We start from the raw sequence: 56,694 nt of genomic DNA, 5'->3' as shown, positions 1-56,694 counted from the left end.
AAAAAAGATCAGCCCACCGATAAAATAAATGGAAACCATGACACTTGTCCAGCCTGGGACTGTTTCCGATAGAAAAAAATATCGCATAAATAAGTATATTCCATAAATTAAAGATGCAATTGAGATTAAAAATCCAAATTGAATGGATAACCGTAATGGTTTATTTGATTGTGAGATAATAGCGTCAGTAGCAAGTGTAACAAGTTTTTTAATATTATAAGATGATTCGCCGTCTTTTCGTTTATCATGTTCTATCGGAATGGAAGCTGTTTTAAAGCCCATCCATTGTAAAAAAAGCGGAAAAGAACGGTTTTGCTCTCGCATTGTTTGAAAAGCCTCAATTACTTTTTTGGAACAGATGCTAAAATTGGCAACGGTATGGTCAGATGAACGCTCTGCTAAGTAATCGTACACCTTATAAAACATTTTTGAGGAAAATCTTTTGGACCATTTATCTTGACGCTGGACTCGGTTACCAAGTACAACTTGATATCCTTCCGTTGTCTTTTCATATAATCTGTTAATTTCTTCTGGCCGATCTTGGAGATCACAATCCATAACAACAATCCAATCGCCTTTTGTATGATCGAGCCCGGCTGTTATGGCGTGGTGCTGGCCAAAATTCCGGGAAAGATTGATGCCTTTAATACGATAATCAGATTCATTCAGCCTTTTAATCGTTTCCCAGGCATTATCCGGGCTCGCGTCGTTAACTAAAATAATCTCAAATTGAGCTGGAATTGTTTCAATTGTCTTTCTGATTCGTCTGCAAAGTTCCTTTAGGCAAGTTTCACAGCCATAAACGGGGACAACCACCGAAATCAAAGGGTGATGCGATCCCATTTTTCCACGTACCATTCTATGGTTTCCTTCAATCCCGTATCTAAATGTATTTTAGGTTTCCAGCCCATTTCTTGTCGCAATTTTGTGTCATCAATGGCGTATCTTCGATCATGTCCGAGGCGATCTTCCGTAAATGTAATTAATTCTTTAAAACTAGATAAATTAGCATTTTTTCTTACAGTTGGTCTGAGCTGATCTAAAATTTCACATATTGCAACGGCTACATCAATATTTGCTTTCTCGTTGCCCCCACCAACATTGTAGGTGTTCAGTGTCTTGCCATGATGATAGATGTTATCTAAAGCCCTGCAGTGATCTTTTACATGCAGCCAATCTCTAACATTTTGTCCGTCCCCGTATAGAGGGATTGGTCTACAAGCTAAGGCATTCGATATAATCGTAGGAATTAATTTCTCATGATGCTGCATTGGCCCATAATTATTCGAACTGCTCGATATAATGATATTCATTCCATGTGTATATCCAAAGCTTTTAACAAGCATATTTGCACCAGCTTTTGATGCACTGTATGGGTTGCGGGGATCATATGGTGTTTCTTCCGTGAATTGTCCTTTTTCACCTAATGCTCCATATACTTCATCTGTTGAAATCTGATGGAAACGATTTTCGAAGAGTGTCCCTTGGTTTTGCCATGCATCTTTAGCGGCATTTAGTAATGTAAATGTTCCTAGAACATTCGTTGTTACAAAGGATTTTGCACTCTGAATGGATCTGTCTACATGTGATTCGGCAGCAAAGTGAATAACTCCAGTAATAGGATAATCAGAAAAAATATCATGGACTAACTGCTCATCTGCAATGTCACCGTGGAAAAATTGATAGTTTGGCAGATGTTCTACCTCAGCTAAATTATCCTGTGAACCGGCATAAGTTAATAAATCTAAGTTGAGCAGGTGATAATTAGGGTATTTTTTAACGAAGTATGTGATGAAATTGGCGCCAATAAATCCAGCCCCTCCTGTAATTAAGATTGTTTGTTTGTGTTTATTCATTTTCCACCAATCCTAACACAGGGTCACGATCAATGGACTCCCAGTATTGCTGGTTATGTTTTCGATTAGCAATCTCCATAAGATACTTGCCATAGTCATTTTTTTCCATTGACTTCCCCTTTTTGTACAATGCTTCTTTGCTGATATATCTTAAATAAAAAGCAATTTCTTCCAGACAAGCTAGTTTAAAACCTTGTCGGTCTTGAATGTTTTTGATAAATTCAGAGGCCTCAAACAACGATTCATGTGTACCGGCGTCCATCCAAGCAAAGCCTCGACCAAGTAGTTGTACGTCCAACTGTCCTTTTTTTAAGTATTCCCTGTTCACATCAGTAATTTCCAGTTCCCCTCGTGCAGAAAATGTGAGTTTTCTGGCTATTTTTGCTGCATGATGATCATAAATATATAAACCGGTAACTGCAAAGTCTGATTTCGGTTCTTCCGGTTTTTCCTCTAAAGAGAGTACTTTCTGATTTTGGTCAAACTCCACAACACCAAATCTCTTTGGATCTTTAACACGATACCCGAAAATTGTTGCATGTTCATGATTTTTAATTGCCCTGCGAAATAGGTTTGTAAAACCTTGGCCATAAAAGATGTTGTCACCCAGAATAAGAGTTACATCATCTTTTCCAATAAATTTTTCACCTATTATTAAAGCTTCTGGAATACCATTTGGCTCGATCTGATGTTCATAGGTTAAGGAAATACCTAGTGCAGATCCGTCTCCCAGTAAAGCTTTAAATCGTTCTTGATCATCCTTTGTACTAATGATCATAATATCTTTAATTCCGCCTAACATTAAAATGGATATTGGATAATAAATCATTGGTTTATCATATACTGCGAGCAGGTGTTTATTAATACCATCCGTGCTCGGTGATAGTCGGGTTCCGCTACCTCCAGCAAGTATAATCCCTTTCATGAACCTCAAGCCTCCATTTGTTCATATTTAAAACATATGGTTATTCTATTTTATTGCCTGAATTGGAAAAAATAAACTTACAATTGTATTGCAAATATATTTCAGTATTCACATTGTTTATCAGAATTGAGATAAAATTGTAATAACAAACTAGAACAATCGGATAATGGAAAAGTCAAAATATTCATGTTAGGATTAGAAAATCAGATAGAACATGCAAGATGTTTTAAAAAGGAACGTGATTTTCATGAAACAAAAGGACATATTTATTGCCTTTTTCAGAGCAGGAATGCTTGGATATGGGGGAGGCCTGTCAGCTATTCCTTTGATGCATAGAGAAGTTGTAACGATCTATAAATGGATGGATGACGAAGAATTTTCGGATATTTTGGCGTTGGCAAATACTCTCCCAGGACCGATTAATACGAAACTGTCAGGATATATTGGATGGCGACTGTCAGGTTTTAAGGGTTTATTATGTGCGATAGCTGCTACAGTGCTTCCGACGGTTGTTTTAATGATTTTATTACTTACCGTTTTAAACGCTTATAAAGATAAGCCATGGGTGCAAGGGATGTCCAAAGGAGTTATACCGATTGCAGGGGTGATGATCGGTGTTTTAGCTTGGGACTTCATTAAAAAATCGAAACAATCGATGGGGTGGTTGGCAACTATTGTTATCGCGGGAATCAGTTTGATCGTGATGCAATTTTTTGGAATTCATCCAGCTCTAATGATCATAGCGTTAGTAGCAGCTGCATTGTTATCCAAAGAGGAAAAAAGATGAGCAGGTGAGGGGAAAATGATTTACTGGAAGATATTTTTGGCGAATTTTATCGCAAACTTACTCGGGTATGGTGGAGGACCAGCAACTATACCTCTCTTGGAACATGAAGTAGTTGACCGCTATAGTTGGTACACAACGGGCGAGTACAGTGAAATGGTGGCGCTTGGAAATGGATTGCCAGGACCGATTGCGACGAAATTAGCTGGTTATATCGGTTATGACCAAGGTGGACTTTTAGGTGCTGCAATTGGGCTGTTTGCATCTGTAGCACCATCGCTCATCATGATGATTGCCCTGTTAGGTTTACTGTTAAAATTTAAAGAATCAAAAAAAGTGAAAAGGCTAACTCAATTTGTACGTCCAACCATTGCAGTATTGTTAGGGGTGATGACTTATCATTTCTTTTTTGATTCTTATGTAAGTACAGGGATAATGCATACAGCTATTATTGGTGTTTTAGGTTTGATTTTTCTTGAGAAATTACATATTAGTCCTGTTTATGTTGTGCTTGGTGCATTAGTATATGGAGCAGTTTTTCTATAAAATGTTTTGCCCACTTCGTACGAGGATTTCCTCGTATTTTTTTTATATGAAAAATCATTTTGTACAATGCAAATCGAAGGTATATTTATGCATTATCTATACATTCGGTGTGGTAAGCGATAAGAGGTTTGATTTGTTATTACACCTATTAACAGGTGAAAAATAATTTCAAAAATTTATAATTATGCCCTTGAATTTATTTTTATACAGTTTATAATAAATACTAACAAAAATTTTAGGAGTGGATTTCATGAAAGTAGCAATCATAGGTTCGACTGGTTACGGTGGGGTTGAATTAATTCGAATCTTACAACAACACCCAGCTGTATCTCTTTATACAAACCACTCTTCAAGCCAGGACGGAAGTTTGCTAACAGAAGGCTATCCGCATCTTCAATCGATTATTGATCAGCCGCTCCAAGCTATTGACACAAAAAAAATAGCAAGTGAAGCTGATCTGGTTTTTACAGCTACACCCTCCGGAATTTCTGCAAAGCTCGTACCAGAATTACTGAAAGAGGGTTTAAAAGTAATTGATTTATCTGGAGATTACCGCCTAAAAAATTCAAAAGACTATGAACAGTGGTATAACAAAGAGGCTGGAGATGAACATTGGCTTCACGAAGCGGTATATGGATTAACAGAATGGCTTGAAACAGACTTAAAAGATGCTAAATTAGTTGCAAATCCTGGTTGTTATCCAACTGCGGCATTATTAGGACTTGCGCCATTAATAAAAGATAGATTAATAGATGAAAAGACGATTATTATTGATGCGAAAACAGGAGTAACCGGTGCTGGGAAAAATCCTTCTCCAATGACGCATTTCTCAGAGATGAACGATAACTTGAAAATATATAAAGTCAATAAACATCAGCACATTCCTGAAATAGAACAAGTGCTGACCAGTTGGGACGCAGCTGTTGGGGCGATAACATTCAGTACGCATTTACTTCCGATGACAAGAGGCATTATGACGACAATGTATGCAAATGCAACCGAAGAAGTGAATATAGATCAGCTGCATAATTTGTATAAAGAAAGTTATAAAGACGATTATTTTGTCAGAATTAGAGAAAAGGGAATATTCCCAAGTACAAAAGAAGTATACGGGTCAAATTTTTGTGATATTTCAATTGCCTATGACGAGCGAACAAATCGGATTATGATCGTCTCCGTTATTGATAATCTGATGAAAGGTGCTTCAGGGCAAGCGGTACAAAATATGAATAAGATGCTTGGAATGGAAGAAACAATGGGACTTGAGTTTGTTCCTGTCTTTCCTTGACCACAGATAACCATAGATGTAAAGAAATACTGGCTTAAAAAAGAAGGGAGAATGAATGATGGTGATTGTTGAGGAAAAAATGAAAAAAATTGAAAATGGATCGATTATAACACCGAAGGGCTTTCAGGCAGCAGGTCTGCATTCTGGTGTAAAACGTAAACGAAATGATTTAGGGCTGATTTATTGTGAGAATCCAGCGAATGCTGCTGCTGTTTATACACTAAATGTCATACAAGCTGCTCCCTTAAAAATAACGAAAGAAAGCCTGTCGGAAGCTGGTAAGATTCAAGCGCTAATTGCAAATAGCGGGAATGCAAACGCATGTACAGGAAAACAAGGTGAGCAAGATGCACGTATGATGAGACAGGTTACGGCAGAAAAATTAAATTTGCCAGAACATTACGTGGCAGTTGCTTCAACAGGCATTATCGGGCTAGATATGCCAATGAACAAGATAATCCCTGGTATTAAACAACTTCACCTTGAAGATACAGACAGAAGTGCAGAGGATTTTAATGAATCTATTTTAACTACTGATCTATGTACTAAATCAACATGCTATCAAGCAAAGATAAATGGTAAAACAGTTACAATGGCAGGTTCTGCAAAAGGATCTGGTATGATTGAGCCAAATATGGGAACGATGCTTGCCTTTATTACAACAGATGCGGTAATTGAGCCGCCTATGCTCGATTTGGCTTTAAAGAAGGTTACGAACCAAACGTTTAATTGCATTACGATTGATGGGGATACATCGACAAATGATATGGTGCTCGTTATGACAAGTGAATTGGCAAAAAACGAAACACTCACTCCAGAGCATGAAGACTGGGACGTATTTCTGGAACTATTAAACAAGACATGTGAAGACCTATCAAAAATGATTGCTCGTGATGGGGAAGGTGCTACAAAGTTAATAGAAGTAGAAGTTAACGGAGCATCTGATAATGAGCAAGCAGGGAAGGTTGCAAAGTCTGTTGTTGGCTCATCATTGGTGAAAACAGCAGTATGTGGTGCAGACGCGAACTGGGGACGAATTATAGCTGCCATTGGTTATAGTGATGCGGTTATCAATCCAGATACAATTGATACATTTATCGGATCGATCCAGTTGTTAAAAGATAGTCAACCAGTGCCTTTTTCGGAAAATGAAGCAACAAACTATTTAAAAGAAGATACTGTGACAATAGTAATCGATTTAAAAGTAGGTAATGGAACGGGGAAAGCTTGGGGTTGTGACTTAACTTATGATTATGTACGTATTAACGCTAGTTATCGATCGTGAGGGGGTGTAAGCGGTGCAGGATATAATTGTGCTTAAATGTGGCGGAAGTATTATCAATGTTTTGTCTACTGAATTTTTTGCCAATATTTTAACTTTACAGCAAGCAGGTTACAAGCCGGTTATCGTTCATGGCGGGGGTCCAGCAATAAAAGAAATGCTGGATACGTTAAAAATTGAAACGGAATTTATCGACGGTCTCCGAAAAACGACAGAACCAGTTATGGATGTTGCCGAGATGGTACTTAATGGATCAGTGAATAATGAATTGCTACGTAAATTTAATCAAGCTGGGATACAAGCAATTGGGTTATCTGGTTCGGATGCAAAGACCCTGACAGCAGTTTCCAAAAATATAGAGCGCTACGGATTGGTAGGAGAAATAACAGATGTCAATGTACCGTTACTTCATCATTTAATAGCTGCTAGTATTGTGCCTGTCATTGCTCCGATAGCCCTCGGTGAGAATGGAACAAGATACAATGTGAATGCTGATACCGTAGCAGGTGCAGTTGCTGAAGCTTTATCGGCAGAACAGTTAATTTTTGTTACCGATGTACCTGGAATACTTAAGGAAGGTAAATTACTTGAAGAAATATCAGAGCAGGAAATTAAACACTTAATAGAAACAGGTACAATTTATGGCGGTATGATACCTAAAGTTAAAGCAGCACTCAAAAGTATAAATGAACAATTGCGTGAAGTAATGATTGTTGATGGGAAGCATTCCGTTATCAAAGCAGACATGAAATTGAAAGGAACGGTTATTACAAAATCGATGGAGGTGGTAAAATGACTGCGTTATTTCCAACATATAAACGATTTGAACTATCGGTATCAGAAGCAAAAGGAACGATTGTAAAAGATACGAGCGGAAAGGAATATCTAGATTTTGGATCGGGGATCGGGGTTTGCAACCTAGGACATCGCCATCCCGATGTACAAAAAGCAGTAGAAACTCAGCTAACTAAATATTGGCATGTTTCGAATCTTTATCACGTGCCGATTCAAGAAAGTGTAGCTGAATTACTCACTACAAGCAGTTCTGGATCATCTGTCTTTTTCTGTAACAGTGGAGCAGAGGCGAATGAAGCAGCCATTAAATTAGCGAGAAAAGCAACAGGTAAGACGAAAGTGATTACATTTCATCAATCATTTCATGGAAGAACATTTGCTACGATGGCCGCTACCGGACAGGAAAAAGTTCATACGGGATTTGGGCCGATGCTTGAGTCGTTTGTTTATGTACCGTTTAATGATATCGAAGCAGTACAAAACACCATAGACGGCCAGACAGCAGCAATCATGCTTGAAGTAATTCAGGGAGAGGGCGGCGTCCTTGATGGAAAATTAGAATTTATAAAAGAAATAGAACAGCTTTGTTTAGCAAATAATATTTTACTTATTATTGACGAAGTGCAAACAGGTATTGGAAGAACTGGTAAGCCATTTGCGTATCAGCATTACGGTATTTCGCCAGACATTATTACTTCAGCAAAAGGACTGGCGAATGGACTCCCGGCAGGAGCGATGATCGCTAAAGAGCATCTTTCGAGTTTCTTTGGACCAGGCAGTCATGCGTCCACATTTGGCGGTAATCCGGTTGCGATGGCAGCCGCGGATGCAGTTTTACAGATCGTGTTTCAGATGGACTTTTTAAATGAAGTAAAAGAAAAAGGTATTTATTTAAAAGAGCAATTAAACAAACGGATTGGTACATCCAGCTTTGTATCCGATATACGTGGGAAAGGGCTCATGGTTGGTATTGAATGTAAGGAAGATATTACTGCTCTTATCCCCAGCCTTATTGAAAAAGGATTACTTGTTTTAAATGCTGGGCCATATGTAATCCGTCTACTCCCCCCATTAACAGTAAGCCAGCAGGAAATAGATAAGGCTGTAAATCTTATCGCTGAAAATCTTAAAAAACCAATCACATCCATTTAAGTAAATAACAAATCCCCTGAGGAAGGGGAAATCTAAAAAGAGGAAGTGATGACGACATGTTCGTCCCCACTAAAAGCAAAAATATAAAAACTACTTTAGAAGGACAGCATTTTCTAACATTACAAGATTTTACAAAAGAGGAGATTTTATTTCTTTTGGATTATGCACTGGAATTAAAAGAGAAGCAGCGTTCAAAAGGAGCAAATCATTTACTTGAAGGAAAAACATTGGGTATGATTTTCGAAAAATCTTCAACTAGAACACGAGTGTCATTTGAAACAGGAATGTTCCAGCTTGGCGGTCATGCTTTATTTTTAAGCAAAAATGATATACACCTTGGCAAAGGGGAAACCATCGCAGATACAGCAAAGGTATTGTCCCGTTATGTTGATGGCATTATGATTCGTACTTTTGAACATGCACTAATTGAAGAGCTTGCAGAAAATGCATCAATTCCGATTATTAATGGACTGACAGATGATTTTCATCCGTGCCAGGTACTTGCAGATCTTCTTACAATTTATGAGAAAAAAGGGAATTTGGAAGGAAATAAGCTTGCTTTTGTTGGAGATGGACATAATATGGCAAACTCACTCATTATTGGCTGTGCCATGATGGGAATTGATTGTTCACTTGCTGTTCCTAAAGGATACGAAGTAAAAGATGCTATTATGGATAAAGCAAAAATATTGGCCGCGCAAAGTGGGGCGGTAATCGAGCAATCAAATGATCCTAAAAAAGCTGTAGAAAATGCAGATATCATCTATACAGATGTTTGGACGAGTATGGGATGTGAAGATGAGATGGATGATCGAATGCAAGCTTTTGCTAAATACCAGGTTAATCAAGAGCTTGTTCAATATGCAAAAGATGATTATTTATTTCTACATTGTCTTCCGGCTGTACGTGGACAGGAGATGACAACAGATATCATTGATGGTCCAAATTCCGTTGTGTTTGACCAGGCGGAGAATAGATTACATGCACAAAAAGCGGTAATGGCTTCCGTAATGGGTGGGAATTGATCCGAGATCGCGGGATCGGTCTACTAATATGCTTCCCTGATTGACATTTAAATCGATCATTCTTATAATAAATCGAGTATATCCTGCAAAAAGCGGAGAGGTTCTTAGCATTAACCCTCTTAAAAAAACTAAGGACAGCTGTTTGTAAAGCCATGTGCCTTAGGGCCTGGCTTTTTTTAATGGCGGAAAACAGGAGGTATGAAGGATGGTAGATAAAAAAGATGATGGATTAGAAAGGTTAACCCATTTAGGGAGCAAAGGGACAACCTACGTATTTGATTATAATCCGGAGCTATTAGAAACATTTGATAACGATTACCCGGACAGAGAGTATTTTGTCAAAATGAATTTTCCGGAATTTACAACACTTTGTCCGATGACAGGGCAACCGGATTTTGCAACATTATATATAAGTTATATCCCGGACATTAAAATGGTAGAAAGCAAGTCTTTAAAATTATATTTATTCAGCTTCCGAAATCACGGTGGTTTTCATGAAGCGAGTGTCAATATGATTATGAATGATTTAATTAACTTAATGGATCCGCGATATATCGAAGTATGGGGGAAATTCACTCCACGCGGAGGTATTTCAATTGATCCGTACTGTAATTATGGCAAGCCAGGTACAAAGTATGAACAAATGGCAGAGCATCGGATGATGAACCATGATATGTATCCTGAAAAAATAGATAACCGATAACATGGTCAAAGGGGTAGTTTTTTAGCTACTCCTTTATCTATATGTAGCTTTGATTAAAAGGGATAGTTTGCCATATTCCAGCAATTATAAACAAAATTATTGCACTTTTTAAAAGAATCGTTATAATAGAAAAAAGTAAACTTTTATAAAAAGAAAAATATAGGGTGGGAATACAGATGGAAAAAGACTTACGCATCAAAAGTAAAGTGTTTAGTGACGACCCAAAAAGAGCACCCAATCGTGCCATGTTGCGTGCAGTAGGCGTGAACGATGAAGACTTTAAAAAGCCGATGGTTGGTATAGCGAGTACATGGAGTGAAGTGACACCATGTAATATACATATAAATGGTTTAGCTGAAAGTGCTAAAAAAGGAGCACGAGAAGCCGGTGGTGTACCACTCATCTTTAATACGATTACAGTTTCAGACGGGATATCAATGGGAACGGAAGGAATGCGCTACTCCTTGCCAAGCAGAGATGTTATCGCAGACTCCATCGAAACCGTTGTAGGAGCGGAAAATTTAGATGGATTTGTAGCAATTGGCGGATGTGATAAAAATATTCCAGGGTGTTTGATTGCGATTGCCCGAGCAGAAGTTCCTGCTGTTTTTGTATATGGCGGAACAATATCTCCAGGGTTTTCAAATGGCGAGAAACTGGACATTGTATCTGTTTTTGAAGGAGTAGGAAAGCATAATAATGGTGATATTGGTGATGAACAACTCCGTAATATCGAATGTCATGCTTGTCCTGGAGCAGGTTCTTGCGGAGGAATGTACACCGCAAATACGATGGCTTCTGCCGTTGAAGCAATGGGGATGAGTATGCCTGGTAGTTCATCACACCCTGCTGAATCTAAAGATAAAGCAAAAGACTGTGAAGAGGCTGGTAAAGCAGTATACACATTGCTTGAAAAAGGAATTTACCCGAAAGATATTATGACAAAAGAAGCATTTGAAAATGCAATTACTGTAGTAATGGCACTTGGCGGATCGACTAATGCTACATTACATTTACTTGCGATGGCACAATCCATCGGTGTAGATCTGTCTCTTAATGATTTTAATAGAATAAGAGAAAATGTACCACATATAGCTGACTTAAAACCAAGCGGTAAATATGTAATGGAAGATTTACATCGCATCGGCGGTATCCCTGCAGTGATGAAATTACTTTATGAAGCAGGTTACCTGCATGGTGATTGTTTGACTGTTACAGGAAAAACAGTTGCTGAAAATGCGAAGGAAGCACCTTCTTTAGAAGAAGGTCAAGAGATTATATTACCATTTGACAAAGCATTTCGAAAAAATGGCCCGTTAGTTGTTTTAAAGGGAAATTTGGCTCCAAGCGGTGCAGTTGCAAAAGTTTCCGGGTTGAAAGTTACAAAGCACACAGGACCAGCGCGTGTATTTAACACCGAAGAAGAAGCAACGGAGGCGGTAATTAATAATGAAATCAAAGAGGGCGATGTGCTCGTTATACGTTATGAAGGGCCTAAAGGCGGACCGGGAATGCCGGAAATGTTATCTATTTCTGCTATTTTAGTAGGGAAAGGACTCGGAGAAAAGGTAGCACTATTAACGGATGGCCGATTCTCCGGCGGTACGCATGGACTTGTTGTAGGTCATATCGCGCCAGAAGCGCAGACAGGTGGACCAATCGCATTCCTTAAGGAGGGCGATATGGTAACCATTGATGCGGACGAGCTTCTCATTTCTATGGATATCTCCGAAGAAGAAATAGAACGTCGCAGAAAAAATTGGACTGCACCACCGCTAATGAAAAAAGGTGTGCTGGGTAAATATGCGCATAATGTGTCTTGTTCCTCAAAAGGAGCAATAACAGACTACTTTGACAAAGAATAAGGATATAAAGCCCCGAATAATGGATGTTTTCCATTATTCGGGGCTATTCAATCATTCAAGAAATAAGCTAAAAAATTATCATTGACGTTAAGAAAGAGTGAGAGCAATGTCACTAGATCAAAATAGTTCCATTCCACTACATATACAGTTAAAAGATGTTATTGAGGAAGGTGTAACGAAAGGAGTCTTTTCAGGCCAAATTCCAAGTGAACGCAAATTTATGGAAAAATATGATGTAAGTCGTAGTACAGTTCGGGCAGCGATCAGTCTGTTAGTGCAAGAGGGAATTCTTGAAAAAAGACATGGAAAAGGGACGTTTGTCTCATTAAAACCAATCCATGATTGGCTTGGTAATTTAAGCAGTACAACGGAGACCATCCGGCAAATGGGAATGAGACCTGGGGCTAAGCTTGTAACGCATTATCGAACAGTACCGAGCACCTATATTAGGGAACGCACCGGATTTGAAGAAGCGTACTTTATAAAAAGAGTTCGTTACGCGGATGATATACCAATTGGAGTTGAGCGTCATTATTATCCGGTTGAAATAGGGAAAGAACTTATACAATATGATTTGGACAATGCTACGTTATATGATTTAGTGGAAAATGAACTTGGCATCCAATTTGCTGAGGCAAACCAAACAATAAAAAGTGGCCCGTTATTAAATGAAGATAAAGGTTATTTGGAAATTAGCCCACAAAATCATGTGCTTATTGCTGAAAGGATTATTAAGGATCAAAAAAATGATATTATCGAGATGGAAGAAGCATTTTATCGTAGCGATATGTATGCGTTTGAACTTAATCTATCCCGCAAATTTGGCTAATTATTGACTTATTAATATATCTTATCATCATTATTTAATAAATAAATAACTGAATTTAATAAAAATATTGAAAATTCACCCAGTTATCTATTATACTAAATGTAATCTATTACAACGTAACTGGTACGGACATCATGATGTATTTAAGGATCTTCATTTCAATCGAATTGTAATAGTTATTATTCAAAGATGGATCGGAGTGATTTTCATTTATTTTAAAATTTCTTGAGAAATAAAAAAGTAGATAACATGAGTTTCAGCTGTACTGCAGTTTTAATGTTAGTAAGCCTCATGAATTATCGCAAAAGTAAATGAAAGCGATTTCCTCTATGGGAATTTGTTGTCTTCGATTCGAATGAAACCAGTTTCTATTACTTAAGCTTTACCTGAGAAAATTTATGGGGGTACTTAATAAATGAAATGGGGGATTGAATGATGAAGACTGAAAGAGAAGTAGGGAGTGCAGTATCTCAAGATAAGTTATGGAACGCAATGCATCGATACGATCCAAAAGGAAAGAATACAATAGCCGCATCAGGAGAAGGATCATGGTTTGTGGATGAAAAAGGAAATAAATATTTAGATGGTGTTTCTGGATTATGGTGCTTGAATTTAGGGCATGGCCGGCAAGAAATTATAGATGCTGCAGCTGAACAGATGAAAAGTCTTTCTTATTTTCCGTTAACAATGAGTCACCAGCCAGCTGTGAAATTAGCGGGGAAAATTAGTGAATTATTAGGCGCAGATTATCAAACGTTTTTTTCAAATAGTGGTTCAGAAGCGAATGAAACTGCATTTAAGATTGCTAAGCAATACCATATTCAAACTGGAAATCCAGGAAAATATAAAATAATTTCACGGTATCGCGCCTACCATGGTTCAACACTAGGTGCCTTAAGTGCAACAGCGCAAGCAAATCGCCGCGTGAAATATCCTAGTGCACCAGGATTTTTACATGTCTATCCACCGTACAGTTACCGTTCTATTTTTAATGGATCTCCGGAAGAAACAGACCTAAAAGCAGCGCAATTAGTTGAAGAAATGATTAATTGGGAAGGAGAAGAAACAGTTTCAGCATTCATCATGGAACCATTTATCTCTGGCGGTGGTGTTCTTATCCCATCGATGAAGTATATTCAACGTGTCGCTGAAATTTGTAAAAAATATAATGTACTACTCATTATGGACGAAGTGGTATCTGGATATGGCAGAACGGGCAAAATGTTTGGATTCATGCATGCTGAAGGAGTGCAGCCTGATATCGTTACAATGGCGAAAGGACTAACGAGTGGGTATTTGCCATTAGGTGCAACGGCGGTAAAATCTGAAATCTATGATGTGTTTAAAGAACAGGGAAAGGATAACCATTTCCGTCATGTATCCACTTACGGCGGACATCCGGCAGCATGTGCAGTCGCTTTAAAAAATATTGAAATCATTGAAAAGGAAAAAATTATTGACCGTGTCGATCGGTTAGGTAAATCGAAACTTAGTAAGTTTAAACAATTGGAGGAACACGAAAATGTAGGTGAGGTACGTCAAGTAGGGTTTTTAATTGGATTGGAAATGGTGACAGATAAAAAATTTAAAACGCCGCTTGATGATGCAACGATAGGAAAAGTTCTGGGAGGATGCAAAAAAAGAGGACTAATCATTGGTAAAAATGGGGATACCGTTCCGGGAAAAAATAATGTGATTATCATTGCTCCACCACTTTCAAGCACAGAAGAAGATTTAGATTTTGTAGTAAATACGGTTACATCTGTCATTCACAGTCTATAAATGGAAACTTTATCATCACATAAAATTGGTAGATCAAAGAGGATGGTCATGTAGATGAATTATGAACGGTTAAAAACATTTATAGCAGTTGCAGAGAGGAAAAGCTTTTCTGAAGCGGCCAAAATTTTATTTGTTACACAACCCACCATTACAGCACAAGTGAAGGCGTTGGAGGAAGAGTTGGATACGAAACTATTTGAACGCACAACAAAAAAAGTAGAAATGACACAATCTGCATCCATTTTATTAAAATACGCAAAAGAGATTGTTCATTTAAATGATGTAGCAAAAAAAGAAGTATTAAAAATAGAAGAGTTCATGTACGGGGATTTAAGTATTGGGTGCAGCCTTACTATTGGTGAGTATATTTTGCCTGAATTCTTAAAAAGACTAAAGGAAATGTATCCTTTAATAAATATGAGTGTAGATATTACAAATTCCAATAATATTGTGGAACATATGAAAGATCAATTGATTGATGTTGGTTTGGTGGAGACACCAATTGAAGATCCGAAGATGATATTTGAGCCATTTTGGGAAGATGAACTGCTTTTAATTGCTGCTCCGGATTATTTTTCTCAAGATGAGATAAGAATTTCCCATGATTTATTAAAAAGCACCCCGCTCATTATGAGAGAAAAAGGGTCTGGTACACGGTCTGTTCTTATGAATCACTTAAAAGATGCCGGAATTTCGATCAATGATTTGAATATCGTAATGGAATTAGGAAGTACGGAAGCGATTAAATCAGCGGTAGAAGCTGGGTTAGGGGTCTCTATTATTTCTAAGCATGCCATCAAAAAAGAGCAAAAGCTTCAATTACTTAAAGCATACACCATAAAAAATGTAACGTTTAATAGATATTTTTATATCGCTGTTCGAAAAGACCAAGTTTTAAAATCAACGGCAGATGTATTTGTTGAAGAGTTGAAAAAACTTAAACGCGAAAAAATGAAAAATACACTTATTCATCTTCCAGCAAGCAATTGTTGATGATGATAGATTGTTAACATTAGATTTTTAGGAGGTATGATGGATGGTAAAACAACAGGCAGAAATAAGAAAAGCAACAAATCAAAAGGTGAAAATGACGCCGAGTGAAGCTATTGTAGAAACATTGGTAGCAGAAAATGTGAAAGAAGTTTATGGGATTGTTGGTTCCGCATTTATGGATATGTTGGATCTATTCCCGACTGCTGGAATCAGGTTCTTACCGGTTCGGCATGAACAAAGCGCCGCACATATGGCAGATGCGTATACAAGAGTTTCAGGAGTTGCAGGGGTTGTTATTGGACAGAATGGACCGGGAATTACAAATATGGTCACTTCGGTTGCTGCTGCAAATCAAGCACATACACCGATGGTTGTGATTTCCCCATCTGCAGGAACACCTACAATTGGGTGGGATGGTTTCCAGGAAGCTGATCAAGTCTCAATTTTTGATGCGATTACGAAAGAAACGGTCCGTGTTACACATAAAAGCAGGGTTGCAGACTGTTTAAGAACGGCCTTCCGAATTGCTTATGCGGAACGTGGCCCTGTGCTGTTTGATATCCCGCGTGATTTATTTTACGGCGAACTGGAAGATCAAATACTAGAGCCGCATCAATATCGTGTTGATTCTAGAGGAAGTGGTGATCCTGCATCAATTAAGCAAGCTGTTGAATTATTAAAAGGAGCAAAGAATCCTGTTATTATTTCCGGACGAGGAGCAGTAGATTCGGACGGGGTTGACGCTGTTAAAAATATAGCAGAACATTTATCTGCACCAGTGGCTGTATCTTATATGCATAATGATGCTTTTCCAGCGGATCATCCTCTGGCAGTTGGGCCAATTGGTTACATGGGGTCTAAAGCAGCCATGTATACATTGAAGGAAGCAGATGTTGTCTTAGCAATTGGAACCCGCCTGTCTGTTTTTGGAACCCTGCCATGTTATGATATTGATTATTTCCCTAAAAATGCAAAGATCATTCAAGTTGATATTAATCCGCGTCATATCGCAAGAACACATCCAGTTGAAGTTGGAATTATTGGTGACGCTAAATCTACAAGTGATGAAATGTATCATCAATTGCAAGCTCTGCTGCCATCACCACAGGAGAATCGTGCTTGCCTGGAAAAGATCAGTAAAAGGAAAGAAGACTGGGAAAAAGAGTTAGTTGATTTAGCAATGAAGGATGGAAATCCAATTAATCCACGCCGAGCATTACTGGAGCTAACAAAGGCGTTACCAGAAAATGCGATTATTTCCACTGATATTGGAAATGTTTCATCAACAGCAAATGCTTATTTAAAATTCAACCAGACGAAACGCCATATTGCAGCATTAACATTTGGAAATACTGGGTTTGCATACCCTGCTGCTTTAGGGGCACAGCTGGCAGAGCCAAATTCTCCAGTCGCAGCTATTATAGGTGACGGCGCATGGGGCATGAGTCTGCATGAAGTAAGTACAGCAATCGAACAAGACATTCCGGTTATAGCCTGTGTATTTAATAATAAATCATGGGCAGCCGAGAAGAAAAACCAAGTTGATTATTATGACAATCGATTCATCGGTTCAGATATTGAAGCACCAGATTTTGCAGAAGTCGCTAAGTCGATGGGAGCACTTGGATATACAATCGACAAACCGGAGGACATAGCTTCTGTTATCGAAGAAGTTCTTAAAAAGCGCAAGCCAGCAGTCCTTAACATCTTTGTAGATGGTACGCAGCTTGCACCGCCATTTAGAAAAGATGCACTAAAAATGCCAACGCGGTTTTTAGATAAATACAAACATTTAGACCACGATGTCTGGGGAAAATAAGAAATGAGGCAAGTCCCTTTATTAGTTAACGCTGATAAAGGGACTTTTTTAAATGGAAGCTATGATTACTTAAAGTCACTTTTTAGATTTTATATGCATATATTAGGGTATTCGTTTTATAAAAGGTATTTAAAAGACAATTTCAAGACATTGATGAAGCTTTTTTGCGTATATATGATAAGTTAAGTAGATTTACATTTAGTAGCTTTGTTCGATAGGAAAAAATATCCCTTTCTGTTATTATTTATTTTGAGGTGGAAGCATGAAACAATGTCTATCCAGTAAATTAGGCTTCTTTTGGGCAGCTGTTATCCTCCTATGGATCAAAACGTTTATCGTTTATATGCTCGAGTTTAAACTAACTGTTTCGAATATTCTTCAATCGTTTTTACTGTTTTTTAATCCACTAAGTTCAGCGATCCTTTTTATAGGAATTATGCTATTTATAAAAGGAAAAAAGGCTGGATTATTTATGATAATTATAGATGCGATATTAAGCTTCGTCTTATATGCGAATGTTGTTTATCATCGTTTTAACAGTGATTTTATTACACTACCAACACTTACCCAAACAAGTAATTTTGGAAGTTTAGGCGGAAGCATTATGGATCTAGTTGCTTTTTATGATGTTGTATTTGCAGCTGATGTTATTTTCTTAATTATTTTATTCAACAAAACAAAGGCATATTGGCCTTCGGAAAGCCTGCCTGTACGTAAAACCCTGTTCATTTTATTTGCTGGTGTGGTTGCATTTGTCATTAACTTAGGTTTAGCAGAATTAGATCGACCTCAGTTGCTGAAACGTACATTTGACCGCAGTTATATCGTGAAATATTTAGGTACTTACAACTTTATGATCTATGATGCCATGCAAAGCTTAAAATCGACGACACAACGGGTTCTAGCAGATAGCAATGATATCACTACAGTTGCGAATTATACAAAGAATAAGTATGCCAAACCGAATGAAGTTTACTTTGGGAGAGGCAAAGGCAAAAATATCATCAAAATACATTTGGAGTCCTTCCAGTCATTTTTGATTGATTATAAATTACATGGTGAAGAAGTAACACCTTTCTTAAACTCGTTAGCAGATGAAAATAATAAGAACTTTACGTATTTTGATAACTTTTTCCATCAGACAGAGCAAGGAAAAACTGCTGATGCGGAATTGATTATGGATAATTCATTATTCGGATTACCCCAAGGCGCTGCTTTCGTTACAAAAGGAAATAATACGTTTCAATCCTTACCAGCCATTCTCGATCAACGACGAGGTTATACAAGTGCTGTCTTCCATGGTGATGATCGAACATTTTGGAACCGGGAGGAAATATATAAAGAAATGGGGATCGAGCATTTCTTTGATTCCAGTTATTATCATATGAGTGATGATCAAGTCATTAATTATGGTCTAAAAGATAAACCTTTTTTCGAAGAATCGATGCCAATGCTTAAGTCTCTAAAGGAGCCATTTTATGCTCACATGATTACATTGACACATCACCATCCGTTTTTAATCGATGATGAGGATGCAACGATTGATCCTGCAGAAACAGGTGACGGCTCCGTGGATCGATATTTTCAAACTGCTAGGTACATGGATGAAGCATTGGAGCAATTTTTTAATGAGTTAAAAGAAGCGGGACTATATGAAGATAGTATTATTATGATTTATGGAGATCATTATGGGATATCTGATAATCATAATCAGGCGATGAAAGAAATTATTGGAGAAGAAATTACCCCATTAAAAAATGCTGAATTGCAACGCGTTCCTTTTATGATACGTGTTCCAGGGGTTGAGGGCGAGGCAATCAATCATGAATACAGCGGGCAAATGGACGTAATGCCAACTTTGTTGCATATAATGGGGATTGATGCACAGGACTATATCCAATTCGGTACTGACTTGTTGTCAGAAGAGCATAAAGATTTTGTTTCCTTTCGTAATGGTGACTTTATGACTGAAAAATACAGTCATATAAATGGTGTGTTTTATGATCATGAAACGAAAAAAGAAATAACCGATATAACAAAAGAAATGGAAGAAACAAAGAAAAAGGTCTATCACGAGCTAGAGTTATCTGATAATGTTTTATATGGTGACTTATTACGATTCTATTCCCCAAATGATGACTGGGAACCAGTTGATGCAACCGAATATGACTATGGAAAAAGAAACAATAGATGAATGCTTATGATAGTTCTAGTTAGAGATGATTTTTTACAAAAGACTGGCTTATCGCTTGATGAGCCAGCATCTTTTGTATATCGCATATATCGCATCAAAGTTCATTATATATTTTCGTATTAGCTCCGCCTGGAATTTGTGGGAATGCCACCGATTCAGGTTTGGTAGTTGGTGACTCTTTTGGAACATTATAATCCCCTAAAATATAGTGGTCCATGTCTGCTTTAGAAATTTTGCTGTATTTTTTAAATCGAATAATGAAGAAAAGTGCTCCAAGACTTATCCAGATAAGTAATGCTATCCATGATGGAGCCCCAAGGAATCCGGGAGATCCGGGAACAACTAGTAGAAGAAAGAAAGCAATACTGGTGATAGTCCCGAGGAGAGAGAAAATTTTGCGACCAGGAGCAACGATCAAGACTTTTTCTGCATTTTTAGTCGCGTCTTCTGACCATGTAAATAATCGATAAGCAACAAAGCAAGCGTAAAAGTAGGCGATTGTCACACCAAGTGCAGACATATCAACAACCCATAATAATGCTTCACGTCCAAAAAATGGTGCAAACAACGTAAAGGCTAATGTGAATAAAATTCCAATATGCGGTGTTTTGTATTTGGGGTGTAATTTTCCAAATGCTTTTGGAAGTATTTTAGCTCTTCCCATTGCAAATAATAAGCGGCTTGTTGAGACATAAAAGCCGTTTAACCCTGTAAAGATCCCCATGATTAAAGCAAAGGAAAGCAACGTAACCCCCCAAACGCCATACGTGTTTTGAACAATGGCACCTGTCCCCCATACAGACCCAGCTTCAACTGCTGCTGTCCATGGCTGTCCAACTCCAGTAGCTATGATTGCAATGGAGTAGGCAAATCCCGCACAAAGCAATGCAAGAACAATTAATTTAAATGATTTTTTGGGAGAAAAATTAAATTCTTCAGCGGCTTGTGGAATATTGTCGAAGCCGATATATGCCCATGGCGAAATAGCAACAATGGCTACAATAGACGAAATCGCACCTACCCCAGGGTGGAAAGCGGGTTGTAAATGTGTAAATGAACTTGATGGATGTAAAATCATTCCTATCGTTAATAAAATTAAGCCAGCTAGGAGTGCGATACAAAATATAAATTGAGAGAAACCAGACAAGTCTGATCCGCGTATGTTTATGAAGGCAAATAAGATTAATGCAATACAAGCAGTAACAATTTCGCCAGCATAAACTTCCCAGCCGGCAATATTGTACATAAAGCCTCGTTCAATAACAGAAGGTAAAACAAATTTTCCAAGCAGTGCCAGTGCCGATGCATTAAGAGCAACAATCGATATATATCCAAGTGTTAGAAACCAGCCGCATAAAAATGCATGATATCTGCCTAATCCATAGTAAGCATAAGCAAATTCACCGCCGGAAACCGGAAGTTTCTCAACAAGAAATCCATAGCTGACACCGATAATAATCATCAAGATAGCACCAATTAAGAATCCAATAATCACACCTAATGGTCCAGCCATTGCCATCCAATCAACCGGTAAAACAAATACACCCCAGCCGATTGCTGAGCCAAAAGCGATTGCCCAAACCCAATGAGGCTTTAACGTTTTCTTTAATTCTTCACGTTTTGCCATATGATCGATTCTCCTTTATTTGTTTTTGTAAACGCTATCATTTCTGATCTGAAATTTAACTTGGTTGATTACTTTACATTTAACCATGGGAGTGTCCTTAAATCAATTCCACAGTGTGAATTTGAATTATCATAAAATTTTATTATGTATATGGATATTGTTTATAAACGTTTTAGATTGCGAATATACTAGATTTTTTCCATTAGACATTATAGGTATGATATATTTGTAGATATATTGATTTTATTGGAAGTGACTTATATGCAACAACAAAGATATACCATTCGAGATTTTTATTTTTGGAAAATAACAGTGTGTTTAGCATTGGCATCTTTCTTTATTTTCGCTTGCATGTATGCTGTTCAGCCATTACTTCCCGTGTTTGTGAAGGAGTTTGGGGTCTCGGTTTCTGAGTCAAGTTTAGCATTATCTTTGACAATTTTAGGTCTGATTATCGGACTTGTCGTTCTTGGATTTCTTTCAGATCGTTACGGGAGAACATTATTTATTAAACTTTCCTTAGCAGGGTCTGTTTTTCCTTTTCTTCTCCTTCCTGTAACGGAATCCTTCTTAATATTTCTTCTCCTTCGCCTGATGCAGGGCTTTGCACTGGCAGGGCTTCCTGCTGCAGCATTAGCGTATCTTAACGAAGAGATGGATAGAAAGAGTATAGGAGTAGCGACTGCACTTTACATTTCAAGCAATGCTCTTGGCGGGATGCTTGGGCGTGTGTTAACAGGATATATTACCGATCATTATTCATGGGAAAGTGCTTTTTACTTTTTAGGTATTCTTGGACTGATTATTTTAATAATGGTTTTCGTTATCTTGCCAAAATCCCGATTTTTTGAATCCTCGGCTGTTCCATTTACAAAAGATATAGAAGGATTTTTAATCCATTTGAAAAACCCGGCATTATTACTTATATTTGGATTGGGTATCGTTTTGCAGTTTTCTTTTACAGGAATCTGGACGTATCTTCCTTTTTATTTGGAAAAACCGCCATTTGGTCTGTCACTACAAGCCATTTCGTATACATTTTTTGCTTATGGATTAGGAGTTATTGGTTCTCCATTTGCAGGATGGATTGTCAATTTTTTCGGCTTAAGGAAGGTAAGAATAGCTGGTATTATTGTACTTTCTCTGGGCGTATTTATGACACTTGCTTCAACCGTTTGGATGATCGTGTTAGGTTTATGTGTTGCTTGCCTGGGGTTTTTTACAACGCATTCGTTAACCGCTGCATCTGTCAGTGATCAGGTTACACATCATAAAGGAAGTGCATCGAGTCTGTACCTTGTTGCTTATTATGTTGGGGTGGCATCAGGAAGCTCCGTTCTGAGTCCAATTTGGAGCTTCGCTGGTTGGAGAGGGATTGTTTGGTTTACAGGGATATTACCGATTATTTATCTTAGCTTTGTGACAATCATGTCAAGGAAACTGGAACGTAAGCAAGCTAGATAATTGTATTGAAAATTTTTTAAAAAAGAAAGTCTGCTAGGATTGAACGGTTTCTATCATAACGAACCGTCAAATCTAGCAGACTTTTTTTAGGTAAAGTTATTCTTTAAACATCTCTGGAACATGAGTCAGGTCAATGCCCCAAACAAGCGGAAGCAAGAAGTAAACAGCTAGTGTAACAAGGAAAATGCCAACAATATTTAATATAAACCCTGCTTTTACCATGTCTGGAATTCGTAAGTATCCAGAACCAAAAACGACAGCATTTGGCGGTGTTGCAACCGGAAGCATGAATGCACTGGATGCAGCGACCGCTGCAGCAATCATGACCGTATATGGATGCACACCTATTGCCATCGCTAGTGAGGCCATAATCGGATACATCATGGAACCAGTAGCTGTGTTGGATGTTATTTCCGTTAAGAAAATAACAAGACCGGATACAACAAGTAATACGACAAACAAATTAATCCCTTCAAGTGCACTTAATTGACTTCCTATCCATTCGGACAATCCTGAATCAACAAATCCGTCTGCAATCGCCAAGCCTCCGCCAAACAGGAGCAGAATTCCCCATGGAAGTTTTACGGCTGATTCCCAATCTAGTAAATGATCACCTTTTCTATTTTTAGCAGGAATAATAAATAAAATGATAGCAGCTATCATGGCAATCATCGCATCGTTAATATTTTCATTAATCACTTCTTCCAAAAAGAACGTACGTGAGATCCATGCGAAGGCTGCAAAAATAAATACAACAAAAACAGCTTTTTCTTCAAAAGAAGCTTTACCCAAACCTTTTTTCTCTTCCATAATAACGGTTCTGCCCCCAGGAAGCTGCTTTAATTTCAATGGGAAAGCAATCTTTATGAGATAGATCCAAACAAGTAAGATAAATAGCCAGGCAATTGGCACACCAAAAAGCATCCACGTTCCAAAGGAAATTTCAATTCCATATAGTTTTTCAACTGCTCCGGCAAGTAATGCGTTTGGCGGAGTTCCAATGAGAGTGGAGATTCCACCAATGGAAGCCGAATAGGCAATACCTAGCATTAATGCTTTTCCAAACCCAAAATTTTCCTTTGATGTATCAATGGAAGAATCATCTTTGAGTGCATCGGACACTTGATAAATAATTGCTAAACCAATTGGTACCATCATCATCGCTGTTGCGGTGTTGGAAATCCACATAGATAAAAATCCAGTTGCTACCATAAATCCAAGAATAATTCGATTGGTGTTTGTACCAATGATCGAAATAATTGATAGAGCAATCCGTTTATGCAGATTCCATTTTTCCATAGCTAATGCAATCATGAAACCACCCATAAATAAAAAGATGGTGTCATCACCATAAGCGGATGTAGTCGTTTCCATATCTAGTCCATTTGTTAATGGAAATAGAATAATAGGCAACAGGGAAGTAGCTGGGATCGGGATTGCTTCGGTCATCCACCAGATAGCAATCCATATCGTGCTTGCCAAAACTGCTAAACCTTCTTCTGATAAACCTTCAGGAGAGAAGTACGTCAAAGTTAAGAAGAAAAATAATGGCCCCGCTATCAATCCAATCCATTGAGCAGTGTTATAGCTGCGCTTATTGTTGTTCCCACCGTTCCTGGCAGTGTGCTCGGAAGTGCTAGCCTTCCCTCTATCTGTTCCCATTTTAGATGTATTTGGTTTCACAAAAAAACGCAGCAAATCTTTTACTTGGTCATGCTTATCCCATAACCAGTTCCAGGTCGTAATCAATTTTTTAACCCCCTACTACAACAAAATATAAAAGTTATTTATAATAATAGCCATAGAGTAATTTTACAGGAGATTTCATGATATGTCGAATACGCTTTCATTCAAATTATTCTTATATGTAAATGAAATTGTGCTATGATTTAATGAAGAGGTATTTATCAGGGGGGATATTCATTGCAGCAGTTTTCCATACAAGCACTTGGAGATACAGCGATTAAAATGAAGTTTTTTGAAAACGTTTCTCCTGAATTGAACAAAGCGATTCAGTTAGTTTGCCATAAGTTGGAACTTGCGCAGATTGATGGTGTGATCGAATGGGTTCCTGCATATGATTCGGTTACGATCTATTACTCACCGCTTGTTATTTTCTATGATCAGTTACGTCAAAAAATAACCGAATTAATGGAATGCAAAATGAATACGAGTAGAGTGAATTCCAGATTACTTTTCGTACCTGTATGTTACGGGGGAAATTTTGGGCCTGATTTGAACCGAGTGGCGGCATATAATCATTGCTCTATCGATGATGTTATCGATTTACATCAAAAGCCAAACTATCTTGTTTATATGCTTGGTTTTTTACCAGGATTTCCTTATTTAGGCGGATTAGATCCAGCTATTGCAACGCCTCGTCTGGAAACACCGCGCCCGGCTACTTTTGCTGGTGCAGTTGGAATTGCAAAAGAGCAAACAGGTATTTATCCATCTTCCTCACCAGGGGGCTGGAATATTATCGGTAAGACACCTCTGCAATTATTTCAAAAGCGCCAAGATAAGCATTCGTTTTTATTCCAAGCAGGGGATTATGTTCGTTTTTATTCGGTGTCTGAAAGTGAATTTTACAGTATACAGCAGCAAATAAAAGATGAAACATTTCATTTAAATGTTACATCGGTAAGGGATGATGCATGATAAAAAATTTAGATATGTGATTGTCATACTTCTAAAATGAATCAGAATAAATAGGCAGAAAATCAATGCCTAAATATACGATGCGAGGGGAGTGCGTATGTTCAAACAAATTGATTTAAATTGTGACATGGGTGAAAGCTTTGGGGCTTATACGATAGGTTCGGATGAAAAAATAATGGAATATATCACATCTGCCAATATTGCCTGTGGCGGACATGCGGGCGATCCAAATGTAATGAATAAGACAGTGAAATTGGCAAAAAAGAAAAACGTAGCAGTTGGTGCACACCCGGGATTTCCGGATATCGGAGGTTTTGGCAGGCGCATGATTGAATTTACACCTGAGGAAATTTATCATGTGATTGCTCACCAAATTGGTGGATTACAGGCATTTTGCAAAGTTCATCGGGTAACCATGCAGCATGTGAAACCGCATGGTGCATTATACAATAAAGCCAGTAAAGACCGGGGAGTGGCTAAAGCGATTGCTCAAGCAGTGTTCGATTTAAATCCAAAATTAGTATTATTTGGGTTGGCAGGAGGAGAGCTTCTTGATGCTGGTCGTAAAATAGGGTTACGTGTTGCTTCAGAAGTTTTTGCAGATCGTACGTATCAACCTGATGGAACGTTGACACCAAGGAGAGAAGAAAATGCATTGATAAAAAATGTCAATGATGCTGTGGCGCAAGTAAAACGAATGGTGTCAGATGGTGTTGTAGAAGCAATGAACGGTGATTTTGTAAAAATAAAAGCAGATACAGTTTGCATCCACGGAGATGGTATGCATGCAGTAACCTTTGCAAAACAAATGCGTGAAGAATTGGAAAAAGCACAAATAAGTATAGCATCGCTGAATAAATAGAGAATTGCAGTGATCGAAGTTGTAGTTCACCATGCAAAAAAGGAGTGTCTATATGCGGGGGGAAATTATTTTACATGTTCTCAAGCCTGGGGTTTACACCACCTTTCAAGATATGGGGCGTATTGGCTATCAGCGTTACGGTGTTCCAGTTTCCGGAGCGATGGATCCTTTCGCTCTTCAAGTTGCAAATATCCTGGTTGGAAATAAACGTAATACAGCTTGTTTAGAAGTAACGTTAGTTGGACCAAAGCTTGAAGTTCGTTCTCCCATTACAGTTGCGATTACGGGGGCTGATTTAGAGCCTAAAGTAAATGGACAAAACAAGGAAATGTGGACTTCCTTTCACTTGAAAAAGGGGGATATCCTCACCTTTGACAGTCATAAATCAGGTGTGAGAGCCTATATTGCTGTAGCTGGCGGCTTTGAAGCTCCAGCTTTCTTTGGAAGCAAGTCAACAGACATGAAAAGCGGATTTGGTACAGCACTAACTAAAAATGATACGTTAAAAGGTTTCCCGCAAAAAGTAAAATCTAGTGTAGGTGTAAAGAAGGACTTTATCCCGGTCTATAAAAAGAGCATTGATGTAGCGGTAGTTAAAGGACCCCACACGGATGCATTTACAAAAAAAGGAATAGAAAATTTTTTTCATACAAAGCATATTGTCGAAGCAAATTCCAACCGAATGGGATATCGGTTAAAGTCTGAAAAGATCGGATTAAAAAAAGACATTGACATATGGTCTGACGCAGTTCCTCCTGGGGGTATTCAGGTTCCCCCTAACGGACAGCCGATTATTTTAATGGCAGAACGGCAAACTACTGGGGGATATCCAAGAATTGGAACTGTTGTTTCAACAGATCTGGAAAAATTGGCACAACTTATACCTCAAGGAGAAATAACATTTCATTCTGTCTCAGTGGATGAAGCGCAGAAAAGGGCAGTCAAAAGGGAGAGATTTTTGTATGAACTAGCCATGTTCTATTCTTACATATAAAAGAATAAAATACGACAATAGCTTTATTGCTAGTGGAATGGAAATGTACAATCATTAGCAAATGGATGATAGACAAGAGAAAAAGAGACGAAACATACCGAAATAAGTCTGGTTATTTGTGATCGCAATTACAGTTAACGGTGCATCTCTGTTTTGCAAATAGCGAATGAATTAATATTTTACTGAAATGAGGAGATTACTGCATGACGGATAAGAAACAAGCGATTAAGCTGATTGCACTTGATATGGATGGGACATTATTAACGAGTGATGGTGAAATCACAACAGTTACTCGGGAAGCCATTGCAAATGCATTAGAACAAAACATTCACGTTGTATTAAGTACAGGCAGATGGTTTGGTAACTGTTATCCATTTGCTGAGTCACTCAACCTTACTTCCTATTTAGTTACTGCTAATGGGGGAGAAATTTGGACTGTAAATAAAAAATTAATTGAACGTCATTTACTAGATCCGGCTATGATGGAAAAAATGTGGGGACTTGCCAGCTTTTATGGTTTGAATACTTGGATCGTATCCACCGAAAAAGTATATTACAACGGGGAACGTCCAGAGGATTTCTATGCACATGAATGGTTGAAATTTGGTTGTGATGCTATGGATAAAAGAAAGCTCGATAAAGTAATTGAAGCTTTCTCTTACTATGATGCATTAGAATTAACCAATTCCTTACCGACAAATATTGAAGTAAACCCACTTGGAGTGAACAAAGCGACCGCACTAGAGAGGATAACCCAGGAGATCGGGATTACGATGGATAATGTATTAGCAGCTGGCGATAGTTTGAATGATATAAAAATGATTCAGCAAGCAGGTATTGGGGTTGCAATGGGAAATGCACAAGAAGCTATTAAAAAAGCAGCTGCTTATGTGACAGATACCAATGATCAAGATGGAGTTGCTAAAGCAATTAAGCGATTTGCGCTTTAAGAGGAAGTTGTCAGCCCCTTTCATTGTTGCACGTAAAGGAGTATAATAGAGGGAGTTACCATGAAAGGGGATGTTACCATGTCTTTTTCACGCGGTCCAAAAGAGCCTGTTGCAGAAGTAGATACCAAAGTATGGGCTTGTACGAATGATGAATGTCAAGGTTGGATGAGAGAATCATACTGTTTCGATTCAGAGCCTGAATGCCCGCTTTGCCACTCTTCTATGAAGCAGGAAATAAGGGTTTTACCAGAATTAAAATAAAGGGAAGTCCCTTCCAAAGTATGTTAAATGTCAGTTTAAAGGCATTTTTTTATTTAGATGAATTGTATGTTTACATCATTCGTCAATAAATATAGAATTTGCACTCACATTATCCGAAAATGGATGGTATAGCCATCCATTTTCGGATGTTTTTTGAGAGCAAATATGTTTAAGTGTCGGGAAGATGGTGGTATAATATAATTAGAATTTTCAGCTAGTTTTACATCGGAAAATGATAGCGTTTACAAAACATGGGAGGGATATATTTTTATGAGGTATTCAAGTCCAAATACAGACGGAGCTGTTGTGAACTTTAGGGATCGGTATGACAATTTTATTAACGGGGAATATCAACCTCCGTCCAGTGGAAAGTATTTTGAAAATATAAGTCCTGTAACTGGGAAAGTATTTTGTGAGATTGCTAGATCAACGAAAGAAGATGTGCAAGCTGCCGTAGATGCTGGTCATGCTGCACACGATAATTGGGCAAAAACTTCCGTTGCAGAACGTGCAAATATTTTAAATAAAATTGCTGACCGCATGGAAGACAATTTGGAAATGCTTGCAGTTGCAGAGACTTGGGATAATGGAAAAGCGGTACGAGAAACATTGGCAGCAGATTTACCATTAGCGGTGGACCATTTTCGTTATTTTGCCAGTGTAATCCGAGCCCAGGAAGGCGGAATCAGCCAAATTGATAATGATACGGTTGCATATCACTTTCATGAACCTTTAGGAGTAGTGGGGCAAATAATCCCTTGGAATTTCCCTATATTAATGGCGACGTGGAAATTAGCGCCTGCACTGGCTACAGGAAATTGTGTTGTTTTAAAACCGGCTGAGCAGACACCGGCATCCATTCATGTACTGCTGGAATTAATTCATGACTTATTGCCACCAGGTGTTTTAAATATCATTAATGGTTTTGGAGTAGAGGCAGGAAAACCTTTAGCATCCAATAGTGGTATTTCTAAAGTGGCATTCACTGGGGAGACAACAACAGGCCGATTGATTATGCAATATGCTTCTGAAAATATTATCCCTGTAACATTGGAACTTGGTGGAAAATCTCCAAACATTTTCTTTGAAGATGTGATGGATAAAGATGACGCGTTTTTAGATAAAGCAATTGAGGGAATGGTTATGTTTGCTTTAAATCAAGGAGAAGTTTGTACATGTCCTTCCCGAGCGCTTGTACATGAATCGATTTATGAGCGATTTATGGAGCGGGCAGTAGAAAGAGTGAAACAAATTCAAGTGGGTCATCCGTTGGATACGGAGACAATGATGGGTGCACAAGCCTCAGCAGAGCAGATGGAAAAAGTAAAGTCATATCTTGATATTGGTAAACAAGAAGGTGCTGAAGTGCTTGTAGGCGGTGGAATAAACAAACTAAACGGTGAACTAGAGACAGGTTATTATATTGAGCCGACAATTTTTGCAGGTAATAATAAAATGCGTGTTTTCCAGGAAGAAATTTTTGGACCGGTTTTATCTGTAACATCATTTAAAGATGATGCCGAAGCAATGGAAGTTGCTAATGATACGTTATATGGTTTAGGAGCAGGGATATGGACGCGCAACATAAATACTGCTTACCGTTTCGGACGTGGTATTCAGGCAGGGCGCGTATGGACGAATTGTTATCATCAATATCCTGCACATGCAGCGTTTGGTGGTTATAAAAAATCAGGTATTGGAAGAGAAAATCATTTAATGATGCTTGATCATTATCAGCAAACGAAAAATCTATTAATAAATTATAGTGAAGAGCCGACAGGTTTGTTCTAATGAAACAAGCTAGTTAGATAGAAAGGGTGTGAAAAATGGTTGAACGTGTTACAGCGACAGAAGAAGCTCTGACACTTATAAACACACTAAAAGAAATTCACGGCGATCTGATGTTTCATCAATCCGGGGGATGCTGTGATGGAAGTTCACCGATGTGTTATCCCCGCGGGGAATTTCGAATTGGAGATGCAGATATGCTACTTGGTGAAATAGGAAATACCCCTTTTTATATATCAAAAGATCAGTATGAATATTGGAAACACACGCAATTAGTCATTGATGCGGTTGATGGGCGCGGCGGAATGTTTTCATTAGAAGGGCCTGAAGGAAAACGCTTTTTGACCAGATCAAGAATATTTACAACACAAGAGCGAGAAGAACTGACAAAAGAGACTGAATAAATAAAATGGTCGTCAAATCATAGTAGAAGATTTGACGACTGCTTTCTTTTAGGATGCTTTTTTTGTGTGAAAGTAATCCTAAAGAGGATATAAAAAAAGAATGAATTAGGCATAATTCACCACCTTCACTCATTATACATAAAATAATATAAGAATAAATTGATAAAGGGTGTGTCCCATTGTCGAACGAAAAGTACTATGTTACTGGGAATACTGCAGAAGGGTTTGTAAACTTCCTGCCGACAAACGTTAGAAATTTTAATCACGTATTCATCTTAAAACATCCATCAAATAAATTAAAAACAGCTATTATAAAGGAGGTCATTCGTCGCTTAGACTCCAATTACAAGCTTGAAATTCTTTGTAGTGCACTGAGTGATAACTATTTAGATGGGGTCATTATTCGCAAGAAGTCAATTGCTTTTATTATTGATAACATTGCTTCTTCAGAATTAAGCGGAGCAATTGAAATTGATTTAGAATTATTTTTAAACCATTCCGTAAAGCCAGATGTCTCAGATTACTTATCATCCTATCAGGAATATACACATAAAGCCTACAATAACTTTAAAACAGGTTTAACCATCCATGATGACCTAGAAAATATATATATTCGTGAAATGGATTTTAAAAAAGCGGATAAGGCTGCAGACCAATTCATTCAACATTTATTACAACATGTTTCAAAACAAACCCGCACATCCAACACATGCCACCGTCTTTTTGGAACAAATACAGCTGATGGTATAGTGAACATTGTTTCAGAGCTGATTCAGCCATTAAAGAGACGATATTATTTGAAAGGTCGAGCCGGAACTGGCAAATCTCACTTTATGAAAAAAGTTATGCGTGCATGTCGAAGCTATGGTTTTGATATTGAATTATACCATTGTAGTTTTGATCCAAACAGCATCGATATGGTTCTTATTCGGGAACTTGACTTTTGCATATTTGATAGTACAGATCCGCATGAATTCATGCCAGAAAGAAAAGAAGATGAGATTATTGATCTCTATGAAGAAACGGTTACACCTGGAACGGATGAAAAGTATGAAGAGGAAATTCAACATATTACTCTAAATTATAAATCATATCTGAAAAAAGGAATGAGCAATCTAAAAAAAGCGGGAGAGTATGTGGAAAAAATGGAAGTTCAATTTGAGTTTACAAATCATGATGTTCATTCTATTACAACCTTTATTTTAAATCAGGTGAAGTAAGCAGAACGTTATGGACTGGTTCACTTTTATAATGATTCAGTCCATAACAGAATAATTGCACTTCATTTACTTGTTTTTTTGAGAAAATTATTGTAAAATAAATTCACAGAATATTATGAGTACGACATTATTAGGAGGTGGGTGGAATGGTAAGTGTTAAAAGGTTACAGCCATATTATATAAAAGCGGATAGTGATTATGTCCGTGTGGTGCTAGCTTATCAATATTTTGCCGTATTAATAGAAGATCAAGTTTATCAGTTTGTACCACTGGAAGCAAAAGAAATACGAATCAATCGACGTACGCAAAGAATTGAAAATACAGAAGCAAGGTTTGCTTTCCAAAAAGGTAAAGATGTTCGATATATTACGATGACCAAATTAATTTCCCTCCCGGACTTTCTAGTACAAATACATGCGCTTACGAAAGCATATTATATTCAACCGCGAATTGAACATAAAAACGATTCACAAAATGAAAGCGTTGCCATGATTATTTCTGAGCTAGAATATTTAAATTTAAAGCGTTTAATTGATAAAGCTTTGGATGAGGAAAATAAAGAGGACTTCGATGCCTTAGTAAAGTTATTATAATTATAATAGTCATATATAAAGAAGCATTTCTTCATTTTAGAAGAGTGCTTCTTTTTCATGTATTGAGTACGAACATAAAAATATTTTCTATGTTTATGTTTCATTATAGCGGGTATACATATAGAACAAAGATATAAGCCCCGGAGGTGCAATCAATGGTTTCGGTAAAAAAGTTTAAACCTTATTACATTAAGTCTGATACAGATTATGTTCGTTTAATTTTAGGCTATCGGTATTTTACAATTTTTATTAATGGAGAAGAGTATCAGTTTATTCCCATCAGGTCGAAGGAAATTAAAATTAATCGAAAGACCAGAAAAATTGAAAACATCGAAGATCAATTCGCATTTCAAAAGGGTAATGATGTTATTTATATAACAATGAATGAGTTAATTTATCTCCCGGATTTTTTGATTCACGTCTATGATATTGCTAAACCCTACTATACGGATATACAGGAACAAAATGATGAGACAAATGAGATTATTATTGCAGAACTTGAGCGGTTAAACATAAAGAGATTGATTGATAAAGCATTGGATGAACGTGATGAACAATCATTTTTTACATTAATAAACTTACTTTAAATTAAAGGAGGCATACCTGGTCCAATGAAGGAATGCTTCTTTTTAATATTTAAAAACAATTTATTAGAGAAAAAGAAACTTTGAAAAAATTCCCCATTCTTAAATTCACTAAAATATGTTAACATAATATAGTTAGATGTTATGTTTTTATCACTATTAATCAAAATATTCACAACATTACGATATCAAAAAATGGGGAAGGTGTTTCTTGTGTCAAAAAAAGAAGCGAAGCCAGAATTTAAGCCATATATTCCAGCTTCTGAAAAACGTCCTGAATTTACAGTAACGGCCATGATTGTTGGGGCAATTTTAGCGGTTGTTTTTGGTGCGGCTAATGCGTACCTGGGACTTATCGTAGGGATGACTGTATCTGCATCCATACCTGCAGCTGTTATTTCTATGGCAGTCTTACGAGTTATCATGAAACGGACTTCAATCTTGGAAAATAATGTCGTGCAGACGATAACTTCGACAGGAGAATCATTAGCAGCAGGAATTATTTTTACCTTGCCGGCATTGTTCATTTGGCAGCTGCAGCCGAGCTTAACAACCATTGCAATTATTGCACTTGCTGGTGGTATTTTAGGGGTTGTTTTAATGATACCATTACGTCGTGCACTCATTGTAAAGGAACATAACACGTTACCGTATCCGGAAGGGACTGCTTGCGCAGAAGTGTTGGTTGCTGGAGAAGAAGGAGGCAAAGGTGCAAAATTAGTTTTTAGTGGGCTAGGAATTGGCGCTCTGTTCAAATTTTTAACAGATGCCGTAAAAGCATTCCCATCTACCGTAGAATGGGAAATTTATAAATTTAAAAATGCAATGATAGGTATGGATACCCTGCCCGCACTCTTGGGTGTTGGTTTCATTATTGGACCGCGTATTGCTGGTATTATGTTTGCTGGTGCAGTACTTGGCTGGATTGGTATTATTCCATTAATCAGTTATTTTGGCGAGTTTGCTAATACTGTCATATATCCGGGGGAAGTACCCATCAGTGAAATGAATTACCATGATATATGGGGAAGTTATTTACGTTATATTGGTGCGGGTGCTGTAGCATTTGGAGGGATAATTGGACTCGTAAAAACATTACCAACCATTTGGTCGTCATTCACTGGAGCCCTGAAAGGATTTAAAAACACCGGTAATGCAGAAGAATTAAGAACAGATAAAGATATTTCTATGTTATTTATTGTCCTATTAACAATTGCATTTATCGCTACTTTAATGTTCTTTCCTAATATTGAAATAGGGATAATAGGTGCTATTTTACTATTCATATTTGGATTTTTCTTTGTAACCGTTTCTTCACGGATTGTAGGTATTGTAGGAAGCTCCTCAAATCCAGTTTCAGGAATGGCGATAGCGGCTCTCATTCTTATATCTATTGTCCTGGTTGGTGTTGGTCAAACAGGTGAAAATGGAATGGTTACGGCCATTATCATTGGATCTGTTGTCTGTATCGCAGCAGCAATTGCAGGAGATACTTCGCAAGATTTAAAAACAGGTTATATTGTCGGGGCAACACCAAAATGGCAGCAAATAGCTCAGTTATATGGTGTACTTATTACAAGTATCATTATTGGCTTTATTTTAGTCTTGTTAGATAATGCATATGGCTTTGGATCAGCTGATTTACCTGCTCCACAAGCGGTACTCATGTCGATGGTTGTAGAAGGCATTATGAGTGGTGATCTACCTTGGAACTTAATTTTTATTGGGATGGCTGCGGCTGCAATGGTTGAATTGTTCGGTATAGGATCCCTGCCGTTTGCAGTAGGGCTATACTTGCCGATTACGCTGACAGCGCCAATTATGATAGGTGGTATACTTAAAGGAATTATCAAACGTCGTACCAAAACAGAAGGAGAATTCAAAGAGAAAAATGAACGGGGCGTTTTACTTGCATCCGGTTATATTGCCGGGGAGGCCCTTACAGGTGTCATTATTGCACTCGCAGTAACAGCTGGCTTAACGCTGCCTGAAGAGATTATTTTTGGCCCAATTGTTTCTCTTATAGCATTTGTAGTAGTGGCGTGGTTATTATTCCGTACCGCTAATAAGCGTGTAAGTAAGTAGAAGTAAGGAAAAAAAGAACGGCTTGGATCATTTGTGATCCTGGGCCGTTCTCTATTTTTTTATGTTTTTTATTATATCTGTTACCTGTTCAACAGCAACACCGCTGCCACCTTTTTTTTCGACATGCTCTCTCATTAAAGCAATCAATATATCTTGATCCTTTGTAGGATATCCCACAAACCATCCGTTTTCTTGGCCTTTTTCATCACTCGATTTTTTTAATTCTGCTGTTCCTGTTTTACCAGAAATTGCAAGTCCATCCATTTTAGCCTGTTTTGCTGTTCCCTCGGTGACTACTTTTCGAAGTGCATCCTGTAGTATTTTTGCTTGTTTTTCGTTGATAAGCTTTTCTTGCCAAACTTTACTTGTTTTCTCCGATAAAAGTAAAGTGGGTTTTAGCATATCACCCTTATTCAGTATAGGGGTATAGGTTAAAGCCATATGTAAAGCGCTTATTTCAACTTCCCCTTGTCCATAACTTGTATTTGCAAGTAAAACTTCATTTTCAATCTTTCCATTGGATGATATGGAAGATTTGGTGATCGGATATTTATAAGGGAGATCCTCTCCAAATCCAAATTGTTTTAATCCTTTTGTGTATGCCCCATTTCCCATCTCGACTGCTTTTTTGGCAAAATAGATATTATCTGATCGTACTAGTGCATCTGTTAAGTCGACCGGTCCATCCGACTCGGAGACACGACGCACTTTATAATCGCCCCAACCTTCATTACCCCATGTTAAACCTTTTATATTTATTCCTTCTCCGGGTTTTATCGATCCATTGGTTAATCCTATGGCCGCCGAAATTGGCTTCATAACAGAGCCAGGTGCGTAGGTTGCTGAGAATCGATTTAACAATGGATTTTGCTTGTCATTTTCTAGTGAATCTAGTTGGTCTTGCGTAATGCCGTATAAAAATTTTTCTGGATCAAATCCAGGACTACTCACTAGTGCCAAAGTTTCTCCTGTTTTCGGGTCAATAGCTGCAGCTGTGCCGGCACCATCATCATATGATTTATAGACTTCTTCTTGGATATTTGCATCAATGGTAAGTTGAATTGTCTCGCCATCCTTGACCTCACGTTCGGCCAGGATAACGTCTTCTTCTCCTTTTTTGACAACAAAGATTTTAACACCTTTTTCTCCTTTGAGCTTCTCCTCGTATAATTGCTCGAGACCGCGCTTACCTATCATATCGTTCGGATGGTACATTCCTGGCTCCGCTTTTTCCATTTCCTCTGCATTGATTTGTCCTATATAACCAACCAAATGGGAAGTAGCTTTATTTAGTGGATAAACCCGTCCGAGCACTTCATTTCCGACAACGCCATCTAATTCCCATAGTTGATCCGTATTTGGATTATCTTTGGAGATTTTTTTAAGTGGTACAAATAAGTTTGGCTCTACCCAATCAGCATTTAATGCCGTTTCAACTGTATCAACAGATATGTTAAGTAAGTCAGCAACTTTTTCCTTGGTCTGTTCAGCATTTGAACCTAAGTTTTCCGGGATGATACCTACTTCCCATATAGTGTCATTAATAGCTAATGGCATTTTATTACGGTCTAGAATTTCTCCTCGCCTAGGTTCCTCTGTTTCAATTTTAACTTCCCCGCCATCTTTTAGTTCCGGAAATATAAACCCCTGATCCCATTTAATAAACCAGTTTTTATTATCCTCTTTACCTTCATATAGAAGCGTTGCTTCATAATCAAACGTGATAGGTCCCGCTGCACTATCCATTTTCACAGTAAAAGGGAGTTTTGCAGTACCTTCTTTTTTACCCTTTTTAAGCTGTTTATCGCTTAATTTTTTATATTTAATTTCTAAGTTAGAAATATCAAGGTCTGTATAAATTTTCATATAGCGATCAGTAAATTGCTCTTTAGAATATGTTTCCTTGGACTTTGCAGCAAGCATTTTATACATTTCATCAAATTTTTGCTCATCCCAATGTTTTACATATGTATCAAAACGTTCATGTGGTGAAGTTGTATCTGTGGAACAACTAACAATAAACACTAAGAAAAATATACTTAACAAGCCTAATATTTTCTTCACGTTATCCCCCTCCATTCCAGCAAAAAGTATTTACGGCTTTCATCATAACATTTTGGAAATATATTTAGATATATTGTGAGGAAAAGTCATTCTATGACACAAATCTAGAATAACTTTTCTTACGGAATGATTTATTAAGCTTCCATGCTGTTTTTAATTTCAGTTTGTATTCGGTGAAGTCCCTGTTCAGATACAATATAATACCAAACCCCATTCCCTTGCATTCAAAACTGATCTCCGACTTTGTTATATAAATAATAACTGCCAGATACTAAAATCAACGCAAGGGAAATGCCTCCGATCCAACAAAGTTATTTACTTTTTCGAGTTGTTTTTATGTTATCAGATCTTGTACTCACGTATATGCTCCTTTTAATATTTAAAAAATAAAAATTCTAGGTAAAATTATAGCGGATAATGGACTATTAGTCTATGTCAAATGAGTATTTTTACTCATTTTGTATAAAACAGGTTTCATAAAAATGAAAGGGTTTATCTATTATTTCGATTAAATTTTTAGCATTTCCTTTATTTATCATTTCAATTCTTACCTGCTCCTCATCACAATCAATTTGATCATTTCCTTTTTTTCTTTGATTGCATATGCTGAAGTAAATGAGTATCACCAAGGATTTCAAGAAATTGTACATCGTATATTGGTGATGTCATTTTAGATATGTTCAGCGCGCTTTTGTGTATGTTTTTAAATAAAAAACATATCTATAAATAGCTATAATAAGAGTGCTGTAAATGTAAACAATATAATCGAAGGAATTTGACAAATTCATTAAAAAATCTAAATTATATCCCAAAATTCTATTCGGTGTGATAAAATAATTTTAATTGAAATTATACGCAATTGTACGCTGAACAATTTAAAGGTGGGAATGTGATGGGAGAACAGGAACAATATAAAAAAATATTAAAAAAAATAATTAAAGAAACAGAAAGTTTTAAGATTCAATCTTCAGAAGAGCTTATTCAGTCTTTGGTGAATGAGTTGGGACAATTCAATAAAATGGTAAATAAGTCCAACAACATTCAAACGAATTCAGTGTCAAAGTAACAATTGGAAAGAAAAACTACATTTCGAAATGAAATGTAGTTTTTTAAATGCGGGGTATAAATTTGTTAAGCTGTATAAAAAATAAACCTGATCTGTTAATCTGAAATAAAGGGGTGAGAACGTGTTAAGTTATTTACAACGATTAGGTAAATCATTGATGCTTCCTATTGCGATGTTGCCGGTAGCAGCTTTGCTCGTAAGACTTGGAGCTGATGATCTTTTTGACATTCCATTTGTACATGAGGCGGGTAATGGAATACTGAATAACTTGGCAATTATATTTGCTATCGGTATTGCAATTGGATTCTCAAGAGATGGAAGCGGGGCTGCTGCTCTTTCGGGCGCGGTTGGTTTTTTAGTTTTGAAAGGCGGTTACGAGGCAATTGATCCCGACTTAGACCTTGGTGTTTTTGCAGGGATTATTGCAGGTATTACAGCTGGGCATTTATATAATAAATTCCACGATATTCAACTGCCTCAATTTTTAGCCTTTTTTGGTGGTAAACGTTTTGTCCCTATTGTTACCTCTACTTTAATGGTTATTGCTTCAGGAATTATTGGTGTTATTTGGGGACCGATTCAAGACGGGATTAATGCCTTAGGTAACTGGTTTATTAATGCAGGAACAATAGGTGTAGGATCATATGGATTTTTTAATCGGCTATTAATACCAATTGGTCTGCATCATGTATTTAATTTCTTGATTTGGTTTGATTTTGGGTCCTTTACGGATGCTGCAGGGCAAGTTTGGAATGGTGAAATTAATCGTTTCTTAAAAGGGGACCCTAATGCAGGATATTTCCTGGCAGGATTTTTCCCAATTATGATGTTTGGTTTGCCGGGAGCTTGTTTGGCTATGTATTTAACAGCGAAAAAACACCGAAAAGCTGCGGTAGGCGGATTTTTAGGAAGTATTGCGTTTACAGCGTTTTTAACAGGGGTTACGGAACCAATTGAATTTTCATTTATGTTCTTATCTCCACTATTATATGTTGTACATGCTATATTAACAGGATTATCTATGATGACAGCGTATCTGCTTGATATAAGGCATGGATTCGGATTTTCTGCAGGTGCCATTGACTACATTCTAAATTTTGGGATTGCGCAGAAGCCGTTGTTATTAGCTCTACAGGGACTTGTATTTGCTTTTATTTATTTTGTCGTTTTCTATTTTCTTATTAAAAAGCTCGATTTAAAAACGCCGGGTCGGGAAGATGAGGATGAGGAATATAAAGAAACAAATGAACAAGCAGGTTTAGAGAAAAGTGGGGCAAATGACTATGATAATAAAGCGTACCACTATTTAGTCGCTCTAGGCGGACCAGAGAATATCGAATCACTTGATTACTGTGCTACACGACTCCGCCTGGAAATGAAGCGTATGGATGAAATAGATGAGAAAAAGATCAAACAACTTGGTGCCAATGGCGTGATGAAAATGGGCAGGAAGAATTTACAAGTAATTATAGGAACAACGGTAGAGTTTTTAGCTACCGCAATGCGCAAGCGTATGGAGCAAAATAATATGGAAGCCCCTAATCAACCTAGAGAAATTCCTGAGGCACATCAAGAATCATCTATGAATAATCTGTCTAGTAAGGATATTGTCATGCCTGTTAAAGGAAAGATTCTTAGTATAACGGATGTACCTGATCAGGTGTTTTCTGAAAAAATGATGGGAGACGGGTTTGCCGTTTCGCCTGTTGAAGGTGAGTTTGTTTCACCAGTAGAAGGCGTAATTCTCAATATATTCCCTTCGAAGCATGCAGTAGGAATCCGCTCCACACAAGGTCAGGAAATATTAGTTCATGTCGGCTTGGATACGGTGAATTTACAAGGAAAAGGCTTCGAAATTCGTGTAAAAGAAGGACAAAAAGTAAAACCCGGAGACTTACTTTTAAGCGTTGATCTGGACTATATTAAAAAATATGCATCTTCAACGATTTCACCGATTGTATTTACAAATTTAAGCGGCGAGGAAAAGGTAACAGTTAAACAATCAGGAATAGTTAATGCTGGAAGTGAAAATATAATTGAAATAAAATAAGATAAAAGCTAGTGTTCTTTTTAGGAAGGAAGTGCACTAGCTTTTTATACCTGGCTTAAGGCATTAACTCAAAACTTAGCCTTTGTGCACACATGAAATATAAAAGGAGTATTTAGACGGTGACTACTATTTATATTAAAAACACTACTATTTTTACCGAGAAAAATATCATTAAAGAAGGTGGCTTATTAATAAACGATAAACAGATTCAAAAAGTTTACCGGAATTCGGAAGCTCCCGATCATGTACCATCGGATACCGAAGTTATTGATGGCACGAATTGGAATGTTATCCCCGGTTTTATTGATGGGCATATTCATGGTGCAGACGGAGCGGATGTGATGGATGCAACAGAGGATGCACTTGATAAGATGGCAGACGTTTTGCCACAAGAAGGAACAACCAGCTTTCTAGCGACTACAATTACACAAGCGCCGGAAAATTTGGATAAAGCGCTGGAAAATGTGTCAAATTACTCAAATAAGCCAGGAAAAGCGGAAATCATCGGTATACATCTAGAAGGGCCATTTATCGAGAAAAATAAAGCGGGAGCACAACCGCTTGAATATATTATAGAGCCAGATATTCATCAATTTAAAAAATGGCAAGAATTATCCAATCATATGATTAAAACAATTACCCTTGCCCCAGAACATGATCACAATGGTGAATTTATTAAATATTTATATGAGATGGGGATTAATGTATCCGCTGGACATACAGAAGCAGATTTTTCCGGTATGAAAAAAGCCGTATCCTACGGCGTTCGACAAGTAACACACATTTGTAATGCAATGACAGGGATACACCATCGAGACATCGGTGTAGTTGGTGCAGCTTTTCAATTAGAACAATTACGTGCTGAATTGATCGCAGACGGAATACATGTCTCGCCAGAAATGCTACAATTAATATATAATAATATGGGGAGTGAACGTTTAATTCTGATCACAGATGCAATGCGAGCGAAATGTCTCCAAGCTGGTAATTATGAACTTGGAGGGCAGCCTGTAATAGTAACCGAGGATCGGGCCGTATTAACGAATGGGACATTGGCTGGAAGTATTTTAAAGATGAATCAAGGAGCACAAATTATGCTCAATTTAAAGGATGTTTCCATTTCTAATATTATTGAGATGACTTCTGTTAACCCGGCGAAACAACTTGGTGTATACGACAGGAAGGCAAGTATAGCAGAGGGAAAGGATGCGGATGTTTTGCTTGTCGACGATGAATTGAATCTTAAATATACAATTTGTCGTGGTGTTATTGCATACAAGGAGGAATAATGATGTTAGATATCATTCAAGCAAAGAATTATGAGGATATGAGTGAAAAGGCCTGTGAAATAATGGTTGACAGGTTAAATGCGTTGATTAATCCTATACTAGGATTTGCAACGGGCTCCACCCCCGAAGGAGTTTATAAACAATTAATTGAAAAAAATAAAGAAAAAGCAATATCTTTTCAAAATGTAATGTCCTTTAACTTGGATGAATATGTAGGTCTAAAGAAAGATGATCCAAACAGTTATTACCATTTCATGTTTCAAAAATTGTTTAAGCATATAGATATTTTAACAGATTGGATACACATACCAAATGGAGTTGCTCCTGACCTTGAAAAGGAATGTAAGGAGTATGAACAATTAATCCGTGATCATCCGATTGACTTTCAGATACTTGGTTTGGGCGTGAATGGACATATCGGTTTTAATGAGCCGAATACTTCATTTTCAAGCAGAACCCATATAGTTGAATTAGATGAATCAACACGCCAGGCAAATGCCCGCTTTTTTACTTCTATGAATGAAGTACCAACAAAAGCAATTACGATGGGGATCCAAACAATTATGGAAAGTAAAGAATTAATGTTGCTTGCTTCAGGAAGCCATAAAGCTGATGCAGTTGCTAAGTTGATCAATGGTGAAATTTCTGAGTCTTTCCCGGCTTCTGCATTAAAAAACCATCAGAAAGTAACAGTTATTGCAGATGAAGCAGCGCTTGCAAAAGCATAATTGAAATAAATGGAATTTGTTTCCTGTTACAAGGAAAAAGGGAAAACAGGAAAATAAATTGTCTCCCAACGTGTTTGGGGGACAATTTATTTTTCTTTTGTTGAAGAAACATCTATTTCTATATATGCTAAATCCATTTCTTCAATTGCTGCTTGATCATTTGTAAGGTCAATAATCCAGTCACTGAAATCTATTTTTTCCTCCATATTGACATAAACAATAAATTCGACTCGTTCAAGATAATTGATCGACTTTAAAATATGTTTTGAGTGACGTAATACATTTTCCAGTTTTCCAAGTAGTGCATAATCAACAGTAATAGAAAATCCTTGCATCAGTTGACGCCTAACAATACCAGTAGCTTGAATAGCTTGAGATGTTGTATTTCCATAAGCTCGAATTAAACCTCCTGCACCAAGCTTAATCCCTCCAAAATATCTCGTTACTACCACTGCAGTATCTTTTAAACCCTGCTTTTTCAAAACTTCCAGCATAGGAATACCAGCAGTACCACTCGGTTCACCATCATCATTTGCTTTTTGAATTTGATCATGTTCTCCAATCATATATGCAGAACAATTATGTGTTGCATCATGATGCTTTTTTTTAATTTCTTGTATAAATTTTTGTGCATTTTCTTCTGTTTCAACACGTTTAACATAACCAATGAATCTGGATTTTTGTATGTTTATTTCCACAGATCCCCTTTTTTTTACTGTAAAGTATTGGGTCAGCATTTAGTATGTACCTCCTATGACTATTATTTTAGTATATAATAGATGTATAATTACAATAATTAGATTTACTTTCTGTAGAATAGTCAATATACCCCATGAAATGTAGATGTAATTTCGTATTATTATACCATAGGTTGGTGGAAGCTTTTGAGAAAAAAGATAGATGAGAAAACGTTGGATCATATAGTGGAAGAAATGGTTAGTATGGTGGAAAATAGCAAGGATGAAATTTTTAATATTGGTGAAGAGGCGCGAAGAGAACATGAAAACTTGCTTCTTGAATTGCAAGATACGAAAGAAAAAGTAAGTCACCATATTGATAATGGAGATAAACTAGAACAGCAAGTTAAATCGTTTAAGAAAAGATTATCTGTGGTCAGTAAACATTTTGACCGTTACTCGGAAGCAGAGATTCAGGAAGTTTACGTAAACACGAATGATATGCAAACAAAACTAGCTGTTCTCAGGCAAGATGAAAAAGTCTTGAGAAAAAGAAGAGATGAGCTGGAACGAAGATTAGTGATGTTGAATCAAACGATTGAACGTGCCGAAAGTTTAGCAAGTAAAATATCCGTTATTTTAACCTATTTACATGACGATTTTAAACAAGTGAATGAAATCATTGCAGAAGCAAAAGAAAAGCAAGAATTCGGCTTAAAAATTATAGAGGCACAGGAAGACGAGCGTAAAAGGATATCAAGAGAGATCCATGATGGACCGGCGCAGATGCTTGCCAATATTCTTCTTCGATCTGAGATTGTTGAACGTTCCTTTAAACAAGGAACAATGGATAAAACGTTAACCGAAATTAAAAGTGTCCGCAGGATGATTCGTTCATCCCTGTATGAAGTAAGAAGAATTATTTATGATTTACGTCCTATGGCATTAGATGATTTAGGCTTACTTCCTACCATAAAAAAATATGTAGCTACAGTTGCAAGTTATCATGAATCGATAAAAATTGAATTCATTCCGTATGGTGAAGAAAAACGCTTGCCGCAAGAATATGAAGTAGCGTTATTCAGGCTCATTCAAGAGTCTTTACAAAATGCGGTGAAACATGCAAAAGCAACTCGCATCAAAGTAAAACTAGAAATAGGCAAAAGCAATTTAACTGTGATAGTAAGTGATAATGGCATCGGTTTTGATCCGGATTCGATAAAAGATAAATCATTTGGTCTCATAGGGATGAGAGAGCGTGTTGAAATGCTTGAAGGCAGATTATCGATTACAAGTAGTGAGGAAGGCACAAAAGTTTTTATTACAGTGCCATACAACGTCCCATTTTCAAACTCTTAGAAGATAAAGAGCAGAAATGAAATAAGATGAAAAATAAATAGCTCAGCATATAATCCATGTAGGAGGAAATCTAACAATGAAAATGACTGAAGTAATTGACATTGTATTAATAGATGATCATAAATTATTCCGTGAAGGAGTAAAAAAAATATTAGAATTCGAACCATCTTTTAAAGTGGTTGCAGAAGGCGGTGATGGAACAGAGGCCGAAAAATTAGTAGAGGAATACCAGCCTGATGTTGTTTTAATGGATATTAATATGCCTGATATGAACGGAGTACAAGCTACTTCTAAATTAGTGGATAAATTTCCGGACACCAATGTCATTATCCTGTCCATTCATGACGATGAGAGTTATGTTTCACATGCATTGCAAACAGGAGCACAAGGGTATTTATTAAAAGAAATGGATTCAGACTCATTGATAGAGGCAATCAAAGTGGTAAGTGAAGGTGGATCCTACTTGCATCCGAAAATTACGCATAACTTAGTCCAGGAATATCGAAAACTTGCCCAGGAAAATATCTCATCATTGGGAAGTAGCGACATTGAAATCCGCAAACCACTCCATTTATTAACGAAGCGTGAATGCCAGGTATTACAACTATTAACTAATGGTAAAAGCAACCGTGTTGTTGGTGAAACTTTGGATATCAGTGAAAAAACGGTTAAAAATCATGTCAGCAATATATTGCAAAAAATGGAAGTAAATGATCGAACGCAAGCCGTTGTTACCGCAATTAAAAAAGGATGGGTAGAAGTATAATAATAACGCAAGGCTAGCAGCATTATTATAGAAAAAACAGTCATAAGGCATGTCATTGTTCTTAAATTTACTAATGCATTTTTTATGCTAATCATGTAAAATACGAATAGATAAAATAATCGATTAGTATATTAGTAGAGGAGCAGTAAAATAATGAAGGTTGCTGTTATGACAGATAGTACGGCGTATATATCTGCAGATTTACGAAAAAAACATAATATCCATATGGTTCCCTTAAGTGTCGTCTTTGATGATCATTCTTACCAGGAAGAAATTGATATCACGACAGAAGCGTTTTATCAAAAAATAAAGAGGGCGGACGCTTTACCAAAAACTTCCCAGCCATCAATCGGTTATATTACGGATAAATTAGAAGAACTTGCAAAGGAATACGATGCAGTTATTTCAATACATCTTTCAAGTGGCATTAGCGGGACTTATCAGGCTGTTAGTAGTGCTGGAGAAATGGTGGAAGGAATCGAAGTTTATACCTATGATTCCGAAATTAGTTGTATGGCACAAGGCTTTTATGTGCTAGAAGCAGCTGACATGGTAAAGGCAAATGAAAAACCGAAAGAAATCATCGAACGGCTGGATGAAATGAAATCGACGATACGGGCCTATTTTATGGTTGATGATTTGAATAATCTCCAACGTGGCGGACGCTTAAACGGTGCACAAGCTATTATAGGAAGTCTGTTGCAAGTCAAACCTATTCTGCACTTCGTTGATAAAGTAATCGTTCCATTTGAAAAAATACGAACGCGTAAAAAGGCAATCAAGCGTATTAAAGAAATGTATGAAGCGGATGCTGATGCGAAAGGTCCGATCAAAATCGCATTTATCCATGGAAATTGCGAAGGTGCAGCTGAAGAATTAAAAAATGATTTTTTAAAGAAGTACCCCGATTCTGAGGCAGTAATTAGCTATTTTGGCCCAGTTATTGGAACACATCTAGGTGAAGGTGCTATCGGGGCAACCTGGTATAAAAAATAAAAAAACTTGCATTCAGTAAGGCTCTTAACCACTGGATGCAAGTTACTTCATTCATAATTGTATCCTCTAAAAAATTAATAAGGAAAGCGAGATATCTATGAATAGAAACCTCTTAGTACAATCTCAAGGAAATTTAATTGCTGAACTGGCAGCCCGCTTCTCAGGAAAGTTACTCCTGCGCAGAGAAATTCCCCTAGACGAAAAACTCTTTCAACGTTTAGTAAACCAATCTTATTTCACCCCAACCCTATCAATTAAACGAAATAAATTTCACTACATCTGTGAGCGCTGCGGCAATCGCAAGCGAAGATTATTTGCTAACATCCCTTGTAATTCCTGCAAAAAGGATCATTTATACTGTCGAAAATGTATTGATATGGGACGGGTGATGGAATGTGAACCCCTTTATTATTGGACTGGGCATGAACCAAAATGGAAGAAATATAAAAGCCCTTGTTCATGGACAGGTACTTTAACCCCGGAACAAAAGCGTGCAGCAAATAGAATTGTTCAAGCCGTTAAAAATGATGAACGTGAGCTACTAGTTTGGGCTGTAACCGGTGCCGGAAAAACAGAAATGCTCTTTCCCGCAATAAGTCACCTATTAGCATTGGGAAAACGAATTTGCATTGCTACTCCGAGAACAGATGTTGTAAGGGAATTAATACCACGTATGAAACAAGCTTTTATTCATGTTCCTATTCAAGGACTATATAGTGGAAGTCCTGATATGGAGGGAACCGCCCAGTTTATTATTGCTACCACACATCAATTACTGCGCTATCAATCAGCATTTGATTTGATTATCATTGATGAAATTGATGCATTTCCCTTTCACTCTGATCCATCTTTAGCTTTTGCCGTTCATCGGGCAAAAAAATCCGCAAGCACGTCTATTTATTTAACTGCTACTCCTCGAAAAAAGCAGAGAGTACGTATGTATAGCAAAAAACTCCCGCATATTTTTGTACCAATACGGTTTCATCGGACTCCTTTGCCTGTACCACGTCTTAAAATGTGTTTTCAATTAAAGAAGAACGTAAAACGATCCCTGCCTCCACCTGCTTTTATCCATTGGCTAAAAACAAGAAGTAATCCTGAAAGACAAATCCTTTTATTTGTTCCAACAATTTTGTTAGCTCAAAAGATGGATCAGAAATTAGGTGAGCTTTTGGTGAAAGAAAAAATGATAAGAAGAGAAGGTTTATTAGAAACAGTTCACGCTGCTGACCAAGATCGGGAAGAGAAAATACAATTATTTCGCAGTCAAAACATACAGATTTTGATAACAACAACAATTCTTGAACGAGGGGTTACGTTCCCATCTGTAGATGTTGCAGTAATTGATGCAGGACATACTGTCTTTGATGAAGCAGCACTTGTTCAAATTGCTGGCAGGGCGGGAAGAAGCCCAAGTGATCCAACAGGAGAAGTTATTTTTTTCCATGACGGAAAAACAGAAGCAATGGAGCATGCAATTGAGGCCATTGTTTCCATGAATAAGCGGGGAGGGTTCCGGTAATATGTACTGTGTATGGTGTGATGGGCTTTGTATTCCAGAAATGAACTGGGAGAATTTATGGTCTATGGGAAGAACAAAAACACTTTGTAACCAATGTGAAAATGCCTTAAAGGTCATCGAGGGAAATCGATGCAAAAAATGCAGTTGCCAACTGAAAGAGAAACAATACATATGCTCTGATTGTATGCAATGGGAACAAAGATTCAAGCAAGACCCATTAAAGTTTAATTACTCTATATTTAATTACAATGAACGGATGCAGGATATGGTCACAAGGTGGAAATATCGCGGTGATTACCATTTGTCCTGTGCTTTTGAACAAATCTTTATCGAAACATTTAAGAACACGTTTGCTTTTTTATCTAAAAAAGTATGTGTTATCTCGATACCTTTAAGCAGTGAGAGGATCTTAGAACGTGGGTTTAATCAAGCAAAAGTGTTAGCGGATTATTTAATTCCCAAAAGGGAGGAATTCATAACCAGAGTATATAGTGAGAAACAGTCCAAGAAAACACGTAAAGAGCGTTTGGCTACAAAAAATCCATTTTTCCTAACAAAAAAAGTTAACAAACCCGTTATTCTTGTCGATGATATATATACAACAGGCAGAACATTACGCCATGCTGCAGAACTATTATTAGAAAATGGCTGCCCTGCAGTATATGCTTATACATTAATACGTAGCTGATCAAACCTGCTCGTTACGTTATGCTATAATGTGCAAATGGAGGATGGCAAAAAATGACTGAAATAGCAAATTGCTCTCGCTGTGATTCAGTTTATGTGAAAAATATTCGTGACATTTGCCGAAAATGTTACGAAGAAGAAGAAAAAGCATTTGAGACAGTTTATCGCTTCTTAATAAAGCGAAAGAATAGAGAAGCAACAATATCAGAAATTGCTGCGGTTACTGATGTCGATGAGTTGCTGATTATTAAGTTTATGAAAGAAGGACGATTAAGTACGTCCAAGTTCTCTAAATTAGCATATCCATGTAAAAAATGCGGAGTGCCAATCAATTCTGGGAGGTTATGCGGCCGTTGCTCAGAAACATTACTAGAAGAATTAGAACAACATGAAAAGGCAAAAAAAGAAAAAACTATGAATAAGAAAATACGAGTTTATTATACACTCGATAAGAATAATGAATAGCCGATCAAAGTTTTTGAGATAAATGATTTCATGTAATAAGGATAGTGAACGATTTTGCATTAAATGAGAAGCGAGGTGTGTGTTTTACGATGAAAATACATGGTCCTAATCATTCAAATTTTAATCTATATAAAAAACAATTACAAAGCCAAGCTGAACAAAAGAAGGAGATAGATCAACAGGATCGATTGGAGATTTCCAATCGTGCAAAGCAGCTACAAGAAAACAATCAGCCAAGCACAAAGCGAAAAGCCTATGTACAGGACATAAAAAAACAAATTGAATCTGGCAAATATCAAGTAAATCACGAAGTTTTAGCGAAAAAAATGTTCGATTTTTGGTCGAAGCAATAACGAGGGGAAGATAAAAGGTGTCTGTAAAAGCCATTATACAAGTCATAGAAAATCTTATTCGTTTACATGATGCATTATTAGAAAATGCCAAGCAAAAAACCGAGGCTGTTAAAGAGGGCTCTTTAGACAAGTTACAAATGGTGCTCATTGAGGAACGGAAATATATTCAATTGCTAGAACAATCAGAATCAGACAGGAAAGCTGCGATAGATCATTGGTTTTTACAGAATAATTACCCATTAAATAATAGGCCTACATTGACAGAGTTGTTGAACTTGCTCTCCAATCAAAAAGAAAAAAATGAATTGGAAAGGAAATCACATCTTCTGAAGGACCTTATTCTGCTTTTAAAACAACAGGAGCAGCTTAACCACGCCTTAATTCAGCAGTCGATGCAATTTGTGCAATTATCACTTAACGTGCTGAATCCTTCTATAAACAATATGAACTATGGAAACAAATCAAAAAAGGTATCAGTAAAAAGAACTGTTTTTGACTCGAAAGCTTAAGAGATAAATTTCTGCAGGGAGAGTGAGAAGATGAGTACCTTTCATGGATTAGAAATGGCAAAACAAGCCCTATCTACGCAGCGTTCAGCTTTATATACAACAGGTCATAATATTTCTAATGTGAATACCGAGGGATACTCGAGACAGCGGGTTCATTTCGAAACAGCAAGACCATATCCATCAGCTTCAAGAAATCGTCCTCAAATTGCCGGACAAATGGGAAACGGTGTGGAAACAGGGTCTATTGAAAGGATTCGCAATCAGTTTTTAGATTATCAATATCGTACGGAAAATAGCAAGGCAGGATATTGGGTTGAAATGTCTGATGCTATCAGTCGAATGGAAAGATTAATGCATGAACAATCAAAAAATGGATTAGGTAGCACAATGAATCAATTTAGGGATTCTCTGCAAGAATTATCCGCCCATCCTACCAATTCAGGGGCTAGGTCTGTTGTTGTTCAACGTGGGCTTGCAGTTGCTGAAACATTTAATTATTTATCCGAATCGCTAAACGCGAATCGATCAGACTTACAAAATAAAATCGGTATAACTGTAAAAGGTGCAAACAGTTTATTGGGGCAAGTAAACGAAATAAATGAACAAATAAAACATCTGGAATCTAGTGGATATTTAGCGAATGATCTTTATGATCATCGCGATCGTTTGCTTGATGGATTATCTGAAATTGTCAATATAAAGGTTACCTATCATAAAAGCAGTGAAAACGCGCTAGACGTTGCAGATGGAGTAGCAACAATTGAATTGGTTGATGCCAAAGGACAACCGTTCACCCCTCCAGCAACTTTAATAGATGGACAAACAGGTGAAGTACAAACATTATCCGTCTATTATTCACCGGATAATCAAGCTGTAACATCTTTACAAACAGGTGAAAAGACAATACCAATAAAGCAAACAACTGGTTCTTTAGCCGGTATCATTGAATCTTACGGATATATGCATAAAGATAAATTAGAAGGTATCTATCCGGATATGTTAGCAAACCTAGACAAGTTAGCAGCAACATTTGCTACAGCTTTTAATGGAGTCCATCAAGAAGGATATGATCTAAACGAAAATAAAGGAAAGGCTCTGTTTGAATTTAAGAAAGGTTATGGTGCTGCAGGATCAATAACGGTTTCTCGGGAAATATTGGATGAACCGGATTTGATAGCAGCTAGTATTGATGAGAATTCAGGCAACGGGGACAATGCAGCATCTTTAGCAAATATTTTTGATGAAAAGCTTACAAGTCTGGGAAGCAATACAACGTTAAATAGCTTTTATGAATCTTTGATTGGTGATTTAGGAGTCCGTGGACAGGAAGCGCACAGAATGGCTAAAAATACAGAAATTCTTCGTTCTCAAGTAGATAATCAGCGGCTTTCAGTTAGTTCTGTGTCATTAGACGAAGAAATCACAAATATGGTCAAATATCAACATGCATATAACGCTGCAGCTAGAAGTATGACAACGTTAGATGAAATGCTCGATCGGATTATTAATAACATGGGGCTAGTAGGAAGGTAGGCGGTGATATATATGCGAATTACACAAGGAATGCTAACGAATAATATGTTAAGAAATTTAACAAACAGTTATAAGAAGTTTAATACTTATTTTGAACAGTTAAATACTGGGAAGAAAATCAGTCTCCCTTCTCAAGATCCAGTTGTAGCCATGCAAGGGGTAAACTTTCGTTCACAGGTAGCAGAAATTCACCAGTATAAACGAAATATCAATGAAGTTTATAGCTGGATGGACAGCTCTGATACAGCTTTAGACAAGGCTACACAAACAATGCAAAAATTAAGTGAATTAGCTGTACAAGCAAGTAATGATACATATGATGAGCTAGGAAGGCAAAGCATGAAGGAAGAAGTAAAACAACTCAAAGAACATTTAATGGAAATTGCAAATACAAACGTAAATGGCAAACATATTTTTAATGGAACGGACATAGAGAATGCACCTATTCAAACAGATGGGACAGGCAATGTGCAATTAAAAAATAATTCTAATCCTGTAGAAATTGAAGTATCCAAAGGAACTAAGCTCAAGGTTAATGTGGATGGGTCGGCTTTATTTACGGAAACATTATTCGAAGACATTAATTCATTTATAGGAGCGTTAGAGGAAAATAATCGAGATGAGATTGAAAAGAGTATTGCAACATTGAATAATCATGCTGACAATGTTGTTAATATGAGAGCAGATCTAGGTGCGCGCATCAATCGTCTAGAATTGATAGAAAACCGCTTGAATGATCAAGAAATCATAACAAAGAAAGCGATGTCCGATAATGAAAATATAGATTATGAGGAAGCGATTACGAATTTGCTCACACAAGAAAGCCTTCATCGCGCTGCCCTATCTGCCGGGTCAAGAATCATACAGCCTTCGTTAATAGACTTTCTGCGCTAGTAAAGAATGAGAATGGACCCTGGATTGATGTCCAGGGTTTTATTAGCAAGTTTAATTTTATCACTGAATCCGACTAAAAAATTTAGAAAAACGGTGTAAAGGAGGTTCCAACGTGAACATTTTAACTAAATATACAGGTGAAGTAGCAATAAAAAATCAAAATATTATCAGTTTTTCCCACGGCCTGCCGGGTTTTGCTAAGGAAACTAAATTTATGTTATTGGATTTGACTGGAAACCCCTTGTTTCAAATTTTACAATCTGTTAAATCACAAGATATAGCTTTTATAGTCACGGATCCTTATCATTTCTACTGTGATTATGAATTTGAAATAGATAATAACTTGCTTGAAAATTTACAGATACAAGATAAAAATGATGTTTTTGTTTTAACGATTGTAACGTTAAAAAGCCCCTTTGATAAGAGTACAATCAATTTAAAAGCCCCGTTGATTATAAATCGAACGAATAAACAAGGAAAACAGTATATATTAACAGAAATCGATTATACTACAAAAGCTCCAATCGCACCTCAAGCTGTTTCGAAAGCGAAAGGAGATTAATGATGCTTGTGCTTACCAGAAAAAAGAATGAATCCATTCAAATAGGAGAAGACATCGAAATAAAGGTGCTGGCAATAGAAGGAGATCAAATTAAGTTAGGTGTATCAGCTCCGAATTCAATCGACATATATCGAAAGGAAATATATCTTGATATTCAAAAGCAAAATAATGAAGCAGCAAATGTTTCCTCTGATTTACTCCACTTATTAAATGAAAAGAATTAGTAAAAGAAAAATACTTAACAATACAAGCAGCGAAGCCGATATAAGATTTGAAAATAAATTTAAAAACGACAGAACTTCATTTATGCAGTAATTCTTGAATTTCTTTATGAGGTGATATTGATGCGTATCGGCGGTTTAGCAACAGGGATGGATATTGACCAGCTTGTCAATAAATTAATGACGGCTGAAAGAGTGCCCTTAGATCGAATGAATCAAGATAAAACAACCTTAACGTGGAAACGTGATGCTTTTCGCGATATAAATAAAACTTTATTGGAATTAGATAATGTGATGCTGGACATGAAATTAAGTAATACTTATCATTCAAAATCTGTCCATTCCTCTCAGGAGAGTGCTATCAAAGCTATTGCTTCGGCAAATTCTGCAAATGGCACATACCAGATTAAGGTAACAAAACTGGCAAGTTCAGCTATTAATATAAGCACAGAAGAAATAGATCCAAATCAAGTTTTAAAGCCTGGAACTATTGAGTTTTTTACATATGATGATGCAGGGGAAAAGAAAAACCATGAAATAAAAATAAATGAAAATGATTCCATAGAGGATGTATTGAAAAAAATAACGGATGGAGATAACAATGTCCGGGCTTTTTATGATTCACAAACAAATAATGTGATGATGGAAGCGACAAGAACCGGAAAATATAGTCCAAATGGAGAACCAGAAATAAATTTTACGGAAGACTCTTTCTTCGCTAAATCACTTAAAATGGATCCAAAGAAGGAAAAAAATGGAACAAATGCGGAGTTTGAATATAATGGGCTCCAAATGGAATCCAAAATAAATTCGTATGAACTAAATGGTGTAACTTTTCAATTTAACGATGTATCAAAAGGCAATACAAATATTACGATTGAGAATGATGCGGAATCGCCTTTTGAGTCAATCATGGAATTTATTGACAAATATAATGAAGTGATTGAAAAGCTGAATGCATCTCAAAGAGAGGAAAGATTTCGTGATTTTAAACCGCTTACCGTGGAACAAAAAGAAGAAATGTCTGAAGATCAAATTAAAAAATGGGAGGAAAAAGCGAAGAGCGGTATATTAAAAGGAGAATCGGTGATAAAAGATGGTATGTTTTCCATGAGACGAAGCTGGTACACGAATGTAGACACCGGTGGGGCATTTTCATCTTTAACAGAGATTGGAATAACAACTTCTAGTAATTATATGGATGGCGGAAAATTAATCATTAAAAATGAAGATGATTTAAAAAATGCTTTGCGTGATAATCCGAATGATGTGATGAAACTTTTTTCTAACAATGCAGAAGGAACTAGCCGTGGCATTGTTAATCGTTTAGAGGATGTTCTTGAAGAAACCATGAATAAAGTCAAAAAGCGGGCCGGAAGCGGAACAAGTACTTTAGAAACTTATACACTTGGTAAGCGGATGAAAGATTTGAACCAGAGAATTACAGCTTTTGAAGATCGATTAGTACAAGTGGAAACTAGATACTGGAATCAATTTACAGCAATGGAAAAAGCAATTCAAAGAATGAATATGCAATCAGCACAATTGATGTCCCAGTTTGGTGCAAATGGATGAATGTAATATTATCTATTTGCACATTAAAAGGAGGTATAATATATGTCCATCAATAAGGGATATCAGACATATCAGCATAATGCAGTCCATACTGCTTCCAGCGGAGAATTGACTCTTATGTTATATAATGGCTGTATAAAGTTTATAAAGCAAGCAATGAAAGATATAGATGAACATAATTATGAAGCTAAAAATAATAATATTCAAAAGGCACAAAATATTATTCAGGAATTAATGCTAACATTGGATCCGAAAATTGAAATATCAAAACAAATTCTACCATTATATGAATATATGCATCATCTGCTTAAGGAAGCAAATATACAAAATGAAATAACTGAACTAGAAGAAGTCCTACAGCTTGTCAGCGAGTTTAGAGATACCTGGAAACAAGTCATTTTAAAAAATCGAAAAACAGAGCAATCTGTTCAAGGTGCACAGGTATAATGAATCGTTTAGAAGAGGTTTATACAATAACCAAACAATTGGAACACGTATTAGATCAGCCAATTACTTCAAAAAATAGAGAGAACGTGATTAAACAAATTAATGAGCTGATCGATCAAAGAGGAGAACACTTGCATCATCTTTCTTCTCCTTTCACTGGCAACGAAAAAATAGTTGGAAAAAAGCTGGTTCTGCTCAATAAAAAAATTCAGAAGCAAATGCTTTGTATCTTTCAAGATTTAAAACAGGAGATGAAATTAGTTAAAAAAAAGAAGAAATCAAATCAAACTTACGTTAATCTGTATAACAAGATAGAATCAATCGATGGAATGTTTATGGATAGTAAACAGTAAATCTGCCTAACAACGAATCTTTCACAAAAATTGATGTAGTTTTTTCGACAAATTTCCTAAAAAATTATTTAAAATAAGTTGTTCAGGCAGGAAATTTATTCGGAAAAATAGTATACTATATATATAAGATGAAAGGAGGACACTTATATGAAATATAATATTCGTGGTGAAAATATTGAGGTGACTGAAGCAATAAGAGACTATGTAGAAAAAAAGATTGGTAAACTTGAACGCTACTTTGATACACCGCCATCATCCGAAGTACATGTGAATTTAAGTGTCTATAATGAAGAACAGCAAATAGAAGTTACTATTCCAATGACAGATCTGCTTTTAAGAGCGGAAGAACAGCATATTGACTTATATGCTGCAATTGATCTTGTAGTTGATAAGTTAGAAAGACAAATAAGAAAGTATAAGACGAAGATTAATCGTAAATTCAGACAAAAAGGTTCTCCAAAGCATATATTTGCAGAACTTGAAAAAGAAGCTAGTCAAGCAGTTTTAGATAAGGAAAACGAAGAAGATGAAATAGATATTGTTAGAACGAAAAGATTTGATTTAAAACCAATGGACTCTGAAGAAGCAGTTTTACAGATGGATATGTTAGGACATGCATTTTATGTGTTTACAAATGCAGTGACAAACGATACAAACGTCGTATATCGGCGTAAGGATGGTAAGTATGGTTTAATCGAACCGAATTAATTGGTAAAACAATAGTTCAAGGGCGACCTCTTTAACACGGGGGGGTCGTCTTTTTATATGCTTTTTAAAAATTATTTAAATGTAGATTAAATTTAAATTTCAGCTTATATTAAAGTCAAAAAAATGATGACATAATTTATGAAATCATATAAAAATTGAAAAAATACCCAAAAACGATAGGAAATTTAACGTTAAAATTTAAATTTTGCTATTCGCCAGATAATTGGAAACATGGTATAACTGTACCAACAGACAAAGAGGGGGTGAAATGGTGAGTGAAAATTCACATGAAAGGGTAATGAATGACTTGATAAAAAAAGTACAGCAGCATGAAAAAACAATTAGCCAGCTGGTTGAAATTGTTGGTGCAACAAACTATCGGCTATCAGAGCTTGATTCAAAACAAAAGAATGTAAATCAGCCAGTATTTTCAACATCATAAATTTGTCCACGTAAGAATTAACCTCAGACAGTCCTCATGAATTCCCCGATCATTCTTCATAGCAAAGAGTAGTTTTTCCTCGAACTACTCTTTTTTT

General features: G+C 36.9%; 54 protein-coding genes and 1 riboswitch. Of the genes, 47 read left to right on the top strand and 7 right to left on the bottom strand.

Annotated elements, in window-relative coordinates:
* From GZ63_RS0101875 to rfbA, 3 genes are all read right to left on the bottom strand, one after another.
* On the bottom strand, positions 1 to 858 hold an 858-nt coding region (locus GZ63_RS0101875), incomplete at its 3' end, for a glycosyltransferase family 2 protein (RefSeq protein ID WP_226374290.1).
* Positions 822 to 1,856, bottom strand: coding sequence for a dTDP-glucose 4,6-dehydratase (gene rfbB / locus GZ63_RS0101870; RefSeq protein ID WP_029266316.1), 1,035 nt, complete (start codon positions 1,854 to 1,856; stop codon positions 822 to 824). The genes rfbB and GZ63_RS0101875, both read right to left, overlap by 37 nt.
* On the bottom strand, positions 1,849 to 2,781 hold the full coding sequence (rfbA, locus tag GZ63_RS0101865) for a glucose-1-phosphate thymidylyltransferase RfbA (RefSeq protein WP_029266315.1): 933 nt from the start codon (positions 2,779 to 2,781) through the stop codon (positions 1,849 to 1,851). Before rfbA ends, rfbB begins: the two co-directional genes overlap by 8 nt.
* A gap of 247 nt (positions 2,782 to 3,028) precedes the next feature.
* Between rfbA and GZ63_RS0101860 the strand changes: the two genes are divergently transcribed.
* From GZ63_RS0101860 to GZ63_RS0101795, 14 genes are all read left to right on the top strand, one after another.
* Complete coding sequence (locus tag GZ63_RS0101860; protein ID WP_029266313.1) at positions 3,029 to 3,568, top strand: chromate transporter; 540 nt, start codon at positions 3,029 to 3,031, stop codon at positions 3,566 to 3,568.
* 15 nt (positions 3,569 to 3,583) lie between these two features.
* A complete protein-coding gene (locus GZ63_RS0101855) occupies positions 3,584 to 4,111 on the top strand; it encodes a chromate transporter (RefSeq protein WP_029266311.1) in 528 nt (175 codons plus the stop codon).
* Positions 4,112 to 4,361: 250 nt separating this feature from the next.
* On the top strand, positions 4,362 to 5,399 hold the full coding sequence (gene argC, locus GZ63_RS0101850) for an N-acetyl-gamma-glutamyl-phosphate reductase (protein ID WP_029266309.1): 1,038 nt from the start codon (positions 4,362 to 4,364) through the stop codon (positions 5,397 to 5,399).
* A gap of 58 nt (positions 5,400 to 5,457) precedes the next feature.
* Positions 5,458 to 6,684 carry a bifunctional glutamate N-acetyltransferase/amino-acid acetyltransferase ArgJ gene (gene argJ, locus GZ63_RS0101845; protein WP_029266307.1) on the top strand — a complete coding sequence of 409 codons (1,227 nt, stop codon included), beginning with the start codon at positions 5,458 to 5,460 and terminating at the stop codon, positions 6,682 to 6,684.
* A 13-nt stretch (positions 6,685 to 6,697) separates the two neighbouring features.
* Complete coding sequence (argB, locus tag GZ63_RS0101840) at positions 6,698 to 7,477, top strand: acetylglutamate kinase (RefSeq protein WP_029266305.1); 780 nt, start codon at positions 6,698 to 6,700, stop codon at positions 7,475 to 7,477.
* Positions 7,474 to 8,628, top strand: a complete 1,155-nt coding sequence (locus GZ63_RS0101835) for an acetylornithine transaminase (protein ID WP_029266303.1) — start codon at positions 7,474 to 7,476, stop codon at positions 8,626 to 8,628. Before argB ends, GZ63_RS0101835 begins: the two co-directional genes overlap by 4 nt.
* A gap of 56 nt (positions 8,629 to 8,684) precedes the next feature.
* Positions 8,685 to 9,653, top strand: coding sequence for an ornithine carbamoyltransferase (gene argF, locus GZ63_RS0101830; protein ID WP_029266301.1), 969 nt, complete (start codon positions 8,685 to 8,687; stop codon positions 9,651 to 9,653).
* A 91-nt stretch (positions 9,654 to 9,744) separates the two neighbouring features.
* Positions 9,745 to 9,791: riboswitch (PreQ1 riboswitch) on the top strand.
* Positions 9,792 to 9,858: 67 nt separating this feature from the next.
* Positions 9,859 to 10,356 (top strand): preQ(1) synthase, encoded by a 498-nt coding sequence (gene queF, locus GZ63_RS0101825; protein ID WP_029266299.1) that lies wholly within the window; start codon positions 9,859 to 9,861, stop codon positions 10,354 to 10,356.
* 176 nt (positions 10,357 to 10,532) lie between these two features.
* Complete coding sequence (ilvD, locus tag GZ63_RS0101820) at positions 10,533 to 12,221, top strand: dihydroxy-acid dehydratase (RefSeq protein WP_029266297.1); 1,689 nt, start codon at positions 10,533 to 10,535, stop codon at positions 12,219 to 12,221.
* A gap of 106 nt (positions 12,222 to 12,327) precedes the next feature.
* Positions 12,328 to 13,050 (top strand): GntR family transcriptional regulator, encoded by a 723-nt coding sequence (locus GZ63_RS0101815; protein ID WP_029266295.1) that lies wholly within the window; start codon positions 12,328 to 12,330, stop codon positions 13,048 to 13,050.
* Positions 13,051 to 13,485: 435 nt separating this feature from the next.
* Positions 13,486 to 14,832 (top strand): aminotransferase, encoded by a 1,347-nt coding sequence (locus tag GZ63_RS0101810; RefSeq protein ID WP_029266293.1) that lies wholly within the window; start codon positions 13,486 to 13,488, stop codon positions 14,830 to 14,832.
* 54 nt (positions 14,833 to 14,886) lie between these two features.
* The gene (locus tag GZ63_RS0101805; RefSeq protein ID WP_029266291.1) at positions 14,887 to 15,825 is read left to right on the top strand and encodes a selenium metabolism-associated LysR family transcriptional regulator; all 939 of its coding nucleotides are present in this window, start codon (positions 14,887 to 14,889) and stop codon (positions 15,823 to 15,825) included.
* Positions 15,826 to 15,868: 43 nt separating this feature from the next.
* Positions 15,869 to 17,644 carry a sulfoacetaldehyde acetyltransferase gene (gene xsc, locus GZ63_RS0101800; protein WP_029266289.1) on the top strand — a complete coding sequence of 592 codons (1,776 nt, stop codon included), beginning with the start codon at positions 15,869 to 15,871 and terminating at the stop codon, positions 17,642 to 17,644.
* Between the two features lie 262 nt (positions 17,645 to 17,906).
* Positions 17,907 to 19,838: an LTA synthase family protein gene (locus GZ63_RS0101795; protein ID WP_029266287.1), complete on the top strand. Its 1,932-nt coding sequence runs from the start codon at positions 17,907 to 17,909 to the stop codon at positions 19,836 to 19,838.
* Between the two features lie 94 nt (positions 19,839 to 19,932).
* Here GZ63_RS0101795 and GZ63_RS0101790 read toward each other — a convergent pair whose 3' ends face one another.
* Positions 19,933 to 21,465 (bottom strand): APC family permease, encoded by a 1,533-nt coding sequence (locus GZ63_RS0101790; protein ID WP_051681352.1) that lies wholly within the window; start codon positions 21,463 to 21,465, stop codon positions 19,933 to 19,935.
* Positions 21,466 to 21,726: 261 nt separating this feature from the next.
* On the opposite strand from GZ63_RS0101790, the gene GZ63_RS0101785 reads away from it, so the two are divergent.
* Positions 21,727 to 22,929 (top strand): MFS transporter, encoded by a 1,203-nt coding sequence (locus tag GZ63_RS0101785; protein WP_029266283.1) that lies wholly within the window; start codon positions 21,727 to 21,729, stop codon positions 22,927 to 22,929.
* A gap of 96 nt (positions 22,930 to 23,025) precedes the next feature.
* On the opposite strand, the gene GZ63_RS0101780 is transcribed toward GZ63_RS0101785, so the two are convergent.
* Positions 23,026 to 24,678, bottom strand: coding sequence for an SLC13 family permease (locus GZ63_RS0101780; protein WP_029266281.1), 1,653 nt, complete (start codon positions 24,676 to 24,678; stop codon positions 23,026 to 23,028).
* Between the two features lie 174 nt (positions 24,679 to 24,852).
* On the opposite strand from GZ63_RS0101780, the gene pxpB reads away from it, so the two are divergent.
* The 11 genes from pxpB (at position 24,853) to GZ63_RS0101725 (ending at position 35,331) form a co-directional block, all read left to right on the top strand.
* Positions 24,853 to 25,590, top strand: coding sequence for a 5-oxoprolinase subunit PxpB (pxpB, locus tag GZ63_RS0101775; protein WP_029266278.1), 738 nt, complete (start codon positions 24,853 to 24,855; stop codon positions 25,588 to 25,590).
* 97 nt (positions 25,591 to 25,687) lie between these two features.
* Entirely contained in the window at positions 25,688 to 26,452 is a 765-nt protein-coding gene (locus GZ63_RS0101770) for a 5-oxoprolinase subunit PxpA (RefSeq protein ID WP_029266276.1), read from the top strand.
* A 52-nt stretch (positions 26,453 to 26,504) separates the two neighbouring features.
* Positions 26,505 to 27,446 (top strand): 5-oxoprolinase subunit C family protein, encoded by a 942-nt coding sequence (locus GZ63_RS0101765; protein WP_029266274.1) that lies wholly within the window; start codon positions 26,505 to 26,507, stop codon positions 27,444 to 27,446.
* A 203-nt stretch (positions 27,447 to 27,649) separates the two neighbouring features.
* Positions 27,650 to 28,396 (top strand): Cof-type HAD-IIB family hydrolase, encoded by a 747-nt coding sequence (locus GZ63_RS0101760; RefSeq protein WP_029266272.1) that lies wholly within the window; start codon positions 27,650 to 27,652, stop codon positions 28,394 to 28,396.
* Positions 28,397 to 28,456: 60 nt separating this feature from the next.
* Positions 28,457 to 28,657 (top strand): cold-shock protein, encoded by a 201-nt coding sequence (locus GZ63_RS0101755; protein WP_390337360.1) that lies wholly within the window; start codon positions 28,457 to 28,459, stop codon positions 28,655 to 28,657.
* A gap of 270 nt (positions 28,658 to 28,927) precedes the next feature.
* Positions 28,928 to 30,448, top strand: coding sequence for an acetaldehyde dehydrogenase ExaC (gene exaC, locus GZ63_RS0101750; protein ID WP_029266268.1), 1,521 nt, complete (start codon positions 28,928 to 28,930; stop codon positions 30,446 to 30,448).
* Positions 30,449 to 30,483: 35 nt separating this feature from the next.
* A complete protein-coding gene (locus GZ63_RS0101745; RefSeq protein ID WP_029266266.1) occupies positions 30,484 to 30,849 on the top strand; it encodes a DUF779 domain-containing protein in 366 nt (121 codons plus the stop codon).
* 179 nt (positions 30,850 to 31,028) lie between these two features.
* Positions 31,029 to 32,069, top strand: a complete 1,041-nt coding sequence (locus GZ63_RS0101740) for a hypothetical protein (RefSeq protein ID WP_029266264.1) — start codon at positions 31,029 to 31,031, stop codon at positions 32,067 to 32,069.
* A gap of 146 nt (positions 32,070 to 32,215) precedes the next feature.
* Positions 32,216 to 32,662, top strand: coding sequence for a hypothetical protein (locus GZ63_RS0101735; RefSeq protein WP_029266262.1), 447 nt, complete (start codon positions 32,216 to 32,218; stop codon positions 32,660 to 32,662).
* Positions 32,663 to 32,817: 155 nt separating this feature from the next.
* The gene (locus GZ63_RS0101730; protein ID WP_029266260.1) at positions 32,818 to 33,249 is read left to right on the top strand and encodes an IDEAL domain-containing protein; all 432 of its coding nucleotides are present in this window, start codon (positions 32,818 to 32,820) and stop codon (positions 33,247 to 33,249) included.
* Between the two features lie 210 nt (positions 33,250 to 33,459).
* Positions 33,460 to 35,331: an OPT family oligopeptide transporter gene (locus GZ63_RS0101725; RefSeq protein ID WP_029266258.1), complete on the top strand. Its 1,872-nt coding sequence runs from the start codon at positions 33,460 to 33,462 to the stop codon at positions 35,329 to 35,331.
* A 51-nt stretch (positions 35,332 to 35,382) separates the two neighbouring features.
* Here the strand turns inward: GZ63_RS0101725 and GZ63_RS0101720 are convergent, their stop codons facing one another.
* Positions 35,383 to 37,395 carry a penicillin-binding transpeptidase domain-containing protein gene (locus GZ63_RS0101720; RefSeq protein WP_029266256.1) on the bottom strand — a complete coding sequence of 671 codons (2,013 nt, stop codon included), beginning with the start codon at positions 37,393 to 37,395 and terminating at the stop codon, positions 35,383 to 35,385.
* An 892-nt stretch (positions 37,396 to 38,287) separates the two neighbouring features.
* On the opposite strand from GZ63_RS0101720, the gene GZ63_RS18025 reads away from it, so the two are divergent.
* From GZ63_RS18025 to nagB, 4 genes are all read left to right on the top strand, one after another.
* Positions 38,288 to 38,461 (top strand): hypothetical protein, encoded by a 174-nt coding sequence (locus tag GZ63_RS18025; protein ID WP_198020896.1) that lies wholly within the window; start codon positions 38,288 to 38,290, stop codon positions 38,459 to 38,461.
* Positions 38,462 to 38,582: 121 nt separating this feature from the next.
* A complete protein-coding gene (nagE, locus tag GZ63_RS0101705) occupies positions 38,583 to 40,511 on the top strand; it encodes an N-acetylglucosamine-specific PTS transporter subunit IIBC (protein WP_029266254.1) in 1,929 nt (642 codons plus the stop codon).
* A 119-nt stretch (positions 40,512 to 40,630) separates the two neighbouring features.
* Positions 40,631 to 41,800: an N-acetylglucosamine-6-phosphate deacetylase gene (gene nagA, locus GZ63_RS0101700; protein WP_404814829.1), complete on the top strand. Its 1,170-nt coding sequence runs from the start codon at positions 40,631 to 40,633 to the stop codon at positions 41,798 to 41,800.
* A gap of 2 nt (positions 41,801 to 41,802) precedes the next feature.
* Positions 41,803 to 42,528 carry a glucosamine-6-phosphate deaminase gene (nagB, locus tag GZ63_RS0101695; protein WP_029266250.1) on the top strand — a complete coding sequence of 242 codons (726 nt, stop codon included), beginning with the start codon at positions 41,803 to 41,805 and terminating at the stop codon, positions 42,526 to 42,528.
* An 86-nt stretch (positions 42,529 to 42,614) separates the two neighbouring features.
* Here nagB and GZ63_RS0101690 read toward each other — a convergent pair whose 3' ends face one another.
* Entirely contained in the window at positions 42,615 to 43,265 is a 651-nt protein-coding gene (locus GZ63_RS0101690; RefSeq protein WP_029266248.1) for a YigZ family protein, read from the bottom strand.
* A gap of 147 nt (positions 43,266 to 43,412) precedes the next feature.
* On the opposite strand from GZ63_RS0101690, the gene GZ63_RS0101685 reads away from it, so the two are divergent.
* The 17 genes from GZ63_RS0101685 to GZ63_RS17785 all read left to right on the top strand — a co-directional run bounded on the left by GZ63_RS0101685 (position 43,413) and on the right by GZ63_RS17785 (position 56,597).
* Positions 43,413 to 44,564, top strand: coding sequence for a sensor histidine kinase (locus GZ63_RS0101685; protein WP_029266246.1), 1,152 nt, complete (start codon positions 43,413 to 43,415; stop codon positions 44,562 to 44,564).
* Positions 44,565 to 44,640: 76 nt separating this feature from the next.
* On the top strand, positions 44,641 to 45,330 hold the full coding sequence (locus tag GZ63_RS0101680) for a response regulator (protein ID WP_029266244.1): 690 nt from the start codon (positions 44,641 to 44,643) through the stop codon (positions 45,328 to 45,330).
* A 153-nt stretch (positions 45,331 to 45,483) separates the two neighbouring features.
* Positions 45,484 to 46,326, top strand: a complete 843-nt coding sequence (locus GZ63_RS0101675; RefSeq protein WP_029266242.1) for a DegV family protein — start codon at positions 45,484 to 45,486, stop codon at positions 46,324 to 46,326.
* 97 nt (positions 46,327 to 46,423) lie between these two features.
* Positions 46,424 to 47,848, top strand: a complete 1,425-nt coding sequence (locus GZ63_RS0101670) for a DEAD/DEAH box helicase (RefSeq protein WP_084178897.1) — start codon at positions 46,424 to 46,426, stop codon at positions 47,846 to 47,848.
* 1 nt (position 47,849) lies between these two features.
* Entirely contained in the window at positions 47,850 to 48,536 is a 687-nt protein-coding gene (locus GZ63_RS0101665; protein ID WP_029266238.1) for a ComF family protein, read from the top strand.
* 53 nt (positions 48,537 to 48,589) lie between these two features.
* Complete coding sequence (locus GZ63_RS0101660; protein WP_029266236.1) at positions 48,590 to 49,000, top strand: TIGR03826 family flagellar region protein; 411 nt, start codon at positions 48,590 to 48,592, stop codon at positions 48,998 to 49,000.
* 89 nt (positions 49,001 to 49,089) lie between these two features.
* On the top strand, positions 49,090 to 49,353 hold the full coding sequence (flgM, locus tag GZ63_RS0101655; RefSeq protein WP_029266229.1) for a flagellar biosynthesis anti-sigma factor FlgM: 264 nt from the start codon (positions 49,090 to 49,092) through the stop codon (positions 49,351 to 49,353).
* A 17-nt stretch (positions 49,354 to 49,370) separates the two neighbouring features.
* On the top strand, positions 49,371 to 49,862 hold the full coding sequence (locus GZ63_RS0101650) for a flagellar protein FlgN (protein ID WP_029266227.1): 492 nt from the start codon (positions 49,371 to 49,373) through the stop codon (positions 49,860 to 49,862).
* Positions 49,863 to 49,892: 30 nt separating this feature from the next.
* Positions 49,893 to 51,395 carry a flagellar hook-associated protein FlgK gene (gene flgK / locus GZ63_RS0101645; protein ID WP_029266225.1) on the top strand — a complete coding sequence of 501 codons (1,503 nt, stop codon included), beginning with the start codon at positions 49,893 to 49,895 and terminating at the stop codon, positions 51,393 to 51,395.
* Positions 51,396 to 51,407: 12 nt separating this feature from the next.
* Positions 51,408 to 52,289, top strand: coding sequence for a flagellar hook-associated protein FlgL (gene flgL, locus GZ63_RS0101640; protein WP_029266223.1), 882 nt, complete (start codon positions 51,408 to 51,410; stop codon positions 52,287 to 52,289).
* Between the two features lie 112 nt (positions 52,290 to 52,401).
* A complete protein-coding gene (fliW, locus tag GZ63_RS0101635; RefSeq protein WP_029266221.1) occupies positions 52,402 to 52,851 on the top strand; it encodes a flagellar assembly protein FliW in 450 nt (149 codons plus the stop codon).
* Positions 52,852 to 52,853: 2 nt separating this feature from the next.
* Positions 52,854 to 53,075, top strand: a complete 222-nt coding sequence (gene csrA, locus GZ63_RS0101630) for a carbon storage regulator CsrA (protein WP_029266219.1) — start codon at positions 52,854 to 52,856, stop codon at positions 53,073 to 53,075.
* Between the two features lie 120 nt (positions 53,076 to 53,195).
* A complete protein-coding gene (locus GZ63_RS0101625; RefSeq protein ID WP_029266217.1) occupies positions 53,196 to 54,647 on the top strand; it encodes a flagellar hook-associated protein 2 in 1,452 nt (483 codons plus the stop codon).
* A gap of 42 nt (positions 54,648 to 54,689) precedes the next feature.
* On the top strand, positions 54,690 to 55,094 hold the full coding sequence (gene fliS / locus GZ63_RS0101620; RefSeq protein WP_029266215.1) for a flagellar export chaperone FliS: 405 nt from the start codon (positions 54,690 to 54,692) through the stop codon (positions 55,092 to 55,094).
* On the top strand, positions 55,094 to 55,447 hold the full coding sequence (locus tag GZ63_RS0101615; protein ID WP_029266213.1) for a flagellar protein: 354 nt from the start codon (positions 55,094 to 55,096) through the stop codon (positions 55,445 to 55,447). The genes fliS and GZ63_RS0101615 overlap by 1 nt, the downstream gene beginning before the upstream one ends.
* 147 nt (positions 55,448 to 55,594) lie before the next feature.
* Positions 55,595 to 56,155 (top strand): ribosome hibernation-promoting factor, HPF/YfiA family, encoded by a 561-nt coding sequence (hpf, locus tag GZ63_RS0101610; protein ID WP_029266211.1) that lies wholly within the window; start codon positions 55,595 to 55,597, stop codon positions 56,153 to 56,155.
* Positions 56,156 to 56,426: 271 nt separating this feature from the next.
* Entirely contained in the window at positions 56,427 to 56,597 is a 171-nt protein-coding gene (locus GZ63_RS17785) for a hypothetical protein (protein WP_156947658.1), read from the top strand.
* Positions 56,598 to 56,694 lie beyond the last annotated feature (97 nt).

Source organism: Virgibacillus alimentarius, from assembly GCF_000709085.1.
Taxonomy (GTDB): Bacteria; Bacillota; Bacilli; order Bacillales; family Amphibacillaceae; genus Virgibacillus_B; species Virgibacillus_B alimentarius.
Note: the sequence above shows the minus strand (reverse complement) of the source record. Positions and strands in the feature narration are given on the sequence as shown.

Excerpts from the sequence above, each read along its gene's own strand:
- rfbB (WP_029266316.1), bottom strand. The coding sequence starts at position 1,856 with ATGAATAAACACAAACAAACAATCTTAATTACAGGAGGGGCTGGATTT.
- rfbA (WP_029266315.1), bottom strand. The coding sequence starts at position 2,781 with ATGAAAGGGATTATACTTGCTGGAGGTAGCGGAACCCGACTATCACCG.
- GZ63_RS0101860 (WP_029266313.1), top strand. The coding sequence starts at position 3,029 with ATGAAACAAAAGGACATATTTATTGCCTTTTTCAGAGCAGGAATGCTT.
- GZ63_RS0101855 (WP_029266311.1), top strand. The coding sequence starts at position 3,584 with ATGATTTACTGGAAGATATTTTTGGCGAATTTTATCGCAAACTTACTC.
- argC (WP_029266309.1), top strand. The coding sequence starts at position 4,362 with ATGAAAGTAGCAATCATAGGTTCGACTGGTTACGGTGGGGTTGAATTA.
- argJ (WP_029266307.1), top strand. The coding sequence starts at position 5,458 with ATGGTGATTGTTGAGGAAAAAATGAAAAAAATTGAAAATGGATCGATT.
- GZ63_RS0101835 (WP_029266303.1), top strand. The coding sequence starts at position 7,474 with ATGACTGCGTTATTTCCAACATATAAACGATTTGAACTATCGGTATCA.
- argF (WP_029266301.1), top strand. The coding sequence starts at position 8,685 with ATGTTCGTCCCCACTAAAAGCAAAAATATAAAAACTACTTTAGAAGGA.
- queF (WP_029266299.1), top strand. The coding sequence starts at position 9,859 with ATGGTAGATAAAAAAGATGATGGATTAGAAAGGTTAACCCATTTAGGG.
- ilvD (WP_029266297.1), top strand. The coding sequence starts at position 10,533 with ATGGAAAAAGACTTACGCATCAAAAGTAAAGTGTTTAGTGACGACCCA.
- GZ63_RS0101815 (WP_029266295.1), top strand. The coding sequence starts at position 12,328 with ATGTCACTAGATCAAAATAGTTCCATTCCACTACATATACAGTTAAAA.
- GZ63_RS0101810 (WP_029266293.1), top strand. The coding sequence starts at position 13,486 with ATGAAGACTGAAAGAGAAGTAGGGAGTGCAGTATCTCAAGATAAGTTA.
- GZ63_RS0101805 (WP_029266291.1), top strand. The coding sequence starts at position 14,887 with ATGAATTATGAACGGTTAAAAACATTTATAGCAGTTGCAGAGAGGAAA.
- xsc (WP_029266289.1), top strand. The coding sequence starts at position 15,869 with ATGGTAAAACAACAGGCAGAAATAAGAAAAGCAACAAATCAAAAGGTG.
- GZ63_RS0101795 (WP_029266287.1), top strand. The coding sequence starts at position 17,907 with ATGAAACAATGTCTATCCAGTAAATTAGGCTTCTTTTGGGCAGCTGTT.
- GZ63_RS0101790 (WP_051681352.1), bottom strand. The coding sequence starts at position 21,465 with ATGGCAAAACGTGAAGAATTAAAGAAAACGTTAAAGCCTCATTGGGTT.
- GZ63_RS0101785 (WP_029266283.1), top strand. The coding sequence starts at position 21,727 with ATGCAACAACAAAGATATACCATTCGAGATTTTTATTTTTGGAAAATA.
- GZ63_RS0101770 (WP_029266276.1), top strand. The coding sequence starts at position 25,688 with ATGTTCAAACAAATTGATTTAAATTGTGACATGGGTGAAAGCTTTGGG.
- GZ63_RS0101765 (WP_029266274.1), top strand. The coding sequence starts at position 26,505 with ATGCGGGGGGAAATTATTTTACATGTTCTCAAGCCTGGGGTTTACACC.
- GZ63_RS0101760 (WP_029266272.1), top strand. The coding sequence starts at position 27,650 with ATGACGGATAAGAAACAAGCGATTAAGCTGATTGCACTTGATATGGAT.
- GZ63_RS0101755 (WP_390337360.1), top strand. The coding sequence starts at position 28,457 with ATGAAAGGGGATGTTACCATGTCTTTTTCACGCGGTCCAAAAGAGCCT.
- exaC (WP_029266268.1), top strand. The coding sequence starts at position 28,928 with ATGAGGTATTCAAGTCCAAATACAGACGGAGCTGTTGTGAACTTTAGG.
- GZ63_RS0101745 (WP_029266266.1), top strand. The coding sequence starts at position 30,484 with ATGGTTGAACGTGTTACAGCGACAGAAGAAGCTCTGACACTTATAAAC.
- GZ63_RS0101735 (WP_029266262.1), top strand. The coding sequence starts at position 32,216 with ATGGTAAGTGTTAAAAGGTTACAGCCATATTATATAAAAGCGGATAGT.
- GZ63_RS0101730 (WP_029266260.1), top strand. The coding sequence starts at position 32,818 with ATGGTTTCGGTAAAAAAGTTTAAACCTTATTACATTAAGTCTGATACA.
- GZ63_RS18025 (WP_198020896.1), top strand. The coding sequence starts at position 38,288 with ATGGGAGAACAGGAACAATATAAAAAAATATTAAAAAAAATAATTAAA.
- nagB (WP_029266250.1), top strand. The coding sequence starts at position 41,803 with ATGTTAGATATCATTCAAGCAAAGAATTATGAGGATATGAGTGAAAAG.
- GZ63_RS0101690 (WP_029266248.1), bottom strand. The coding sequence starts at position 43,265 with ATGCTGACCCAATACTTTACAGTAAAAAAAAGGGGATCTGTGGAAATA.
- GZ63_RS0101680 (WP_029266244.1), top strand. The coding sequence starts at position 44,641 with ATGAAAATGACTGAAGTAATTGACATTGTATTAATAGATGATCATAAA.
- GZ63_RS0101675 (WP_029266242.1), top strand. The coding sequence starts at position 45,484 with ATGAAGGTTGCTGTTATGACAGATAGTACGGCGTATATATCTGCAGAT.
- GZ63_RS0101670 (WP_084178897.1), top strand. The coding sequence starts at position 46,424 with ATGAATAGAAACCTCTTAGTACAATCTCAAGGAAATTTAATTGCTGAA.
- GZ63_RS0101665 (WP_029266238.1), top strand. The coding sequence starts at position 47,850 with ATGTACTGTGTATGGTGTGATGGGCTTTGTATTCCAGAAATGAACTGG.
- GZ63_RS0101660 (WP_029266236.1), top strand. The coding sequence starts at position 48,590 with ATGACTGAAATAGCAAATTGCTCTCGCTGTGATTCAGTTTATGTGAAA.
- flgM (WP_029266229.1), top strand. The coding sequence starts at position 49,090 with ATGAAAATACATGGTCCTAATCATTCAAATTTTAATCTATATAAAAAA.
- flgK (WP_029266225.1), top strand. The coding sequence starts at position 49,893 with ATGAGTACCTTTCATGGATTAGAAATGGCAAAACAAGCCCTATCTACG.
- flgL (WP_029266223.1), top strand. The coding sequence starts at position 51,408 with ATGCGAATTACACAAGGAATGCTAACGAATAATATGTTAAGAAATTTA.
- csrA (WP_029266219.1), top strand. The coding sequence starts at position 52,854 with ATGCTTGTGCTTACCAGAAAAAAGAATGAATCCATTCAAATAGGAGAA.
- GZ63_RS0101625 (WP_029266217.1), top strand. The coding sequence starts at position 53,196 with ATGCGTATCGGCGGTTTAGCAACAGGGATGGATATTGACCAGCTTGTC.
- fliS (WP_029266215.1), top strand. The coding sequence starts at position 54,690 with ATGTCCATCAATAAGGGATATCAGACATATCAGCATAATGCAGTCCAT.
- GZ63_RS0101615 (WP_029266213.1), top strand. The coding sequence starts at position 55,094 with ATGAATCGTTTAGAAGAGGTTTATACAATAACCAAACAATTGGAACAC.
- hpf (WP_029266211.1), top strand. The coding sequence starts at position 55,595 with ATGAAATATAATATTCGTGGTGAAAATATTGAGGTGACTGAAGCAATA.